Source organism: Micromonospora sp. CNZ285 (genome assembly GCF_004637285.1).
On sequence record NZ_SPQD01000001.1, the window covers coordinates 679174 to 736844 of the forward strand.

Annotated in this window: 48 protein-coding genes (2 of these 48 only partly in view); 41 read left to right on the plus strand and 7 right to left on the minus strand. The window is 73.5% G+C overall.

Annotation, left to right across the window (positions count from 1 at the left end; translation table 11 throughout):
- Positions 1-690: the 5' portion of a DUF998 domain-containing protein gene (locus CLT75_RS03165; protein WP_486485048.1), read on the minus strand. The gene continues 9 nt to the left of window position 1, outside the view; the window shows 690 of its 699 coding nt (coding positions 1-690); it begins with the start codon at positions 688-690; its stop codon lies beyond the left edge, outside the window.
- 149 nt (positions 691-839) lie between these two features.
- On the opposite strand from CLT75_RS03165, the gene aspS reads away from it, so the two are divergent.
- The 4 genes from aspS (at position 840) to CLT75_RS03185 (ending at position 5541) form a co-directional block, all read left to right on the plus strand.
- Positions 840-2645 (plus strand): aspartate--tRNA ligase, encoded by a 1806-nt coding sequence (aspS, locus tag CLT75_RS03170; protein ID WP_135243888.1) that lies wholly within the window; start codon positions 840-842, stop codon positions 2643-2645.
- A 64-nt stretch (positions 2646-2709) separates the two neighbouring features.
- Complete coding sequence (locus CLT75_RS03175) at positions 2710-3519, plus strand: sugar nucleotide-binding protein (RefSeq protein WP_135239407.1); 810 nt, start codon at positions 2710-2712, stop codon at positions 3517-3519.
- 61 nt (positions 3520-3580) lie between these two features.
- Entirely contained in the window at positions 3581-4195 is a 615-nt protein-coding gene (locus CLT75_RS03180) for a winged helix-turn-helix domain-containing protein (protein ID WP_135239408.1), read from the plus strand.
- Positions 4192-5541, plus strand: a complete 1350-nt coding sequence (locus tag CLT75_RS03185) for an MFS transporter (protein WP_135239409.1) — start codon at positions 4192-4194, stop codon at positions 5539-5541. Before CLT75_RS03180 ends, CLT75_RS03185 begins: the two co-directional genes overlap by 4 nt.
- A gap of 95 nt (positions 5542-5636) precedes the next feature.
- Here the strand turns inward: CLT75_RS03185 and CLT75_RS03190 are convergent, their stop codons facing one another.
- Positions 5637-6377 carry a GNAT family N-acetyltransferase gene (locus tag CLT75_RS03190; protein WP_135239410.1) on the minus strand — a complete coding sequence of 247 codons (741 nt, stop codon included), beginning with the start codon at positions 6375-6377 and terminating at the stop codon, positions 5637-5639.
- Positions 6378-6509: 132 nt separating this feature from the next.
- On the opposite strand from CLT75_RS03190, the gene CLT75_RS03195 reads away from it, so the two are divergent.
- From CLT75_RS03195 to CLT75_RS03260, 13 genes are all read left to right on the plus strand, one after another.
- Positions 6510-6722, plus strand: coding sequence for a hypothetical protein (locus tag CLT75_RS03195; RefSeq protein WP_018785054.1), 213 nt, complete (start codon positions 6510-6512; stop codon positions 6720-6722).
- A gap of 75 nt (positions 6723-6797) precedes the next feature.
- Positions 6798-8288 carry a replication-associated recombination protein A gene (locus CLT75_RS03200; protein ID WP_135239411.1) on the plus strand — a complete coding sequence of 497 codons (1491 nt, stop codon included), beginning with the start codon at positions 6798-6800 and terminating at the stop codon, positions 8286-8288.
- Between the two features lie 2966 nt (positions 8289-11254).
- Positions 11255-11872, plus strand: coding sequence for a hypothetical protein (locus CLT75_RS03205; RefSeq protein WP_135243889.1), 618 nt, complete (start codon positions 11255-11257; stop codon positions 11870-11872).
- Positions 11873-12018: 146 nt separating this feature from the next.
- Positions 12019-12480: a DUF948 domain-containing protein gene (locus tag CLT75_RS03210; RefSeq protein WP_043324962.1), complete on the plus strand. Its 462-nt coding sequence runs from the start codon at positions 12019-12021 to the stop codon at positions 12478-12480.
- A 32-nt stretch (positions 12481-12512) separates the two neighbouring features.
- The gene (locus tag CLT75_RS03215) at positions 12513-12818 is read left to right on the plus strand and encodes a hypothetical protein (RefSeq protein ID WP_013285491.1); all 306 of its coding nucleotides are present in this window, start codon (positions 12513-12515) and stop codon (positions 12816-12818) included.
- Positions 12815-15496: an alanine--tRNA ligase gene (gene alaS / locus CLT75_RS03220; RefSeq protein WP_135239412.1), complete on the plus strand. Its 2682-nt coding sequence runs from the start codon at positions 12815-12817 to the stop codon at positions 15494-15496. The genes CLT75_RS03215 and alaS overlap by 4 nt, the downstream gene beginning before the upstream one ends.
- Positions 15497-15623: 127 nt before the next feature.
- The gene (gene ruvX / locus CLT75_RS03225) at positions 15624-16085 is read left to right on the plus strand and encodes a Holliday junction resolvase RuvX (protein ID WP_135239413.1); all 462 of its coding nucleotides are present in this window, start codon (positions 15624-15626) and stop codon (positions 16083-16085) included.
- The gene (gene mltG / locus CLT75_RS03230) at positions 16082-17287 is read left to right on the plus strand and encodes an endolytic transglycosylase MltG (protein ID WP_135239414.1); all 1206 of its coding nucleotides are present in this window, start codon (positions 16082-16084) and stop codon (positions 17285-17287) included. Before ruvX ends, mltG begins: the two co-directional genes overlap by 4 nt.
- A 261-nt stretch (positions 17288-17548) precedes the next feature.
- The gene (locus CLT75_RS03240; protein WP_135239415.1) at positions 17549-18379 is read left to right on the plus strand and encodes a shikimate dehydrogenase; all 831 of its coding nucleotides are present in this window, start codon (positions 17549-17551) and stop codon (positions 18377-18379) included.
- A 264-nt stretch (positions 18380-18643) separates the two neighbouring features.
- The gene (locus tag CLT75_RS03245) at positions 18644-24778 is read left to right on the plus strand and encodes a CBM96 family carbohydrate-binding protein (protein WP_486485049.1); all 6135 of its coding nucleotides are present in this window, start codon (positions 18644-18646) and stop codon (positions 24776-24778) included.
- Positions 24779-24808: 30 nt separating this feature from the next.
- Positions 24809-25309 (plus strand): hypothetical protein, encoded by a 501-nt coding sequence (locus CLT75_RS03250; RefSeq protein WP_135239416.1) that lies wholly within the window; start codon positions 24809-24811, stop codon positions 25307-25309.
- Between the two features lie 178 nt (positions 25310-25487).
- The gene (gene aroC / locus CLT75_RS03255; protein ID WP_135239417.1) at positions 25488-26666 is read left to right on the plus strand and encodes a chorismate synthase; all 1179 of its coding nucleotides are present in this window, start codon (positions 25488-25490) and stop codon (positions 26664-26666) included.
- Positions 26667-26721: 55 nt separating this feature from the next.
- Entirely contained in the window at positions 26722-27231 is a 510-nt protein-coding gene (locus tag CLT75_RS03260) for a shikimate kinase (RefSeq protein ID WP_135239418.1), read from the plus strand.
- Between the two features lie 224 nt (positions 27232-27455).
- Here the strand turns inward: CLT75_RS03260 and CLT75_RS03265 are convergent, their stop codons facing one another.
- Together CLT75_RS03265 and CLT75_RS03270 are read right to left on the minus strand one after the other, a co-directional pair.
- On the minus strand, positions 27456-28244 hold the full coding sequence (locus tag CLT75_RS03265; protein ID WP_135239419.1) for a cytochrome c oxidase assembly protein: 789 nt from the start codon (positions 28242-28244) through the stop codon (positions 27456-27458).
- Positions 28241-28783, minus strand: a complete 543-nt coding sequence (locus CLT75_RS03270) for a DUF2243 domain-containing protein (RefSeq protein ID WP_135239420.1) — start codon at positions 28781-28783, stop codon at positions 28241-28243. The genes CLT75_RS03265 and CLT75_RS03270 overlap by 4 nt, the downstream gene beginning before the upstream one ends.
- Positions 28784-28875: 92 nt before the next feature.
- Here CLT75_RS03270 and aroB point away from each other — a divergent pair, with 92 nt between their 5' ends.
- The 4 genes from aroB (at position 28876) to nusB (ending at position 31493) form a co-directional block, all read left to right on the plus strand.
- Positions 28876-29952: a 3-dehydroquinate synthase gene (gene aroB / locus CLT75_RS03275; protein ID WP_135239421.1), complete on the plus strand. Its 1077-nt coding sequence runs from the start codon at positions 28876-28878 to the stop codon at positions 29950-29952.
- A complete protein-coding gene (aroQ, locus tag CLT75_RS03280; protein ID WP_128136458.1) occupies positions 29949-30389 on the plus strand; it encodes a type II 3-dehydroquinate dehydratase in 441 nt (146 codons plus the stop codon). Before aroB ends, aroQ begins: the two co-directional genes overlap by 4 nt.
- A gap of 112 nt (positions 30390-30501) precedes the next feature.
- The gene (gene efp, locus CLT75_RS03285) at positions 30502-31059 is read left to right on the plus strand and encodes an elongation factor P (protein ID WP_013285503.1); all 558 of its coding nucleotides are present in this window, start codon (positions 30502-30504) and stop codon (positions 31057-31059) included.
- Between the two features lie 23 nt (positions 31060-31082).
- Positions 31083-31493: a transcription antitermination factor NusB gene (nusB, locus tag CLT75_RS03290; RefSeq protein ID WP_174361785.1), complete on the plus strand. Its 411-nt coding sequence runs from the start codon at positions 31083-31085 to the stop codon at positions 31491-31493.
- Positions 31494-31554: 61 nt separating this feature from the next.
- On the opposite strand, the gene bldD is transcribed toward nusB, so the two are convergent.
- Entirely contained in the window at positions 31555-32043 is a 489-nt protein-coding gene (gene bldD / locus CLT75_RS03295; protein WP_013285505.1) for a transcriptional regulator BldD, read from the minus strand.
- Positions 32044-32329: 286 nt separating this feature from the next.
- Here bldD and pyrR point away from each other — a divergent pair, with 286 nt between their 5' ends.
- The 20 genes from pyrR (at position 32330) to CLT75_RS03395 (ending at position 56659) form a co-directional block, all read left to right on the plus strand.
- Positions 32330-32914: a bifunctional pyr operon transcriptional regulator/uracil phosphoribosyltransferase PyrR gene (gene pyrR / locus CLT75_RS03300; protein ID WP_135239422.1), complete on the plus strand. Its 585-nt coding sequence runs from the start codon at positions 32330-32332 to the stop codon at positions 32912-32914.
- Positions 32911-33837 (plus strand): aspartate carbamoyltransferase catalytic subunit, encoded by a 927-nt coding sequence (locus tag CLT75_RS03305; RefSeq protein WP_135239423.1) that lies wholly within the window; start codon positions 32911-32913, stop codon positions 33835-33837. Before pyrR ends, CLT75_RS03305 begins: the two co-directional genes overlap by 4 nt.
- Positions 33834-35111 (plus strand): dihydroorotase, encoded by a 1278-nt coding sequence (locus CLT75_RS03310; protein WP_135239424.1) that lies wholly within the window; start codon positions 33834-33836, stop codon positions 35109-35111. Before CLT75_RS03305 ends, CLT75_RS03310 begins: the two co-directional genes overlap by 4 nt.
- 118 nt (positions 35112-35229) lie before the next feature.
- Entirely contained in the window at positions 35230-36402 is a 1173-nt protein-coding gene (gene carA, locus CLT75_RS03315; protein WP_135239425.1) for a glutamine-hydrolyzing carbamoyl-phosphate synthase small subunit, read from the plus strand.
- A complete protein-coding gene (gene carB, locus CLT75_RS03320) occupies positions 36395-39742 on the plus strand; it encodes a carbamoyl-phosphate synthase large subunit (protein ID WP_135239426.1) in 3348 nt (1115 codons plus the stop codon). Before carA ends, carB begins: the two co-directional genes overlap by 8 nt.
- A gap of 37 nt (positions 39743-39779) precedes the next feature.
- Positions 39780-40796 (plus strand): quinone-dependent dihydroorotate dehydrogenase, encoded by a 1017-nt coding sequence (locus CLT75_RS03325; RefSeq protein WP_135239427.1) that lies wholly within the window; start codon positions 39780-39782, stop codon positions 40794-40796.
- Between the two features lie 178 nt (positions 40797-40974).
- Positions 40975-42249, plus strand: a complete 1275-nt coding sequence (locus CLT75_RS03330) for an adenosylmethionine--8-amino-7-oxononanoate transaminase (RefSeq protein ID WP_135239428.1) — start codon at positions 40975-40977, stop codon at positions 42247-42249.
- 86 nt (positions 42250-42335) lie between these two features.
- On the plus strand, positions 42336-43175 hold the full coding sequence (gene pyrF, locus CLT75_RS03335) for an orotidine-5'-phosphate decarboxylase (protein ID WP_135239429.1): 840 nt from the start codon (positions 42336-42338) through the stop codon (positions 43173-43175).
- A gap of 175 nt (positions 43176-43350) precedes the next feature.
- The gene (mihF, locus tag CLT75_RS03340; protein WP_013285515.1) at positions 43351-43668 is read left to right on the plus strand and encodes an integration host factor, actinobacterial type; all 318 of its coding nucleotides are present in this window, start codon (positions 43351-43353) and stop codon (positions 43666-43668) included.
- Between the two features lie 25 nt (positions 43669-43693).
- A complete protein-coding gene (locus CLT75_RS03345) occupies positions 43694-44245 on the plus strand; it encodes a nucleoside/nucleotide kinase family protein (protein WP_135239430.1) in 552 nt (183 codons plus the stop codon).
- 3 nt (positions 44246-44248) lie between these two features.
- Positions 44249-44515 carry a DNA-directed RNA polymerase subunit omega gene (gene rpoZ / locus CLT75_RS03350; RefSeq protein WP_013285517.1) on the plus strand — a complete coding sequence of 89 codons (267 nt, stop codon included), beginning with the start codon at positions 44249-44251 and terminating at the stop codon, positions 44513-44515.
- Positions 44516-44529: 14 nt separating this feature from the next.
- Entirely contained in the window at positions 44530-45738 is a 1209-nt protein-coding gene (gene coaBC, locus CLT75_RS03355; protein WP_135239431.1) for a bifunctional phosphopantothenoylcysteine decarboxylase/phosphopantothenate--cysteine ligase CoaBC, read from the plus strand.
- Between the two features lie 82 nt (positions 45739-45820).
- Positions 45821-47026 carry a methionine adenosyltransferase gene (gene metK / locus CLT75_RS03360; protein WP_135239432.1) on the plus strand — a complete coding sequence of 402 codons (1206 nt, stop codon included), beginning with the start codon at positions 45821-45823 and terminating at the stop codon, positions 47024-47026.
- 59 nt (positions 47027-47085) lie between these two features.
- Entirely contained in the window at positions 47086-49029 is a 1944-nt protein-coding gene (locus tag CLT75_RS03365) for a primosomal protein N' (RefSeq protein WP_135239433.1), read from the plus strand.
- Between the two features lie 225 nt (positions 49030-49254).
- The gene (locus CLT75_RS03370; protein ID WP_135239434.1) at positions 49255-50235 is read left to right on the plus strand and encodes an AAA family ATPase; all 981 of its coding nucleotides are present in this window, start codon (positions 49255-49257) and stop codon (positions 50233-50235) included.
- Positions 50236-50296: 61 nt separating this feature from the next.
- On the plus strand, positions 50297-51592 hold the full coding sequence (locus CLT75_RS03375) for a cytochrome P450 (RefSeq protein WP_135239435.1): 1296 nt from the start codon (positions 50297-50299) through the stop codon (positions 51590-51592).
- Between the two features lie 42 nt (positions 51593-51634).
- Positions 51635-52195 carry a peptide deformylase gene (gene def, locus CLT75_RS03380; protein ID WP_043324943.1) on the plus strand — a complete coding sequence of 187 codons (561 nt, stop codon included), beginning with the start codon at positions 51635-51637 and terminating at the stop codon, positions 52193-52195.
- 5 nt (positions 52196-52200) lie between these two features.
- Positions 52201-53127 carry a methionyl-tRNA formyltransferase gene (gene fmt, locus CLT75_RS03385; RefSeq protein WP_047892442.1) on the plus strand — a complete coding sequence of 309 codons (927 nt, stop codon included), beginning with the start codon at positions 52201-52203 and terminating at the stop codon, positions 53125-53127.
- On the plus strand, positions 53124-54656 hold the full coding sequence (locus CLT75_RS03390) for a transcription antitermination factor NusB (RefSeq protein WP_135239436.1): 1533 nt from the start codon (positions 53124-53126) through the stop codon (positions 54654-54656). Before fmt ends, CLT75_RS03390 begins: the two co-directional genes overlap by 4 nt.
- A gap of 236 nt (positions 54657-54892) precedes the next feature.
- A complete protein-coding gene (locus tag CLT75_RS03395) occupies positions 54893-56659 on the plus strand; it encodes a M28 family peptidase (RefSeq protein WP_135239437.1) in 1767 nt (588 codons plus the stop codon).
- 43 nt (positions 56660-56702) lie between these two features.
- On the opposite strand, the gene CLT75_RS03400 is transcribed toward CLT75_RS03395, so the two are convergent.
- The gene (locus CLT75_RS03400; protein WP_135239438.1) at positions 56703-57593 is read right to left on the minus strand and encodes a septum formation family protein; all 891 of its coding nucleotides are present in this window, start codon (positions 57591-57593) and stop codon (positions 56703-56705) included.
- Between the two features lie 77 nt (positions 57594-57670).
- Position 57671, minus strand: a 1-nt sliver of a protein-coding gene (locus CLT75_RS03405) for a septum formation family protein (RefSeq protein ID WP_135239439.1). It continues 890 nt past the right edge of the window; just 1 of its 891 coding nucleotides falls inside the window; its start codon lies off the right edge, out of view; only part of the stop codon is in view: it crosses the right edge, with 1 base visible at position 57671.

The window sequence follows — 57671 nt, forward strand, 5'->3', positions numbered from 1 at the left end:
TGCCCCGAGGCGGCCCGGACCGACCGGCGGGCCGTCCGGGCGGGGCGGGTCCGACGGCCGGGCCGTCCAGTGCCGGTGGGCCCGCCGTGCGGACAGCACCGCCGCCAGCGGCCAGAGCGTCACCGCGAGGGCCGCCACCCGCTCGGCCAGCCCGGTCCGGGAGCCGCCCGTCACCTCCGCCACCGACCAGCCGAACAACGCCAGCAGGACGGCCGTCACGGCCAGCGCCACCGGTCGGCGGAACGCCCACGGCGGCCGGCCCGCCGGGGAGGCGGCCACCTCGCGCGGCACCCTCCGGGGCAGCCGCAGCGCCGACCCGGCCGGCCAGAGCGCCAGCGCGAGCACCGCCACGGTGGCCACCACGCCGTGCGCCGGCGAGCCACCCACCTGCGGCCGGGGGAACGCGATGAGCGCGACGGTGGACACCCCGCCGACCGCCAGCAGGAAGCGGCTCGGCAGCCCGGCGGCGTGCAGCGCGGCGGCGGTGGCGCAGTAGCAGCAGCCGAGCAGCACCAGCGCGCCGCCCATCAGCCACGGATCGGTGGCGCCCTCGCCGGCCAGCTCGCTGATCGTGTCCCGCACCGGGTCGTACCCCGGCCCCTGGCGGGCGCCCGCCACGGTCCAGCCCGCCACCAGCAGCGCGGGCGCGGCGGTCGCGGTGACCACGGCCCAGCTCGGTACGGCACGCACCCGGCCACGGTAGACCGCCGGACCCGGCCCGCACGGCGCTTTCGCCACCGCCGAGGCGGACCGGCTCGACGGGTGCCCGGGAGCGGGCCCGCCCGCCCTGACAGAATGCGGGGGAGCAGTGAGTGGACCAGATTGAGGAGACGCCAGCCGTGATCCGTACCCACAATGCCGGAAGCCTGCGCGCCGCGGACGCCGGCTCGACGGTGACGCTCGCCGGGTGGGTGGCCCGCCGGCGCGACCACGGCGGTGTCATCTTCGTCGACCTGCGCGACGCCTCCGGCGTCGTGCAGGTGGTCTTCCGCGAGGAGGACGCGCACGCGCTGCGAAACGAGTTCTGCGTCAAGGTCACCGGCGAGGTGACCCGCCGCCCGGAGGGCAACGAGAACCCGGACCTGCCCACCGGCGAGGTCGAGGTGACCGCGTCCGAGCTGGAGGTGCTCTCCGAGGCCGCGCCGCTGCCGCTGCCGGTGGACGACCAGATCGAGGCCGGCGACGACATCCGGCTCAAGTACCGCTACCTGGACCTGCGCCGGGGCGGCCCGGCCAAGGCCATGCGGCTGCGCTCGCGGGCCAACCAGATCGCCCGCGGCGTGCTGCACGAGCGGGACTTCCTGGAGATCGAGACGCCGACGCTGACCCGCTCCACCCCGGAGGGCGCCCGCGACTTCCTGGTGCCGGTGCGGCTGCAGCCGGGCAGCTGGTACGCGCTGCCGCAGTCGCCGCAGCTGTTCAAGCAGCTGCTGATGGTCGGTGGCATGGAGCGGTACTACCAGATCGCCCGCTGCTACCGCGACGAGGACTTCCGCGCCGACCGGCAGCCGGAGTTCACCCAGCTCGACATCGAGATGTCGTTCGTCACCGAGGACGACGTGATCGACCTCGGCGAGGCGATCGTCTCGGCGCTGTGGAAGGACCTCGCCGGCTACGAGATCGCCCGGCCGATCCCGCGCATCACCTGGCACGACGCCATGTCCCGCTACGGCTCCGACAAGCCGGACCTGCGCTACGGCGTGGAGCTGACCGAGCTGACCGACTACCTGCGCGGCACCGAGTTCCGGGTGTTCGCCGGCGCGATCGACGCGGGCGGCTACGTCGGCGCGGTGGTCATGCCCGGCGGCGCGTCGCAGACCCGCAAGGAGCTGGACGGCTGGCAGGACTGGGCCAAGGCGCGCGGCGCGCGCGGCCTGGCGTACGTGGTGCTGGACGCCGAGACCGGCGAGGCGCGCGGCCCGGTGGCGAAGAACCTGTCCGAGGCGCACCTGTCCGGCCTGGCCGACGCGGTCGGCGCGAAGCCCGGCGACGCGGTCTTCTTCGCCGCGAGCACCAACACCCGCGAGGCGCAGGAGCTGCTCGGCGCGGCCCGGATCGAGATCGCCAAGCGGGCGAACCTGATCGACGAGAGCGCCTGGGCGTTCTGCTGGGTGGTCGACGCGCCGATGTTCGAGCGCACTGACGAGGGCGGCTGGACCGCCGTGCACCACCCGTTCACCTCGCCGAACGCCGAGTGGGTGGACCGGTTCGAGGAGGCACCGGACCGGGCGCTGGCGTACGCGTACGACATCGTCTGCAACGGCAACGAGATCGGCGGCGGCTCGATCCGTATCCACCGTGGCGACGTGCAGCAGCGGGTGTTCGACCTGCTCGGCATCACCGCCGACGAGGCGCAGGACAAGTTCGGCTTCCTGCTGGAGGCGTTCAAGTACGGCGCCCCGCCGCACGGCGGCATCGCGTTCGGCTGGGACCGGGTCTGCATGCTGCTGGCCGGCGCGGACTCGATCCGCGAGGTCATCGCGTTCCCGAAGACCCGGGGCGGCTTCGACCCGCTCACCGGCGCGCCCACCCCGATCACCGGGCAGCAGCGCGCCGAGGCGGGCATCGACGCCAAGCCGAAGGCGCCGACCGGCCCGCACGCCGGCACCGCCGGTCCGGCCGCCCCGGTGGCCGACCCCACCTGATCCTCGCCTCGTCGAAAGGCCCGCGTCATGATGACGCGGGCCTTTTCGATCTTCAGGGGGACTGATGCGTCTGCTCGTGGTGGGAGCCAGCGGCTTCCTCGGCGCCGAGGTGTGCCGGCAGGCGGTCGCCGCCGGGCACCGGGTGGCCGGCACGTACCACTCCGCCGCCGTCGCGGTGCCCGGCGTCGCGCCGCACCGGCTCGACGTGACCGACCGCGCCGCCGTGCGCGAGCTGCTGACCCGGGTACGCCCCGACGCGGTCGTCGCCACCCCCTACCGGTACGACGACTGGGCGGTCACGGCGGACGGGGCGGCCCACATCGCGGTCGCCGCCGCCGAGGTGGGTGCCCGGCTGGTGCACCTGTCCAGCGACGCGCTGCACGCCGGGCGGCCGACGCCGTACGCGGAGGAGGACGTGCCCACGCCGCTGCACCCGTACGGGGCGGCGAAGGCGGCGGCGGAGACGGCCGTGCGGGCGGTGGACCCGGGCGCGGTGCTGGTGCGGACATCGCTGATCGTGGGGGAGGGCAGCAAGCAGATCCAGCTCTGCCGGGACGCGCTGGCCGGCCGGGCCACGCTGTTCACCGACGAGCTGCGCTGCCCGGTGCACGTGGCCGACCTCGCCGCCGCGGTGCTGGAGCTGGTGCCGGGCGACTACGCCGGGCTGCTCAACGTGGCCGGGCCGGATGCGGTGAGCCGCGCCGAGATGGGGCTGCTGGTGGCCCGGCACGACGGGGTGGACGCGGGCGGGCTGCGGACGACCACGATCGCCGCCGCCGGACTGCACCGACCGGGCGAGGTGGTGCTGGACTCCACCCGTGCCGCGGGGCTGCTGCGGACACGGCTGCGCGGGATCTCCGAGCTGTACGGCTAGTTGCACAGATTCTTTGCAAGGCTCTTGTGCATGGAAAGTGTGCACAGATATTGTGCATCTCATGGAGGAGAAGAAGGAGCGCGCCGTACGCATCGACCACCGCCAGGTTCGCGCGCTGGCCCAGCCGCTGCGCATGCGGCTGATCGGGGCACTGCGCGTGGTGGGCCCGTCCACCGCCACCGCCCTGGCCGAGATGCTCGGCACCAACAGCGGCGCGACCAGCTACCACCTGCGCCAGCTCGCCGAGGTCGGCCTCGTGGTCGAGGACCCCAACCTCGGCACCGGCCGGCAGCGCTACTGGCGGGCCGCGCACGACGTCACCAACTGGGAGTCGAGCGACTTCGACGACGACCCCGACTCGCGGGCCGCCATCGAGTGGCTGGAGGCCGACTACGTCCGCTTCTTCGCCGGGCACGCCGAACGCTGGTTCGCCCAGCGGCACCAGTGGGGACCGGCCTGGCGCGACGCGTTCGGCATGGGCGACTTCTTCATGCGCATCCCGGTCTCCCGCCTCGAAGCGATCAAGGAGGAGGTCTTCGCGCTCTTCGAGCGGCACCGCGACGAGACCGACCCCGACGACCCCGACGCCGAGACGGTCCAGCTCTACCTCGCCGCCCTCCCGATGGACGCGGCGTTCCCGCGGCCCACCCCGCCGTCCACCGAGGAGAAGCCGTGACCACGCTGTCCGTACGCCAGATCCGGCTCCGCTACCTCACGCTGTACGGCCTGCGCTGGCTGCCCAGCGGCCTGCTCATGCCGGTGATGATCCTGCTGATGCAGGAACGCGGCCTCACGCTGTCGCAGATCGGCCTGGTCGCCACCGCGCAGGGCCTCGTCGTGCTGGCGCTGGAACTGCCCACCGGCGGCTTCGCCGACGCGCTCGGCCGCAAACCGGTGCTGGTCGTCGCCTGGGTGCTCGGCCTGGGCTCGCTGGCGCTGATGGCGGTGGCCGACTCGTTCTGGATGTTCTTCCTGGTCTGGGCGTTGCAGGGCGTCTACCGGGCGCTCGACAGCGGCCCGATGGAATCCTGGTACGTCGACGCCACGCTCGCCGTCGACCCGAAGGCCGAGTACGAGCGCGGCCTCGGCTGGGCCGGCACCGTGATCGGTGTCGCGATCGGCGCGGGCGCGCTGCTCAGCGGCGGCCTGGTCGCGCTCGGCCCGGTCGGCCCGGTCAGCGCTCTGGCCCTGCCGGTGATCGTCGCCGCCGTGCTCCAGGCCGTCTCCATCGTGGCGCTGCTGGCGCTGATGGCGGAGCGGCGGCCCGCGTCCGGCCCGGCCGCGCTGCGCGCCTCGGTGGCCGACGCGCCCCGCATGGTCGGGCAGGCCGTCGGGCTGCTGCGCCGCAACCGGGTGCTCGCGGCCCTGGTCGCCGTCGAACTGTTCTGGGGCTTCGGCATGGTCACCTTCGAGTCGCTGCTCCCGGTACGCCTCGCCGACGTGCTCGGTGACCCGGACCGCGCGGCGGCGCTGCTCGGCCCCGCCGGCACGGCGGCCTGGCTCGCCAACGCCGCCGGCGCGGCGCTCACCCCGTTCCTGCTGCGCCGCCTCGGCGCCGCCCCGGCCGCCGCGCTGATGCGCATCCTGCAGGGCGTGACGGTGGTCGGCATGGGCCTGCTGGCCGGCCCGGTCGGCGTGCTCATCGCGTACCTGGCCTGCTACGCCGTGCACGGCGCGTCCAACCCGCTGCACATGGGACTACTGCACCGGCAGGTCGACGGCCCGTACCGGACCAGCGTGCTCTCGCTCAACTCGATGGCCGCCCAGCCGGCCGGCGCGCTCGGCGCGGTGACGCTGACCGCGCTGGCCGACGCCACGAGCGTCAGCACCGCCATGATCGTCGGCGCGGTGGTGCTCGCCGTGGCCGCGCCGCTCTACCTGCCGGCCTGGCGCGCCGCCCGCCGTACCCCGCAGGACGTCACCGTGGAACCGGAGTCGACGGTGGGCGGCCCCGGCCACGCCGGCCCGCCCCTCGACCCCGCCCCCGCGGTAGCCGCCCCCGCTCCCGCCGGCCGCGACTGACCTCCGCGCCCGAAGATGGACGAGATCTTGGTACGAGAGGGCCCCTATGAGGGCCGTTTCGTACCAAGATCTCGCGCGGTCGGGGGCGGGGAGTGTCAGGCGAGCTTGACGGAGGTGCGGCGTTCGGCGGCGGTGAAGCCGAGCCGGCGGTACAGCCGGATCGCGCCCACGTTGTCCGGGTAGACGCCCAGCGCCACCGCGTCGTACCTGCCGAACAGGGCGCATGTCATCCCGGCGGTCAGCGCCGCCCCCAGCCCTCGGCCGCGATGCCCCGGTGCGACTGTCAGTCCGGCCAGGAAGCCGATGTCGCCGCGGCTGCGATCGGCGCCGCAGGCGAGCAGGCGGCCACCGTCGCGGACGCCGTACCAGTCGACGATGCCCGGCTCGCCCGGCCGCGACGTGGTGGCCGGGAACGCCTCCTCGATCAGCGCGGCCAGGGCGGGGTGGTCGGCCTCGGTGAGGCGTACCACCCGCTCCTGCTCCGGCTGGTGCGGCGGCGGCGCGGTGGTCCAGAGGAAGTCCCACTCGGTCAGCCGGGCCACCGGCAGCCGCGCGGCCACCTCGTCCGGATCGGCGTGGGACAGGTTGATCGACTGACCGGCCCGCAGCGTCCCGTCCGCCCGGTGGGCGGCGAAGACGTCGAGTGCCGGGCCGGGTGCGCCGACCGCGCCGCCGGCCGACCACTCGCCCGGCGGGAGCAGCCATCCGACCGCGCCGTCGTGCCGCCATCCGCGTACGGCCTCGTCGCGCCGCAGCGCGTGCCGGGCGAACGGGTGACGGCGGGCCGCGGCGAGCAGCCCCTCCCGTCCGGTCAGCGACTCGTCGACCGTGATCATTCCGCCAGCGTACGAGCATCCCTGCTGGTACCGAGGGCCGAGGCATCTCCTGTTCCACGGTGGAGATTGACGAACAGACCGATTGGGTACATCCGTCGCCGACCTGCTGGGAACCCCCACCGGAGGAACGACATGCTCGCCATTCTCGCGGCCATCGTGTTCGGTTTCGCGCTGCTGCTCGACTTCATGAACACCGACCTCGGCGCCCCCGATCTGTTCAGCACCTCGACGCTCATGCTCATCGGCTTCCTGCTGCTCTCGCTCTACCTGGCCGGCGTCGGCTCCGGCCCGCGCGGCGGCGGTGGCGGCCGGTGGTACCGGGGCCGGCGGCCGGGTCGCGGCTGACCGGAAAAGACCACCCCGGGCCGGGGCGGCGGCGCGATTCCGGCGTCGTCGGCCCGGCCCGGTACTGTCTTCGTGATGGAATCGGACGCCCTCTTCAGCCTCGGCGAGCCGGCCGGCGCACCCGCGGGCGCGGGCGGCGCCGACGGCTTCACCGACGCCCGGGCGGACTCGCCCCTGCCGGTGCGGATGCGGCCGGCGGGCATCGACGAGCTGGTCGGGCAGGAACACCTGCTCGCGCCGGGAGCGCCGCTGCGTCAGCTGGTCGAGGGCGCGGCGCCGATGTCGGTGATCCTCTGGGGTCCGCCGGGCAGCGGCAAGACCACCATCGCCCACCTCGTGGCCAGGGCCACCGACCGGCGGTTCGTCGCGATGTCAGCGCTGACCGCGGGCGTGAAGGACGTCCGCGCCGTGATCGACACCGCCCGCCGGCAACGCCGGTCCGGCGGGCCGCCGACGGTGCTGTTCATCGACGAGGTGCACCGGTTCAGCAAGACCCAGCAGGACTCGCTTCTCGCCGCGGTCGAGGACCGTACCGTCACGCTGCTGGCGGCGACCACGGAGAACCCGTACTTCTCGGTTATCTCGCCCTTGCTGTCGCGCTGCGTGCTGCTCACCCTCCAGGCCCTCGACGACGACGACGTCCGCGGCCTGCTGCGCCGCGCGGTGGCCGACGAGCGCGGACTCGGCGGCGCGCTGGTCCTGGCCGAGGAGGCGGAGGACCACCTGGTCCGGCTCGCCGGGGGCGACGTGCGCAAGGCGCTCACCGCGCTGGAGGCGGCCGCTGCCACCGCGACCGCGCTCGGCACCGGCCGGATCGACCTCGCAGTGGCCGAACAGGCGGTCGACGTGGCGGCGGTGCGATACGACCGCGACGGCGACGCCCACTACGACGTGACGAGCGCGTTCATCAAGAGCATGCGCGGCTCGGACGTGGACGCGGCACTGCACTGGCTGGCCCGGATGGTGGTGGCCGGGGAGGACGCCCGGTTCATCGCCCGCCGGCTGGTGATCTTCGCCAGTGAGGACGTCGGCATGGCCGATCCCACAGCGCTGACCGTGGCCACCGCGGCCGCCCACGCGGTCGAGTACGTGGGCCTGCCCGAGGCGCAGCTCAACCTGGCCCAGGCGGTCATCCACCTGGCCACCGCGCCGAAGTCGAACTCGGCCACCACAGCGATCGGCGCCGCCGTCGCCGACGTACGCGCGGGTCGCGGCGGTCCGGTGCCGCGCGGGCTGCGCGACGCCCACTACTCCGGCGCGCGGGGCCTCGGCCACGGCACCGGCTACCGCTACCCGCACGACGACCACCGGGGGGTGGTCACCCAGCAGTACGCTCCGGACGACCTCGTCGGCACCGACTACTACCAGCCCAGCGGGCACGGCGCGGAGCGGGCGGTGGCCACCCGGCTGCCGCTGCTGCGCCGGATCGTACGCGGGCTGCCGGCTCCGGCGACCCGGGCGGAGGCCGGCGCCCCGGCCGCCGCGAACGGGGCCCGGGTGGGGGGCGGCGAGCAGGCCAGCGGGGCGAGTGAGGGCGGCAGCGACGCCGCCGAGGGGGGTCAGTAGTGATGGCGCGTGGTCCGGAGCGGCCGGCGGACGGCCCCGACGAGCGGCGCGACCCGCGGGGCAAGGGCCGCCGGTGGGGACGCGGCCGGGCCGAGCCCGAGCTGGACCCGACTGTCGTCGGCGAGGAACTCGGCTGGATCGACGACCTGCGCACCGCCAAGCACCAGGGCGGTGAACTCGGGCCGGACGGTGACGTCCCGGCGCCGCACCCCGGCGCCGACCCGTCCTGGCCGGCCGCCGAACCGCGCCGTCCGGCCCCCGCGCCGGGGTCCGCCCCCGGCATGCCGCCCGCCGGCCGACCGGCTTCGCCGCCCACGGCACCGGGCCCGCAGCCGCCCTCGGCCGGTCAACCGGTTGCGCCGCCGCCCGCAGGCCGGTCCGGTCCGCCGCAGGCTTCCGGCCGCCCCGTGCCGCCACCAGCCGCCGCGCCGCAGGCTCCCGGCCGGCCTCACCCGAACGGGCCCGCTCCGGGCGGCCGCACCGACCCGACGATGCCGCCCGTGACCGGCCGTGCCGGACCGGCGGCGCCCCCGGCCGCGGGCCGTACCGGCGGACCCGGTAGCGACCTCCCTCCGGCCCCCGGCCGTCCGGGCGTGGGGACGCCTCCGCCGCGACGGTCCGGTGCGGACATCGTCGCACCTGCCGCCCGGCCCGGCATGGACACGCCCCCGGCCGCCGGGCGTCCGGCGGCGGCGATGCCGCCGGGAGCCCGCCCGCCGGTCGAGGACGCGCCTGCCGGCCGTCCCGGCCCGGAGACGCCGCCCGGCGGCCGTCCCGGTCCGCGTCCCCCGGTCATGCGCCGCCCGGACGCGCCCGGTCCCGCCGCGCCGCCGGTGCGCCCCGACGGCCCCGAGCCGGGTGCCCCGCGCCGGGCCGCCGACGGTCCCTGGCCCGGCGGCCCCGAAGCCGCCGCCCCGCGCCGCCCGGTCGACGGTCCGTGGCCCGGTGTGCCCGAGGCGCCGCGTCCGCCGGATGCGCCGTACCGCCGCCGCCCGGACGGACCCACCGGTCAGCAGCCACTGGTCACCGGCACTCGCCCGCCATCCGGCGCGCCGTCGCCCGGCCGCGTACCCGCCGACGCGGGCCGGCCGTCCACTGACGGCGACACCCGCGTACCGCCCGCCCCCCGAGGCCGGCACGGCGCCGGGCCCGAGGGCCCGCACCCGGCCGACCCGACGACCCCGCCGCCCGCCGGACGACGGGCCCGGCCCGACGACACCGCCGGCATCCAGCCGGTCTCCGGTGCTGCCCGCCGAGCCCGCGCCGAGGACACCGGCGCCGTCCCGCAGGTCCCCGGTGGAGCGCGCCGGGCGCGACCCGACGACATGCCACCCGGTACCCAGCCGGTCACCGGCGCGGGCCGCCGGGCGCGTGCCGATGACGTTCCGCCCGGTGTGCAGCCGGTCTCCGGCGCGGGCCGTCGGGCGCGTGCCGACGGCGTTCCGCCCGGCACCCGGCCCGTCTCCGGTGCCGGCCGACGTGCCCGGCACGACGAGCCCACCGGCGGTCACCACCTGCCCGCACCCGGCGCCGAACCCGCAGCCACGCCCGGCCGGCGGGCCGCCCCGGATCGCTCCCCGGTCGTGCCGCGCAGCGGCAACGCACCGGACGTGCCGGGCGCGCCCGTGTCCGGCAGCCCGGCGACCGGCCCGACCCCGCCCACCGGCCGTCGCGGCGCACCCGCCGGCCGCGGCGCCGCACCCGACACGGCCGGCGGCCGGAGCGGCGCACCCGATGCGGCCGGCGGCCGGCGGGCCGCACCCGAGGTGCCCGGCGCCCGGCGGGCCGCGCCCGACGAGCCCGGTGGCCCGGGTGTCACCGCCGAGACGCCCGGCCGACGGGCCGCCCGTGACGATGCCGGTGAGCAGCGGCCGCAACGGCCCGAACGGCCCGCCGACTGGCTGCGGCAGGCCGGTCGTTCCCCGCACACCGACCCCGCCATGCCGGTCACCCGCCGTCCGGCCGGCCCACCCGCCGAGGAGCCGCCCGGCCGTTCCGGCGGCCCCGCCGGCCGTGCCGGCGTCGCCGTGCCGCCGGTGCGTCCCGAGCCGGGTACGCCGTCCCGGCGACAGGGGCAGCCCGGCCCCGATGTGCCGGCGCGCGCCGAACCCGCGGTCCGCCCCGACCAGCCCGGCCCGGGCATGCCCCCGGCCCGGCCTGCGCCGTCCGACCCGCCGCCTGCCCGGCCCGGCCCGGCGCGCGGCGCTGCCCGTCCCGGTGTCGCCGCCGTTCCCGGTGGCGCCCCGGTCGGGCCCGGTCCGCGCGGTGACCTCGACCGCACGGGCGGAACTCCGGCCGGTGGGCGTCCCGGTGGCGCCCCGGCCGGCCCGGTCGAGCCTGGCCCGCGCGGCGACCTCGATCGCACGGGCGGGATTCCGGCCGGCGGTGGCCGTCCCGGTGGTGCTCCCGCCGGTCCGGCCGGACCTGGCCCGCGTGGCGACGCCGATCGCACGGGCGACATCCCGGCTGGTGGCCGTCCCGGTGGTGCACCGGCCGGACCCGGTCCGCGCGGCGACGTGGAGCGCACGGGCGGGATTCCGGTGGGCGGCGCTCGCCCCGGTGGCGGCCCGGCCGGCCCGGCCGGACCCGGTGGCGACGGCCGTGGGGTGGCCCGCCCCGACGACATGTCCCGGCCCGGTGCCGGGCCCCGACCGGTGGCCCCCGGCGCCCGAGGGCCGGCGGGCGACGCCCCGGTGCCGCCCGGCGCCCCGGTGACCGCCCGCGCGGCGGCGGGTGTGGCCCGCCCGGTCGCGCCGGACGAGCGGCCCGCCGGGCGGGCGACACCACCCGGACCGGAAACGGACCGGCCCGGACCGGGCGGCCCGGCGACACCGGCGGCGGCCCGGGCGGCTGTGGTCGTACCCCCGGGGGAGCCGGCGGGGCCACGGCCCGGCGGTCCCGGACCGGCCGACAGCGGCGCGGAGGCCGGTGGCCTTCGTGGCGCGCGGTCCGAGCTGCGCCGGCAGATGCGCGAGCGCAGCCGGCTGCGGCTGGGCATCCTCGCCCTGGTCAGCCTCGTGCTGCTGGGTGCGGTGCCGCTCTACTTCGGGATGCGGACGCTCAGCCGCGACCCGGTCTTCGACACCCTCGACGAGCTCTCGGTGCCCGCCTGGGCACAGAGCAACACGGTGGACAACGTCAGCGGCAGCCGCTGGTGCCTGCAGGACTGCCGCCTGCGGGAACGGTCCGTCGAGTCGGAGCAGGGGTGGAAGGAGACCGTCGCGGTCTACGAGAAGGCGCTGGCCGGGGACGGGTGGCGGCGCTGGAAGGTCGACCGTTGCCCGGACGAGAAGGTCCCGGGTAGCTACACCTGCTGGCGCCGGGACGAACTGACGCTCGACCTGTGGGTACGCGACCGCACCTGCACGCCCCCGCCGATCGACGGGGCGCCCGCGCCGTCCACGCCCGCCGAGCCCGCAGCGGCGGCGTGCACCGGCTCGTTGGTGTCGGTGAAGGTGCGCAACGCGATCGACGACGAGCGCACCGGACCGACACCGACCACCGATCCGTCACTCACCGGTGAGGATCCTTACCCGACGCTGACCGACGACCCGCTGGGCGAGGTGACCCCCTCACCGTCGTGAGCCGACTTCCATCACGGACGGTAGGGTCTGGGGCTGGCACGCCCGTCCGTGCCCGGTGACCGGGTCGGCGTGGCGCGAAGTGGGTAGGTACGGTCGCGCGTTCCGGGGCGTCGGGTTCCGGGACACTGCTTGAGGAGGACGTGCGCGTGAACGGTAGCGAGGTCGCTTGGCTGGTTCTGGCCGGCGCGTTCCTGATGCTGGTGCTCGTGCTGGCGGTGCCGATCCTGCGGCTGCGGCACACCGTGGACGCGACGACCCGCATGATCAACGAGCTCAACGACCGCACCGCGCCGCTGCTCGGTGACGTGAACACCACGGTGAAGAACGTCAACGTGGCGCTGGAGCAGGTGCAGACCTCGCTGGACGGGGTGAACCTGCAGCTCGCCAAGGTGGACACCATGACCAGCCACGCGCAGAACGTCACCGCGAACGTGGCGAACCTGGCCACCGTGGTCTCCGCCGCCGCCGCGAACCCGCTGGTCAAGGTGGCCGCGTTCGGGTACGGCGTGCGCCGGGCCGCCTCCGCCCGCCGGCACGCCGAGACCGAGCGCGAGGTGCGCGACACCATCAAGCAGCAGCGTCGCGCCGCCAAGCGCGGCAACCGCTGACCCCGGCCGGCGTACGCGGGAAGGATGAGAACATGAGGCGGTTGTTCTGGCTGGGCATCGGGCTGGCCGTGGGCGTCCTGGTGGTGCGCAAGGCCACCCGGACCGCGCAGGCGTACACCCCGGCCGGCATCGCCAGCGGGCTGTCCGAGTCCGCCGGCGGTCTGGTCGAGTCGCTCCGGGCGTTCGTGGACGACGTCCGGGTCGGCATGGCCGAGCGTGAGCAGGAGATCCACGAGGCCTTCGCCCGCGGCGAGGTGTACGACGACCAGTTCGCCGAGCTGCGGGAGGACCCGCGCATCGGCGACCGAGAGATTTTCCCGGAGGACCACCAGCGATGAAGACGGCGGAGATCAAGCGGCGGTTCCTCGCCCACTTCGAGGCGAACGGGCACACCGTGGTGCCGTCCGCTCCGCTGCCCGCCATCAGCGACCCGAACCTGCTGTTCATCAACGCGGGCATGGTGCAGTTCGTGCCCTACTTCCTGGGCCAGCAGACCCCGCCGTACGCGCGGGCGACGAGCGTGCAGAAGTGCATCCGGACGCCGGACATCGACGAGGTCGGCAAGACCAGCCGGCACGGCACGTTCTTCCAGATGAACGGCAACTTCTCCTTCGGTGACTACTTCAAGTCCGGAGCGATCCCGCTCGCCTGGGACCTGGCCACCAAGCCGGTCGAGGCGGGCGGCTTCGGGCTGGACCCGGAGCGGATCTGGGCCACCGTCTACCTGGACGACGACGAGGCGTACGACATCTGGCGGGCCACCGGCGTGCCGGCCGGGCGGATCGTGCGCCGCGGCAAGGCCGACAACTTCTGGTCGATGGGCATCCCCGGCCCGTGCGGTCCGTGCTCCGAGCTGTACTACGACCGCGGCCCGGCCTACGGCCGCGAGGGCGGCCCGGAGGTCGACGAGGACCGCTACCTGGAGTTCTGGAACCTCGTCTTCATGCAGTTCGAGCGCGGTCCGGGCACCGGCAAGGAGGACTTCCCGATCCTCGGTGACCTGCCGGCGAAGAACATCGACACCGGCATGGGCCTGGAGCGGATGGCCTCGCTGCTGCAGGGCGTGGACAACCTCTACGAGATCGACGAGGTCAAGCCGATCCTGGACCGGGCCGCCGAGTTGACCGGCAAGCGCTACGGCGTGCACTCCGGTCACGCGGCCAACGAGTCGCACCCGGACGACGTGCGGCTGCGGGTCATCGCCGACCACGTACGCACCTCGCTGATGCTGATCGGCGACGGAGTGACCCCGTCGAACGAGGGCCGGGGTTACGTGCTGCGGCGGATCATGCGCCGGGCGATCCGGGCGGTGCGGCTGCTCGGCTACCAGGACCGGGCGCTGCCGGAGCTGCTGCCGGTGGCCCGCGACTGCATGGCGCCGTCGTACCCGGAGCTGGCCGAGGACTTCGGCCGGATCTCCCAGTACGCGTACGCCGAGGAGGACGCGTTCCTGGCCACGCTGCGCGCCGGCACCACGATCCTGGACACCGCCATCGCCGAGACCAAGTCGGCCGGCAAGGCGGCGCTCTCCGGTGACAAGGCGTTCCAGCTGCACGACACGTACGGCTTCCCGATCGACCTGACCCTGGAGATCGCCGCCGAACAGGGGCTGCAGGTCGACGCGGAGGGCTTCCGCCGGCTGATGGCCGACCAGCGCAGCCGGGCCAAGGCCGACGCGCAGGCGCGCAAGACCGGGCACACCGACGTGTCGGCGTACCGGTCGGTGCTCGACGGCGGCGGTCCGGTCGAGTTCACCGGCTACACCGAGCTGAGCCGGGAGTCGCGGGTACGCGCGCTGCTGTCCGGCGGCGCCGCGATCTCCGCGGCGGTCGAGGGTGACACGATCGAGCTGGTGCTCGACACCACCCCGTTCTACGCCGAGGGTGGCGGCCAGCAGCCCGACCAGGGGCTCATCACTGTGGGCGGCGGCCAGGTCGAGGTCTTCGACGTGCAGCAGCCGGTGCCCGGCCTGATCGTGCACCGGGCGAAGGTGGTGCGCGGCGAGGTGCGTTCCGGGGAGACCGGGTACGCCGAGATCGACGTGTCCCGCCGCCGGGCGATCTCCCGCTCGCACACCGCCACGCACCTGGTGCACCAGACGATGCGCAACTTCCTCGGTGAGTCGGCGACCCAGGCGGGTTCGCTCAACGCGCCGGGCCGGCTGCGGTTCGACTTCAACACCCCGACGGGTGTGGCGCCGAGCGTGCTGCACGACGTCGAGCAGCAGGTAAACGAGGTGCTGCTGGCCGACCTGGAGGTGCACGCGTTCGTCACCAGCCAGGAGGAGGCCCGCCGGATCGGGGCGATGGCCCTGTTCGGCGAGAAGTACGGCGAGCGGGTCCGGGTCGTCGAGGTCGGCGACTACGCCCGCGAGCTGTGCGGCGGCACGCACGTGGCCCGCTCCGCCCAGCTCGGCCTGGTGAAGATCCTCTCCGAGGCCTCTGTGGGTTCCGGCGTCCGCCGCATCGAGGCGCTCGTCGGCATGGACGCGTTCGGCTTCCTGGCCCGCGAGCACCTGCTGGTGTCCCGGCTGGCCGAGCTGTTCCGGGTTCCCGGCGAGCAGGTGGCCGACCGGGTGGAGCAGACCGTCACCCAGCTGCGCGACGCGGAGAAGGAGCTGGAGAAGCTGCGCGCCCAGCTCGTGCTCGGCGGGGCCGGCGCCCTGGCGGCGCAGGCGAAGGACGTGCGCGGCGTCGCGTACGTCGGCACCGAGGCGCCGGAGGGCGCGGCGGCGAACGACGTGCGGACCCTCGCCCAGGAGATCCGGGGCCGGATCGACGCGGCCCGCCCGGCGGTGGTCGCGGTGGCCGCCCGGGCCAACGGCAAGGCGTCGCTCGTGGTGGCCGTCAACCAGGCCGCCCGGGGGCGGAACCTGAGCGCGAAGGACCTGGTCAAGGCGGCGTTCTCCGGCCGGGGCGGCGGCAGCGACGACCTGGCCCAGGGCGGCGGCCTGCCCGCGACGGAGGCGCCGAACCTGCTGGTCACCGTCGAGCGGGCGGTCGCCGACGCGGCATGAGCGAACGCACCGAGCGGAGCGAGGGCCGTGAGGGCATGCCCAGCCGGCACGGCATGAGAGCAACGATCGACGCCAGGGCGGACCACCCGGTCCGCCCTGGCCCGTACCGGCGGGGAGGTGTCCGCTCGTGAGCGAGCTGTCCCGTGGCGTCCGGCTGGGTGTCGACGTCGGCCAGGTCCGGGTGGGGGTGGCCCGCTGTGATCCGCACGGCATCCTCGCCACGCCCCTGGTGACGCTGGCCCGTGATCTGACCGCCGAACCGGACGCGGTGCCCGGCGACATGGCCGAGCTGGTCCGGCTCGCCGCCGAGCACGAGGCGGTGGGGATCGTGGTCGGGCTGCCTGTCAACCTCGCCGGAAAGCACGGTCCCGCGGCGGTGAACGTATCAGCATATGCCAGCCGATTGGCTGATGTAATGAGGCCGATTCCGGTGACGCTGACGGACGAGAGGATGTCTACCGTCGTCGCGAGTCGTAGGCTGGCCGAACGGGGCGTCCGGGGAAAGCGCCAACGAGCGGTGGTCGACCAGGCCGCCGCGGTGGAGATTCTGCAGAGCTGGCTGGACGCACAGCGGAGGCGGACGCAATGATCGACGATCTTGATCTGGGGTTCGACGAGCCGGACAGGGGGGAGAAGGGCCGGCACCGGCGCGGCGCGGTGCGCCGGCGCCAGGGCAAGTCCGGCGGCAGCCGGGGCAAGACCCTTCTCGCACTCGCTCTCGCGCTGGTCCTGCTGGGTGGCATCGGCGGCGGCGCGTTCTACGGCTTCGACCGGGTCCAGAACTACTTCGTCACACCCGACTACGACGGCTCCGGCACCGGCGAGGTTACCGTCGAGATCAAGCAGGGTGCGCTGATCGCCGACATGGCCGACGCGCTCGTCGCGGCCGACGTGGTGAAGAGCACCAAGGCGTTCATCGAGGCCGCCGAGGAGAACTCGCGCAGCAAGAACATCCAGCCCGGCACGTACAAGCTGCGCAAGCAGATGAGCGGTGACGCGGCGGTCGTGGCCCTGCTGGACCTCAAGAACAAGATCGTCAACGGGATCACCATTCCCGAGGGCCTCACCGCCAAGACGGTCTACAAGCGGCTGTCCGAGAAGACCGACATCCCGGTCAAGGACTTCGAGGCGGCGGCGAAGGACCCGGAGGCGCTCGGCGTCCCGGACTGGTGGTTCAAGCGCTCCGACGGCAAGAAGGTCAAGCCGTCGATCGAGGGCTTCCTGTTCCCCGACACCTACGAGATCCCGCCGAAGGCCACCGCCGAGACGGTGCTCAAGCTGATGGTGGACAACTTCCTCACCGTCACCGGGAACCTGAAGTTCGCCGAGAACGTGCAGGCGAACCGTGGCGGCATCAGCCCGTACGAGGTGCTCATCGTGGCGTCGCTCTCGCAGGCGGAGGCGGGTAACAAGGACGACCTCGGCAAGATCGCCCGCGTCGCCTACAACCGGGTCTACAGCGGCAACTTCCCCTGCAGCTGTCTGCAGTTCGACGTGTCGGTCAACTACTACTGGGAGCTGACCGGCAAGCCGACAAAGGCGTCGAAGGACATGCGCAGAGAGGAGCTGTACGACGAGAAGAACCCGTACAGCACCCACGCCCGCCCGGGTCTGCCCCCGACTCCCATCAACAGCCCGGGGAAGCAGGCCCTGGAGGGGGCGCTGAACCCGCCGAACGAGAAGTGGCTCTTCTTCGTCGCCATCGACAAGCAGGGACACTCGGCCTTCGCGACGACGAACGCCGAGCATGAGCGCAACATCGAGAAGGCCAAGGAGAACGGCGTTCTCTAGGCACGACCGCGCGGGCGATTCCAACTGGGAGCTGTTCGCTCGCGACACGCTGTCGGACGGGCACTGCGCGCGTTGGCAGGTGCGCGCACCAGGGGGAACCTCGTGGTCGTGGCAGGGCGATTCCGTCTGCACCTCGACGGATAAGTCCGCGACGTTCGGTGTGTCGAACTACTCCTACCGGATCTGCCGAACCGGGATCGGCAACTGCTCGTCCGCGGCTACGCTACCCTGATCCGTTCATGACCTGGGGGGAGAGAGGCAGTGCAGTTCTCGACCCCCCGCCGCGCCGCGGTGGTCGGCAAGCCGATCGCCCACTCGCTCTCCCCGGTGATCCACACCGCCGGGTACGCGGCGGCCGGGCTGACCGGCTGGTCGTACACCTGGATCGAAGCCGGCGCCGACGAACTGCCCGGCCTGGTCGCGGGCCTCGGCCCCGAGTGGGCCGGGCTGTCGGTGACCATGCCGGGCAAGGAGGCGGCGCTCGCGCTGGCCGACGAGGTCTCGCCGGTCGCCGCCGCCGTCGGCGCCGCCAACACGCTGGTACGCCGGCCCGACGGCACCTGGTACGCGGACAACACCGACGTCACCGGCATGGTCGAGGTGCTCACCGGCGCCGGCTGCGTGGCCGGGGCGGTCGTCACCGTGCTCGGCGCGGGTGGCACCGCCCGGGCCGCGGTCGCAGCGGCGGCCCGGATCGGGGCGGCCGAGGTGACAGTGGTGGCCCGCCGGCCCGAGGCGGTCGACGAGCTGCGTCCGGTCGCGGCGGCGGCCGGCGTGCCGCTCGCCGGTGCCGAGTGGGACGGCGCGCCCGCCCACGCCCGCGCCGACGTGGTGATCTCCACAGTGCCCAAGGGCGTCGCCGACCCCCTCGCCGACAACTTCGACTGGCGGCCCGAGTCGGTCTTCTTCGACGTCGTCTACGACCCGTGGCCCACGCCGCTCGCGGCGGCGGCGCTCGCCGCCGGGTGCCGGGTGGTCTCCGGGCTGGACCTGCTCCTGGCCCAGGCGTTCGGCCAGTTCGAGCAGTTCACCGGCGTCGCGGCTCCGGTGGACGCGATGCGCGCGGCGTTGGCGACCGACCGTCGCCACTGAGCTTTCCCGGGTCCGGTAGTTCACGGATCGTGATCACCGCGTCCGGCTCTCGAGAGTTCCGGCTGGTCGGAGGCATCGATCCAACGTCATCCCACGGTGACGGAAAATCATGATTGACGGTCATCTCTTACCGACCGTAGCGTTCCCCCCACTATCAGCCCTAGTTCACGGGGGAGGGCCCTGGTGGCTCCTGCGCGCGTGCGAAAAGTCCTACCACTGTCCACATTGGATAGAAGATTCAGATCCAGGTGGGGAAGGGCCGCGGTGGCCGCCCTGGCTGCCACCATGGCGATGACGCTCTCCGACGTCCCGCTCCGGCAGGCGGAGGCGGAGGCGGCGCCCAAGCCCAAACCGGCCGAGGTCCTGGAGCGCCCCGACGAGATGGCGGCGCTGGTCACCGCACGGATGACGGGCCGAGACGTCCGCATCACCGGCATGACCAACGAGTCCGCCGAGTACGTCGCCCATCCCGACGGGCGCATCCAGGCGACCGTCCACGCCGGCCCGGTCCGGATGCGGCAGAACCAGAAGTGGGTGCCGATCGACCTCAGGCTGCAACCCGCCGCCGACGGCTCCGTGCAGGCGGTGGCGCATCCGCTGGACCTGCGAATCTCCGGCAGGCGCTCCGGTGCGGGCGAACTCGCCGCGGTCGGTACCGGCGACGGCCGGTTCGCCCTCGGCTGGCCGGGTGCCCTGCCCGCGCCCGTCCTCGACCAGAACCGCGCCACGTACCCGGAGATCGCGCCCGGGATCGACCTCGTGGTCGAGGCGACCAGGACCGGCTTCTCGCAGTACCTGACCGTGAAGAGCCGCGACGCGGTGGACCGGCTGCCCTCGCTGGCGCTGCCCCTGACCGGTAAGGGGCTGGCTTCGTTCACGCAGGATTCGGCCGGTGGCCTGACGCTGCGCAACGCCAAGGGCAAGCCGCTCGCCACCGTCCCGGCCCCGCAGATGTGGGACGCCCGTCGCGCCCCCGGCTCGGAGGAGCCGACCCGGCGCACCCTGGTCCGCACCAAGGCGGAACGGCCCGCGGCGGCGAACCGCGGCGCGGCCGCGAGCGGGCTCACCATGCGGTTGCAGCCGGACCTGGCCTGGCTGAAGGACCCGGCCACCCAGTACCCGGTCACCATCGACCCGCAGATCAACCCGCTCTACACCTCCTTCGACACGTACGTGAAGGAGGGCGACAACGTCGACCGCGGCGGAGCGAACGACCTCCAGCTCGGCCTGCTCGCCGGTTCACCCAACGTCAAGTCCCGGGCGTTCGTGCACTGGCCCGTCTCCGCGCTCGCCGGCAAGCAGATCACCGCGGCGACCGTCTACTTCTGGAACTTCTGGTCCCACACCTGCACCGCCACCTCCTGGGAGATCTGGAGCACCGGCGCGGCGTCCTCGGCCACGCGCTGGGGCACCCAGCCGGCCTGGATCCAGAAGGAGGCGACCTCCACCCAGACCAAGGGCTTCTCGTCCGCCTGTAACGACGGCTGGGTGAGCATCAGCGGTACCAGCTTCTTCCAGCGGGCCGCCACGGCCGGGCAGTCCACCGCCTACATGGGCGTGCGCGGCACCGACGAGACGACGACAAACAGCTTCAAGCAGTTCCGCTCCCGCAACGCGGTCGACAGCAGCCAGGTTCCGTACGCGGTCGTCACGTACAACTCGTACCCGACCGTCGGGACCCGCTCCACGGTGCCGTCGACCGCCTGCGTCACCGGCACCTCGCGGCCGACCGTCAACACCGCCACCCCCCAGCTCAAGTCGGTCATCTCCGACGGCGAGGGCTCGACCGTGAAGGCCGAGATGGAGTGGTGGACGCTGACCGGCACCACCAAGCTGGGCAGCACGGTCACCGCCACCGGCGCCTCCGGGAGCACCTTCACCGCCACCGTGCCGGCCGGCGTGATGACGAACGGCTCGTCGTACAAGTGGCGGGTCCGCGGCAACGACGGCAGCGTCAACGGCAACTGGTCGTCGTTCTGTGAGTTCACTGTGGACACCTCCATCGGCGCACCGCCGATCGTCAGCTCCACCACCTACCCGGAGAACGCGTGGGGCGGCGACGCGAACGTCGCCGGCAACTTCACCTTCGACCCGAACGGTGTCGCCGACGCCGCCGCCTACGAGTACAGCCTCGACGTGTCGCCGCCCAACAAGGTGGTGAACGCCCCGGCCCCGGGCGCTGCGGCGACCGTGAGCATCAAGCCGCTCACCCCGGGCTGGCACAACATCTGGGTGCGGACCCGGGACTCGGCCGGCAACGTCACCGCGCTGCGCAGCTACCCGTTCAAGGTCGGCTCCGGCTCCCAGGACTCGCCGAAGGCCGGCGACATCAGCGGTGCCAAGGTCGCGCTCGGCTCGACCGCCGCGCCGTCCTTCGCCGACGTCACCTATCAGTGGCGGCGGGCCGGCTCGGACGGCTGGGTCACCATCCCGGCGGGTCACGTCACCTACGCCGTCGGTGGCGGTCCGGTCACCTGGCCGGTCACACTCGCCAGTGGCATCGCGCCCAAGCTGAACTGGGACGTCGCCGCCACGCTCGCCTCGGTGGACGCGGCCGGCATCCCGCGTGACGGGCCCGTCCAGGTCCGGCCCTACTTCAACCAGAGCAACTACGGGGCACCGGCGGACCAGGTCAAGTTCACCTTCGACCGCGACCTCGCCTCCGCCGCCGCAGCCGAGGTGGGCCCCGGCTCGGTCAACCTGATCACCGGCAACTACCAGATCACCACCTCCGACGTCGCGGCCGGCGGCCTGGCCGTCTCCCGTACGCTCAACAGCCGCCAGCCCCTCGGCCTCGACCCGCTCTTCGGGCCGGGCTGGGTGTCCGGCCTGGTGGTGTCCGACGCGGAAGCGCCGTACACCCGGCTGACCACCCACGGCAGCCTCGTGCAGGTCCACCTGCCGGACGACTCGTCCATCGGCTTCACGAAGGTCGACGGCGCCGGCGTCAACTACGAGCCGCAGGTCGGCGCGGAGTCCTTCAAGCTGACGTTCGCCTCGGCCACGAGCACCTTCACCCTCTCCGACGACAAGGGGAACGTGGTCACGTTCACCCGGACCGCGACGGACCCGGCGAACGTCTACACCCCCACCGCGGTCACGCCGCCGGGCTCGGGCAACGCCTCCACCTACTCCTGGGAGAAGGTGACGCTGGGGACCAGCGACGTCATGCGGCCGACGCGCCTGCTCGCCCCGGTGCCGACCGGCGTCAACTGCGCCACGCTGGTCCGCGGCTGCCAGGCCCTGACCTTCACCTACGCCACCACGACCACGGCCACCGGGCTCGGCGACGGCCAGTGGGGTGACTACCTCGGCCGGGTGAAGCAGATCTCCTACACCGCCTGGGATCCGGACCTCGCCACCCCGGCGATGCGGACCGTCGTGCTGGCCCGGTACACCTACGACAACAGCGGCCGGCTGCGGAGCTTCTCGGACCCCCGGCTGGACTACACCGACGGCACCGGTTCGCACTCGCTGCGCACCGTGTACTTCTACGACTCGAACGGCATCATCGTCTCGCTGACCCCGCCGGCTCAGCAGCCGTGGCAGTTCTCGTACACCACGACGCCGAGCGACCCGGGCAAGGGCCGTCTGCACAAGGTCACCCGGTCGGCGTTGACCGCGGGAACCTCCGTGGAGACGGTCGTCTACCAGGTGCCGACGTCCGGCTCGGGTGCGCCGTACGACCTGTCCGGCACGCAGACCGCCCGGTGGGCGCAGAGCGAGCCGCCCACCGACGCCACCGCTGTCTTCCCGGCTGTACATGTGCCGACCGGTGACCCGGCGACCGGCACGCTGCCGGGCTCCTACGAGCGGGCGACGGTCATGTACCTGGACGCGAACGCGCGCATGGTGAACGTGGCCGAGCCGAACGGGCAGATCACCAGCACGTCGTACGACCAGTACGGCAACGTCGTGCAGGAACTGTCCCCGGGCAACCGCCGGCGGGCGCTGGACGCGTCACCCGGCGACGCCGCCGGCGCCGAGGCGCAGATCGCGGCGAAACTCGCCAGCGTCAGCGTCTACTCCACCGACGGGCAGCGGTTGCTGGAGACCTTCGGCCCGGAACACGACGTCATGCTCGCCTCCGGCACTGTCGTACGCGGCCGGCAGCACACCCGGCGCACCTACGACGAAGGGGCGCCGAGCACCGGTGGGCCGTTCGGCCTGCTGACCACCGAGCGGGTGTCGGTCAGTTACGTGAACGCCGGCCAGACCGTGGACGCGGACGACCGCACGACGACCACGGAGTACGACTGGACCCTGCGTCAGCCGGTCAAGTCGACTGTCGACCCGGGCGACCTGGATCTCATCACGCGCACCGGCTACGACGCCCAAGGCCGCGTGATCAGCACCACGGCCCCGGCCGGTGGCAGCGCGGACACCACCCCGGCGACCCGGCTCGTCGTCTACTACACGGCGGCGGCCAACAGCACTCACGCCGAGTGCGGCAACCGGCCGGAGTGGCACGGCCAGGTCTGCCGTACCCAGACCGGCGGCCAGCCGGAGAGCGGCCCGGAAGTGCCGGTCACGGTCACCACCTACGACATGTACGGGCAGTCGCGTGTGCAGTCGACGAAGACCGGATCGGTTGAGCTGCGGCGGACGGAGATCACCTACGACGGTGCCGGCCGCCAGCGGGAGAACTCGGTGACCGCCGCGGGTCTGGGCACTGCGCTGGAGAAGCGGCGCACCGTGTACGACCAGGCCAGCGGGCAGGCCGTCCGGACCCAGACGGTGAACGCGTCCGGCGCGGTGACGGCCGAGGTGATCCGGGCGTACGACAGCCTGGGCCGGATGACGTCGTACACCGACACCGACGGCACCGCCACCACCAGCACCTTCGACATCGCCGGCCGACCGGCCACGGTGAACGACGGCAAGGGCACCCGCACCTACACCTTCGACGGCGGCAGCGAGCGACGTGGCCTGCCGACGTCGGTGGCGGACAGCCAGGCCGGCACCTTCACCAGCACCTACGACCACGACGGGAACCCGGTCAGCCAGACCTGGCCGAACGGGCTCGTGGTCGGCCACACCACCGACGAGACCGGCGCGGCCAGCGGCATCACCTACACCAAACCGGGCTGCGGCCAGGCCGACTGCACCCTCTACACCGAAACCGCCGTCTCCAGCGTCCACAACCAGTGGCGCAGCCGGACCTCGACCCTGTCCGCGCAGACCTACACCTATGACGGCGCCGCCCGGCTCACCGGCGTGGCGGACACCGTGGCCGGACAGTGCACCACCCGGAAGTACGAGTTCGACGCCGCCACCAACCGCACCAACCAGGTGGCGTACGGGCCAGGGGCGGGCGGCGCGTGCCAGGCGACCACTGTCGGCACCGCCCGGGAGTGGAGCTACGACAGCGCCGACCGCACCAGCGGTGCCGGCTACACCTATGACGCCCTGGGCCGGACGCTGACCGTGCCGGCCGCCGATTCCGCTGTCGCCGGCGGTGCCGGCAGCACAATGGCCTACCACGTCAACGACATGGTGCGCAGCATCACCAAGGGCACGCGCACCGCCACCTACACGCTGGACGTCATGTCCTCCCGGATCCGCTCCTGGACGGACACGGGTGACAGCCTCACCAGGATCAACCACTACAGCACCGACGGGGACAGCCCGAGCTGGACCGATGAGGGCGGCGGTAACCACTCCCGTGCCATCGGCGGACTGGCCGGGATCGCCGGCCTGTTCACGAACTCCACCGGTGTCGCGTGGCGGATCACCAACCTGCACGGTGACCTCGTCGCCGGAATGACCGAGACCGGCGCGGGACTGGCCTACACCAGCGAGTACGACGAGCACGGCAACGCCCGCAATCCCGGCGACGCCGGCACCCGGCGCTACGGCTGGCTCGGCAGTCACCAGCGTGCCGCCGACACCCCCGACGGCTCGATCCTGATGGGCTCCCGGCTCTACAACCCCGGCACCAGTCGTTTCCTGTCCACCGACTCGGTGTACGGCGGCAACGCCAACCCGTACGAGTACGGCACCGGCGACGCGGTCAACAAGGACGACCTCTCCGGGAATCTGTCGTGCTGGCGCACCAGTCTCAGCACCCGCAAGTGGTACTACTGGTGGGGCACGTGGGGCGGTTACCGCGTCGACTGGCGGTTCCAGTGCTACATCTCGAACTGGGACGTGAAGTTCTTGACCAGATGGGGCTTCGCCTACGCCATCATCGGCGCGATCGCGGGCGTGTTCTATCCCCCGGCGGGTGCGGCGTTCGCCGTCGCGGCCGGCGCCATCGCCTGGATCGTGTGGGAGTACTACGAGGCGTGCACCCGGCGTCGCGGGGCCTACATGAGGGGTTACTTCCGCTGGTGGGTGAACCGGAGTTGGAAATTCCAGCACGGTTACGGTTGGCTCACCTCCAAGTACTGTGCCTAGGCCAGGCGCGGGTTCCGGAGAGGCGGGCAGATGGACGCGGTAGTGGATGTCTGGTTGGCCGGCCGTACGGCCGGGCAGTTGACGCCTCCGCCACGGTCACTCACCGACGGCAGTGAAACGTTCGCCACGGTGCGCGCCTGCTCCCTGGGGCGGTTCGGACCGGGCCGGGCGGCGGTGAGCCTTCCGGTCGACACGGCAACCGGAAGACGGCTTGCCCTGACCTGCCGGATGGAGGCGATGTGGAGGCGCGCGGTATTCCCGGCGGTTCTCGTCGCAGCGGCCGGGCTCGTCGTCCTGTTCGTCGTCGACTCCGTTCGCGACGACGCGCGGAACGGAAACGTGCTGCTGCTGATCGCACTCGGTCTGGCGGTCGCGGTGCTTGCCGGCAGGGTGGCGCTGAATCTGCTCCGCTCACGGCATCATCCGGAAGAGGTGAAGGGCGACGTCTACATCCGTGGCGTCGACCGCCGGACGGCCGAGATCTGGGCCGGCCTCAATCCGGCAGGCGCTGTGAAGGTTATCGACCGATAGCAACCTGATTTGTTCGGCAGATGAGACAGCCCTGGGTGGGTGCCGCACCGGCGCTCACCCAGGGCGTGTCTCACCGATCCGGCAGGCCCGGGCGGGCTGAGGTGACACCGATGTCCGCAGGGCGGGATGCGGCGGGCGGCGTACGCCGGTGACCACCGGGCGTGACAGACTGACCGTCGTGTTGCGCTGGCTGACTGCAGGTGAATCGCACGGACCCGCCCTCGTCGCGATGCTGGAGGGCGTACCCGCCGGCATCGAGGTGACCACCGGGGAGATCTCCGGCGAGCTGGCCCGGCGCCGGCTCGGCTACGGCCGGGGTGCCCGGATGTCGTTCGAGCAGGACGAGGTCGAGATCATCGGCGGGCTCCGGCACGGGGTGACGCTCGGCAGCCCGGTGGCGATCCGGGTCGGCAACTCCGAGTGGCCCAAGTGGCGCACCGTGATGGCCGCCGACCCGGTCGACCCGGAGGAGCTGGCGAGCCAGGCCCGCAACGCGCCCCTGACCCGTCCCCGCCCGGGTCACGCCGACCTGGCCGGCATGCAGAAGTACGGGCACACCGACGCCCGGCCGATCCTGGAGCGCGCCAGCGCCCGGGAGACCGCCGCCCGGGTCGCGGTGGGCACCGTCGCCAAGGCGCTCGTACGCCAGGCGCTTGGCGTCGAGATCGTCTCGCACGTGGTCGAGCTGGGTCCGGTGGCGGTCAAGCCGGGTCTGCGCCCCACGCCGGAGGACGCCGCGCGCATCGACGCGGACCCGCTGCGCTGCCTCGACGCCGAGGCCAGCGCCCGGATGGTCGCCGAGGTCGACGCCGCGAAGAAGGCCGCCGACACGCTCGGTGGCGTGGTCGAGGTGCTCGCGTACGGGGTGCCGCCGGGCCTGGGCAGCCACGTGCAGTGGGACCGCAAGCTCGACGCCCGCCTCGCCACCGCGCTCATGTCGATCCAGGCGATCAAGGGCGTGGAGATCGGCGACGGCTGGCAGCAGGCCCGCTCGCGCGGCTCGGAGGCGCACGACGAGATCGTGCCCACCGCCACCGGCGTGCGGCGGATCACCGACCGGGCCGGTGGCCTGGAGGGCGGCATCACCACCGGTGAGCCGCTGCGCGTGAAGGCGGCCATGAAGCCGATCTCGTCGCTGAACCGGGCCCTCGCCACCATCGACGTGACCACCGGCGAGCCGGCCACCGCTATCAACCAGCGCTCCGACGTGTGCGCGGTCCCGGCGGCGGCGGTGGTGGCCGAGGCGATGGTCGCGCTGGTGCTGGCCGAGGCGGCGGTGGAGAAGTTCGGCGGCGACTCGGTAGCCGAGATGCGCCGCAACCTGACCGGTTACCTCGACAGCCTGGTGATCCGGTGAGCGCGAGGAACGCAGCGCAGCGGAGTCCCGCAGTCGCGAACGAGAGGTGGCAACGATGAGCACCCGGCCGGTCTGCGTGCTGGTCGGGGCGCCCGGCTCCGGCAAGACCACCGTCGGCACGGCGCTCGCCGAGACGCTCGGCGTCGGCTTCCGGGACACCGACGCCGACATCGAGGACCTCGCCGGCAAGCCGATCCCGGAGATCTTCGTGGACGAGGGGGAGGAGCACTTCCGTACCCTCGAACGGGCCGCCGTGGCAGCGGCGCTCGCGTCGCACGCGGGCGTGCTCGCGCTCGGCGGCGGCGCGGTCCTGGCCGAGGAGAACCGGGCCGCGCTGATCGGCCACACGGTGGTGCACCTGTCGGTGGAGCTGCCCGACGCGCTCAAGCGGGTCGGTCTCGGCGCCGGGCGGCCGCTGCTCGCGCTGAACCCGCGCGCCACGCTCAAGCACCTGATGGACCAGCGCCGCCCGCTCTACGCCGAGGTGGCGACCGCGACGGTGGTCACCGACGGGCGTACCCCGCAGGAGCTGGCCGCGGAGATCGCCGCGCTGCTCAAGCCCTGACAACCGCCCCTCCGTGTCCGGCTCCCTCGGTGGAACGCCGTGGGTGTCTCGGGGGCGTTATGACACCCGTGGTGTTCCACTCGTCGGCTGATGACGTGGTGGGTGGAACGTGGTGGATGTCTCCTCGGCCTCTTGGCACCCGTGGCGTTCCAGCCGGCGCGCATGACGTCGGTGGGTGGAACTTCGTGGGCGGGTGAGAAGGCGCTTCGGTCAGGTCCGGCCGGTCAGGCGTTGGCCGCAACGGTCCCGGCGGTGCGGCGGCGCCGGGCCGGTTCGGGCCGCCAGGTGGCGAGCAGCGCCAGCGCCAGCGCGATCTCGGCCAGGTCACCCAGGTAGTACATGAGCGTGGCCCCGGCCCGCAGCTCGGCGGCGGTGGCCGGCACGTCGACGAACAGCCCGGCGTAGAGCAGCTGGGCGACGGTGGCGTGCGCTGCCACCCCGACGCCGATCACCACCAGCCGCACCGGTACGCGAGGGCGGTGCGGTCCCGGGTCCGGCCCGGCGATCGACCAGGCGAACAGGCAGCCGCTGAGCAGGAAGTGCGCGTTCACGAGCGTGTGCAGGGCCGGGTCGTCCAGGGTGGCCCGGTACAGCGGGGTGAGGTAGAGCAGCCAGAGCCCGCCCGCGGTGAGCAGCAGGCCGGTGACCGGGTGGCCGAGCACCCGCGCGACCGGGTGCCGCAGCAGGTGGACCAGCCTCCGGCCGATACGCCGGTCCAGCGTGCGCAGCAGCAGCGTGACCGGGGCGCCGAGCACCAGCGCCAGCGGCGCGAGCATGCCGATCAGCAGGTGCTGCCACATGTGCCCGACGAAGTCGCCGGCCGGCCACAGCAGCCCGGTCACCAGCAGCAGCGCGCCCAGACCGAAGCTCGCCGTGCGGGCGTGCGGCCAGCCCGGCCCGCCCGGGTCACGCAGCCGCAGCGCGGCGGCCAGGTACGCCCAGAACAGCGCCACCGGGATCAGCGCGGTAACCGGGAAGCCGCCGTCGGCGTGCCCGGCGTGGGCCACTGTCACCGGCGCTCCGGCGCGCAGAGGTCCACGTCCCGGGCCCGGCGCTGGATCGCCCAGCCCACAGCGATCAGCACCACGCCCAGGGCCAGGAACCCGAGGTCCCACCAGAGCTGGTTCGGGCCGCTGCGCACGTGGTGGATGCCGAGCAGGTGGTGGTCGATGACGCCCTCGACCAGGTTGAACAGGCCCCAGCCGATCAGCGCCCAGCCCCACAGCATCGGCGAGCGCCACAGCCGGCCCCGGGAGTGTGTGACACGGGAGTAGAGCAGGGCCAGGCCGGTCAGCACCGCCACCCAGGTGACCACGTGGAACAGGCCGTCCCAGAGCGTGTTCATCTGCAACCCGGGCACCGTGTCCACCGGGTACTCCCGGACGCCGATCCGGTCACTGCCGGTGCTGCTGAGCAGGTGGTGCCACTGGAGGACCTGGTGCAGGACGATGCCGTCGACGAAGCCGCCGAGCCCGACGCCGAGGATCGTGGCGGGCAGCCGGATGCTCGTCGCGGACTCGGGTCGGGTCGTGTGTGCCGTCGTCTCACTCATTCCGGCCGCCGTACCCGCCGTGCGGCCGGGCAAACACCCAGCCAGTGGACAGTCGCCGCGCGAGGGCGGCGCGCTGGACTAGGCTGCCCGCGATGGACGAGGTGACCCGGATCCCGGTCGGCGGCGAGCGGCCGTACGACGTGCTCGTGGGACGTGACCTGCTGGACCCGCCGCCCCGGCTGCTGCCCGGCGCCGAGCGGGTGGCCTTCCTGCACGCGCCGCCGCTCAAGGCGCTCGCCGACCGGCTCGCCGACGGCGTCCGCGAGGGCGGCGTGACGCCGCTGCTGATCGAGGTGCCGGACGCGGAGGCGGGCAAGCACGTCGACGTGGCGGCGGCCTGCTGGGACCGGCTCGGCGACGCCGGGTTCACCCGTACCGACGCGGTGGTCGGCGTGGGCGGCGGCGCCGTCACCGACCTCGCCGGGTTCGTCGCTGCCACCTGGCTGCGCGGCGTGCGCTGGGTGCCGGTCGCCACGTCGCTGCTCGGCATGGTCGACGCCGCCGTGGGCGGCAAGACCGGCATCAACACGGCCGCCGGCAAGAACCTGGTCGGCGCGTTCCACCCGCCGGCCGGCGTGCTGGCCGACCTGGCGACGCTGGACAGCCTGCCCCGGGCCGACCTGGCCGCCGGGATGGCCGAGGTGGTCAAGTGCGGGTTCATCGCGGACCCGGTCATCCTCGACCTGGTCGAGCGGGATCCGGCCGCCGCGCTGGACCCGGCCGGGCCGGTGCTGCGGGAACTGGTCGAGCGCGCGGTCCGCGTGAAGGCCGACGTGGTCGCCGGGGACCTGCGCGAATCCGGGGTACGCGAGGTGCTCAACTACGGGCACACGCTGGCGCACGCGATCGAGAAGGTGGAGGGCTACCGCTGGCGGCACGGTCACGCGGTGGCGGTCGGCCTGGTCTACGCCGCCACGCTGGCCCGGCTCGCCGGTCGGCTCGACGCGGCCGACGCGGAGCGGCACCGCCGGGTGCTGACCGCGCTCGACCTGCCCACCGGCTACCGGGCCGACGCCTGGCCGGACCTGCTGGCCGCGATGCGGGTGGACAAGAAGGCCCGGGGCAGCCGGCTGCGGTTCGTGGTGCTCGACGGGCTCGCCCGCCCGGCGATCCTGGAGGCGCCGTCGGACGACCTGCTCGCCGCCGCGTACGAGGAGATCAGCTCGTGAGGGTGTACGTGCTGAACGGGCCGAACCTGGGCCGGCTCGGCACCCGCCAGGTCGACGTGTACGGGGTGACCAGCTACGCCCAGCTCGTGGCCGACTGCGAGCGGCACGGCCGGGAGCTGGGCCTGGACGTGGTGGTCCGGCAGACCGACGCCGAGCACGAGATGCTCGCCTGGCTGCACGAGGCGGCCGACGAGGCGGCGGCGGTGGTGCTCAATCCGGCCGCCTGGTCGCACTACTCGGTCGCGGTGCGGGACGCCTGCGCCATGCTGCGCGGCCCGCTGGTCGAGGTGCACATCTCCAACATCCACGCCCGGGAGGAGTTCCGGCACCACTCGGTGGTCTCCGCGGTGGCCACCGGGGTGATCTGCGGGCTGGGCGTGGACGGCTACCGGCTGGCGCTGCACCACCTGGCCGCCCGGCCGGCAGCAGGCGCCTGAGCCGGTCCCACCCGGCGGCGCTCGCGCCGGGTCCGTTCCGTGGCGCGAGTCCGATTCGACAGAGCGAGTAGACTTGGACGGTCTGTCCGCCAATTGATGATCAAGGCAGGAAATGGCCACCACCAACGACCTGAAGAACGGCCTGGTACTCAACCTGGACGGCGAGCTGTGGGCCGTCGTCGAGTTCCAGCACGTCAAGCCCGGTAAGGGTGGTGCCTTCGTGCGCACCACGCTGAAGAACGTGCTGTCCGGCAAGGTGGTCGACAAGACCTTCAACGCGGGCACCAAGGTCGAGACCGCGACCGTCGACAAGCGCACCATGCAATACCTGTACGCCGACGGCGAGGACTACGTCTTCATGGATCTGGAGACGTTCGACCAGATCACCGTCCCCGGCGGCACCGTCGGCGAGGCCGCCAACTACCTCCTCCCCGAGGCCGAGGCGACCGTCGCCACCCACGAGAGCGTGCCGCTGTACATCGAGCTGCCGACCTCGGTCGTGCTCGAGGTCACCTACACCGAGCCGGGTCTGCAGGGCGACCGGTCGACCGGCGGCAACAAGCCGGCCACCGTCGAGACGGGCGCGACCGTGCAGGTGCCGCTGTTCATCACCACCGGTGAGAAGATCAAGGTCGACACCCGCGACGGCCGTTACCTCGGCCGAGCCTGATGGCCGAGGGCCCCAAGCAGCAGATGCCGGCGCGCCGCAAGGCGCGTAAGCGGGCGCTGGACGTGCTCTTCGAGGCCGACCTGCGGGACCGCCCGCCGGTCGAGGTGCTCGCCGGTTACCTGGAACGGATCGAACAGCCCCGCCCCGACCACCTCGGCTACGCGGTCGGGCTGGTCGAGGGCGTGGCGGCGCACCTCGACCGGATCGACGAGACGATCGCCAGCTACGCCGAGGGGTGGACGCTGGAGCGCATGCCGGTGGTCGACCGCAACCTGGCCCGGATCGCCGTGTACGAGCTGCTCTACGTCGACGAGATCGACGACGCGGTGGCGATCAGTGAGGCCGTGGAGCTGGCCCGGCAGATGTCGACCGACGACTCGCCGCGCTTCCTCAACGGCATCCTCGGCCGGATCGCCGAGTACGCCACGCGCTGACGCGCCGCGACGACGAAGGGCCCGTGCCGGTCGGCACGGGCCCTTTCGGTCGTACGGGGTGTCAGGACGCGAAGAACGCCCGCGGGTCGGCGACCAGCACGCCGTGCTCGGTCAGCCGCTCGATCAGGCCCGACGGCGAGGCGTCGTAGACGATCGCGAGGGCGCGCAGGTCGTCGGCGCGGATCGAGAGCACGCGGCCGTTGTAGTCGCCGCGCTGCTGCTGGATGGCGCGCGCGTAGCGGGCCACGTACGCGAGGTCCTCGGAGGCCTCGTCGTAGAGCCGCTCCAGGTCCAGGACGATCTTGCTGGTGGGCTCGTGACGCACCCCGCTGCCGTCGGGCAGCAGCTCCGAGACGGGAACGCGGTAGAAGTCGGCCAGCTCCGCCAGGCGGGACACGGTGACGGCGCGGTCGCCGCGCTCGTACGAGCCGACCACCACGGCCTTCCACCGCCCGTTCGACTTCTCCTCCACCCCCTGCAGGGACAGACCCTGCTGCTGGCGGATGGAGCGCAGGCGGGCGCCCAGCGACTTGGCGTATTCAGAGGGCATTCGGACACTCCCAGTGCTGTTCGGGTTCCCCGAGCTATCGCTACGGAGCGTGACGGTACGGGGATTGCGACATGTGGTCAAGTGTTGCCGTCCACCGGGTCCGGCACCCACGTGTGGCTTGTCCCCATTTCTCCGGGCTGACCAGCAGGTCAGGACCGGCGGCGGGCGGCCCGGTGACCGCTGGTAACGTGGCGTGAAGCCCCGGTCCGGGCCCTGCGCGGGCCTGCCGGAGCCGACCAGACGTCCTTTAACGACCCGTCCCGTGAGGCGGGGAAGGAGGTCCGCCGTGGCCTACCCACCGGCTGCCCATTCGTCGCCGCCGCGACAACCCTCGGTGAAGGTGATCCTCGCCGCAGCGGACGTGTCGCGGGTGGTCGACCGCATCGCCCACCAGATCCTGGAGAAGACCCAGGGCGCCGCCGACACGGTGCTGCTCGGCATCCCCACCCGGGGTGTGCCGCTGGCCCACCGCCTCGCGGACCGGATCAGCACCTTCGAGGACGTCACAGTCCCGGTCGGCGTGCTCGACATCACGCTCTACCGCGACGACCTGCGCCGGCACGCCACCCGCGCGGTCGGCCCGACCGACCTGCCCACCGGCGGGATCGACGGCAGGCGGGTGATCCTCGTCGACGACGTGCTGTTCTCCGGCCGCACCGTACGGGCCGCGCTCGACGCGCTCAGCGACGTGGGCCGGCCGGCGTCCGTGCAGCTCGCGGTCCTGGTCGACCGTGGTCACCGCCAGCTGCCGATCCGCGCCGACTACGTCGGCAAGAACATCCCCACCGCGCTGGCCGAGAACGTCAAGGTCACCCTCGCCGAGACCGACGGCGCCGACGAGGTACGGCTGTACGGAGGGCCCCTCTCATGATCCGGCACCTGCTCTCCGGCGCCGACCTGGACGCCGGCACCGCCACCCTGGTCCTGGACACCGCCGCGGAGATGGCGACGGTGGCCGGGCGTGAGGTCAAGAAGCTGCCCGCGTTGCGTGGGCGCACCGTGGTCAACCTCTTCTACGAGGACTCCACCCGGACCCGGATCTCGTTCGAGGCGGCCGCCAAGCGGCTCAGCGCCGACGTGATCAACTTCTCCGCCAAGGGCTCCAGCGTGGCCAAGGGGGAGAGCCTGAAGGACACCGCGCTCACGCTCCAGGCGATGGGCGCGGACGCGGTGGTCGTCCGGCACCCCGCCTCCGGCGCGCCGCACCGGCTCGCCGAGTGGGTGGACGGGTCGGTCGTGAACGCCGGCGACGGCACCCACGAGCACCCCACCCAGGCGCTGCTCGACGCGTACACGATGCGGTCCCGGCTGGGCCGGCTCGACGGCCTGCACGTGGCGATCGTCGGCGACGTGCTGCACTCCCGGGTGGCCCGCTCGAACGTGCTGCTGCTGTCCACGCTCGGCGCGAAGGTCACCCTGGTCGGCCCGCCCACGCTCATCCCGGTCGACATCGCCGCCGCCCTGGCGCCCGGCACCGACGTCTGTTACGACCTCGACGCCGTTCTCCCAGGTGTGGACGTGGTGATGATGCTGCGGGTGCAGCGCGAGCGGATGGGTGACTCCTACTTCCCGTCGGCCCGCGAGTACGCCCGTCGCTACGGGCTCGACGGACCGCGCATGCGCCGGCTGCCCGAGCACGCGATCGTCATGCACCCCGGCCCGATGAACCGGGGCATGGAGATCACGCCCGAGGTGGCCGACTCGCCCCGCTCCACCATCGTCGAACAGGTCGCCAACGGGGTCTCCGTGCGGATGGCCGTGCTCTACCTGCTGCTCGGAGGGAACAACCGGTGACCGCGTACCTCATCACAGGCGTCAGTGTGGTCGGCGGCGAGCCGACCGACCTGCTCATCCGCGACGGCGTGGTGGCCGGGACGGGCCGCGGGCTCGCCGCGGACGACGCCACAGTCATCGACGCGACCGGCCTGGTCGCGCTGCCCGGCCTGGTCGACCTGCACACCCACCTGCGCGAGCCCGGGCGGGAGGACGCCGAGACGGTCGAGTCCGGGTCCCGGGCGGCGGCGCTCGGCGGCTACACGGCGGTCTGCGCGATGGCGAACACCTCGCCGGTCGCGGACACCGCCGGTGTGGTCGAGCAGGTCTGGCGGCTCGGCCGGGAGGCCGGCCTGGTCGACGTGCAGCCGATCGGCGCGGTCACCGTCGGGCTGGCCGGCGAGCGCCTGGCCGAGCTGGGCGCGATGGCCGACTCCGCCGCCGGGGTGCGGATCTTCTCCGACGACGGGCACTGCGTGTCCGACCCGCGGCTGATGCGCCGGGCGCTGGAGTACGTCAAGGCGTTCGACGGCGTGATCGCCCAGCACGCCGAGGAGCCCCGGCTCACCGAGGGCGCGCAGATGCACGAGGGCGAGGTGTCCACCCGCCTCGGCCTGACCGGCTGGCCGGCCGTCGCCGAGGAGGCGATCATCGCCCGGGACGTGCTGCTGGCCGAGCACGTCGGCAGCCGCCTGCACGTCTGCCACGTCTCCACCGCCGGCAGCGTCGAGGTGCTGCGCCAGGCCAAGGCGCGCGGGGTGCGGGTCACCGCCGAGGTGACGCCGCACCACCTGCTGCTGACGGACGAGAAAGCGGAGAGCTACGACCCGGTCTTCAAGGTCAACCCGCCGCTGCGCACCGCCGCCGACATCGCCGCGTTGCGGGAGGCGCTGGCCGAGGGCGTGATCGACATCATCGCCACCGACCACGCGCCGCACGCCGTGGAGGACAAGGAGTGCGAGTGGGCGTACGCCAGGCCGGGCATGCTCGGCCTGGAGACGGCACTGTCGATCGCGCTCGACGTGTTCGGCCCTCGCTGGGACCTGATCGCCGAGCGGATGTCCCGCACGCCGGCCCGGATCGCCGGGCTGACCGGGCACGGCCTCGACCCGGCGCCCGGCGTACCGGCCAACCTGACCCTGGTCGACCCGGCCGCCCGGCGCGTCATCGAACCGGCGGAGCTGGCCAGTCGCAGTCGCAACACCCCGTACGCCCGCATGACGCTGCCGGGTCGCATCGTGGCGACCTTCCTGCGCGGCGAGCCGACGGTCCTGGACGGAAAGGCTGTCAAGTGATCCGAGCGAGGAACGTAGCGGAGCGGAGTCCCGCAGTCCGGATCGAAGGAGACACAGTGATCCGAGCGAGGAACGTAGCGGAGCGGAGTCCCGCAGTCGGGATCGAAGGAGGCGCAGCATGAGGCGGAGAAGCGCGATCCTCGTCCTGGAGGACGGGCGCACGTTCCACGGTGAGGCGTACGGCAGCGTCGGGGAGACCTTCGGCGAGGCGGTCTTCAACACCGGCATGACCGGCTACCAGGAGACGCTCACCGACCCGTCGTACCACAGGCAGGTGGTGGTGCAGACCGCGCCGCACATCGGCAACACCGGCGTCAACGGCGAGGACGACGAGTCCGACCGGATCTGGGTGGCCGGGTACGTGGTGCGCGACCCGGCCCGGATCAGCTCCAACTGGCGGGCCGGCGGCGGCCTGGAGGACCGGCTCGCCGCCGAGGGCGTCGTCGGCATCAGCGGCGTGGACACCCGGGCGCTGACCCGGCACCTGCGCGAGCGCGGCGCGATGCGCGTCGGCATCTCCAGCGTCGAGGACGACCCGGCCGCCCTGCTGGAGCGGGTGCGCCGCTCGCCGCAGATGGTCGGCGCGAACCTGTCCGACGAGGTGACCACGGCCAAGCCGTACGTCGTCGAGGCGCAGGGCGAGCACCGGTTCACGGTGGCCGCGGTGGACCTGGGCATCAAGCGCAACGTGCCGCGCCGGCTCGCCGCCCGCGGCGTCACCACCCACGTGCTGCCCGCCGGGTCGACGATCGAGGACCTGCTCGCCACCGGCGCGGACGCGGTCTTCTTCTCGCCCGGCCCGGGCGACCCGGCGACCGCCGACGGCCCGGTGGCGCTGGCCCGGGAGGTGCTGACCCGGCGGATCCCGCTGTTCGGCATCTGCTTCGGCAGCCAGATCCTCGGCCGGGCGCTCGGCTTCGGCACCTACAAGCTGGGGTACGGCCACCGCGGCATCAACCAGCCGGTGCTCGACCGGGCCACCGGCAAGGTCGAGGTGACAAGCCACAACCACGGCTTCGCGGTGCAGGTGCCGGGTGCCGGGGACGGCGCGGTGGTGCCGGATCAGGTGATCCAGACCGAGTTCGGCGGTGTCCAGGTGTCTCACGTCTGCCTCAATGACAACGTGGTCGAGGGGCTGCGGGCCGTGGACGTGCCCGCCTTCACCGTCCAGTACCACCCGGAGGCGGCGGCCGGCCCGCACGACGCGGACTACCTCTTCGACCGTTTCGCCGAGTTGATCGAAGGCCGTGGCTTCGACCGGCAGCAGAGTGAAGGCGGAAAGAATGCCTAAGCGGACCGACCTCAAGCACGTCCTGGTGATCGGCTCCGGGCCGATCGTGATCGGACAGGCCTGCGAGTTCGACTACTCCGGCACCCAGGCCTGCTGGGTGCTGCGCAGCGAGGGGATCCGGGTCAGCCTGGTCAACTCGAACCCGGCGACGATCATGACGGACCCGGAGTTCGCCGACGCCACGTACGTCGAGCCGATCACCCCGGAGTTCGTCGAGCTGGTCATCGCCAAGGAGCGCCCCGACGCGCTGCTGCCGACGCTCGGCGGGCAGACCGCGCTGAACACCGCTGTCGCCCTGCACGAGGCGGGCGTGCTGGAGAAGTACGGCGTCGAGCTGATCGGCGCGAACATCGAGGCGATCAACCGGGGCGAGGACCGGCAGCTGTTCAAGGAGATCGTCGCGAAGGCCGGCGTACGGCTGGGCCTGGACGATCCGTCGGCGCTGGTGCCGCGCTCGCGGGTCTGCCACTCGATGGACGAGGTCCGCGAGACGGTCGCCGACCTGGGCCTGCCGGTGGTCATCCGGCCGTCGTTCACCATGGGCGGCCTCGGCTCCGGCATGGCGCACACCGACGAGGACCTGGAGCGCATCGCCGGTTCCGGCCTGGCGGCCAGCCCGGTGCACGAGGTGCTCATCGAGGAGAGCGTGCTCGGCTGGAAGGAGTACGAGCTCGAACTGATGCGCGACCGCCACGACAACGTGGTGGTGGTCTGCTCGATCGAGAACGTCGACCCGATGGGTGTGCACACCGGCGACAGCGTCACCGTCGCCCCGTCGATGACGCTCACCGACCGGGAGTACCAGCGGCTGCGTGACCTCGGCATCGCGGTGCTGCGCGAGGTCGGTGTGGACACCGGCGGCTGCAACATCCAGTTCGCGGTGAACCCGGCCGACGGCCGGATCGTCGTGATCGAGATGAACCCGCGGGTGTCGCGTTCCTCGGCGCTGGCGTCGAAGGCCACCGGCTTCCCGATCGCGAAGATCGCCGCGAAGCTCGCCATCGGCTACACGCTCGACGAGATCCCCAACGACATCACGCTGAAGACGCCCGCCGCGTTCGAGCCGACGCTCGACTACGTGGTGGTGAAGATCCCCCGGTTCGCGTTCGAGAAGTTCCCCGGCGCCGACCCGGAGCTGACCACCACGATGAAGTCGGTGGGCGAGGCGATGAGCCTGGGCCGCAACTTCACCGAGGCGCTGAACAAGGCGATGCGCTCGATGGAAACCAAATCATCCGGTTTCTGGACCGTCCCCGACCCGCAGGACGCGACCCGGGAGAACACCCTCGCGGCGCTGCGCACGCCGCACGACGGCCGGCTCTACACGGTCGAGCGGGCGCTGCGCCTCGGCGCGTCGATCGCCGAGGTGTCCGAGGCCTCCGGCGGCATGGACCCGTGGTTCCTGGACCAGATCGCCTCGCTGGTCGAGCTGCGCGCCGAGATCGTGGACGCGCCGGTGCTCGACGCCGCCCTGCTGCGCCGGGCCAAGCGGGCCGGCCTGTCCGACCGGCAGCTCGCCGCGCTGCGTCCCGAGCTGGCCGCCGAGGACGGCGTACGCACGCTGCGGCACCGGCTCGGCGTCCGGCCGGTCTACAAGACGGTGGACACCTGCGCGGCCGAGTTCGAGGCGACCACGCCGTACCACTACTCGACGTACGACTCGGAGACCGAGGTGGCGCCCTCGGCCCGGCCGAAGGTGCTCATCCTCGGCTCCGGGCCGAACCGGATCGGTCAGGGCATCGAGTTCGACTACTCGTGCGTGCACGCGGTCCAGGCGTTGCGGGCCGTGGACTACGAGACCGTCATGGTCAACTGCAACCCGGAGACCGTCTCCACCGACTACGACACCGCCGACCGGCTCTACTTCGAGCCGCTGACGTTCGAGGACGTGCTGGAGGTCTGGCACGCCGAGGACTCCTCCGGCAGGGAGGCGGGCGGCCCCGGCGTCATCGGGGTGATCGTCCAGCTCGGCGGGCAGACCCCGCTGGGCCTGGCGCAGCGGCTCAAGAACGCCGGCGTGCCGATCGTCGGCACCTCCCCGGAGTCGATCCACCTGGCCGAGGAGCGCGGCGCGTTCGGCGCGGTGCTGGCCCGGGCCGGGCTGCGCGCGCCCGCGCACGGCATGGCCACCTCGTACGACGAGGCGAAGGCGATCGCCGACGAGATCGGGTACCCGGTGCTGGTCCGCCCCTCGTACGTGCTCGGCGGGCGCGGCATGGAGATCGTCTACGACGACGCCACGCTGCGCGACTACATCGGCCGGGCCACCGCCATCTCGCCGGACCGCCCGGTGCTGGTGGACCGGTTCCTGGACGACGCCATCGAGATCGACGTGGACGCGCTCGTGGACGCCGACGGCGACGTCTACCTGGGCGGCGTGATGGAGCACATCGAGGAGGCCGGCATCCACTCCGGCGACTCGTCCTGCGCGCTGCCGCCGATCACCCTGGCCGGCTCGCACCTGGCCCAGGTGCGGCACTACACCGAGCAGATCGCCCGCGGCATCGGGGTGCGCGGCCTGCTGAACGTCCAGTACGCGCTGCAGGGCGACATGCTCTACGTGCTGGAGGCCAACCCGCGCGCCTCCCGGACCGTACCGTTCGTCTCGAAGGCCACCGCGGTGCCGCTGGCGAAGGCGGCGGCCCGGATCGCGCTCGGCGCCACCGTCGCGCAGCTGCGCGACGAGGGGATGCTGCCGCCCACCGGCGATGGCGGCACCATGCCGGCCGACGCGCCGATCGCGGTCAAGGAGGCGGTGCTGCCGTTCAAGCGGTTCCGCACCCCCTCCGGCAAGGGCATCGACGTGCTGCTCGGCCCGGAGATGAAGTCCACCGGCGAGGTGATGGGCATCGACACCGGCTTCGGGCAGGCGTTCGCCAAGTCCCAGGCCGCCGCGTACGGGTCGCTGCCCACCGCCGGGAAGATCTTCGTCTCGGTCGCCAACCGGGACAAGCGCGGCATGATCTTCCCGATCAAGCGCCTGGCCGACCTGGGCTTCGAGATCGTGGCCACCACCGGCACGGCCGAGGTGCTGCGCCGGCACGGCATCGCCTGCGAGCAGATCCGCAAGCACTACGAGTCGGGTGAGGGCGCGGACGCGGTGTCGCTGATCCTCGGCGGGGACGTGGCGCTGGTGGTGAACACGCCGCAGGGCTCCGGGGCGAGCGCCCGTTCCGACGGGTACGAGATCCGCAGCGCGGCGGTGAGCGTGGACATCCCGTGCGTCACCACAGTGCCCGGCGCCGCCGCCGCGGTGATGGGCATCGAGGCCCGCATCCGGGGCGACCTGAAGGTCCGCCCGCTGCAGGACCTGCACGCCGCCCTGCGGGCGGGCGAGTGACTCCGCGCCTCCACGCGCCGATCATGAGGTTGGCGGCGTGATCTTCGAGAAGGTGGTGCGGCCCCGGTTGTTCTCGCTCGCGGGCGGGGACGCCGAGGGGGCGCACGAGTGGACGCTGGCGCGGCTGGGCGCGGTGTCCCGCCGGCCGGCGGTCCTCGCCGCGATGCGCGCGGCGTACTTCCGGTCGGCGCCGCGCACCGTGTTCGGGGTGCGCTTCCCCAACCCGGTCGGGCTGGCGGCCGGCATGGACAAGAACGGACTCGCGTTGCCGGCCTGGCCGGCGCTCGGCTTCGGCTTCGTCGAGGTCGGCACCGTGACCGCGCACGCCCAGCCGGGCAACCCCCGGCCCCGGCTGTTCCGGCTGCGCGACAGCGAAGCGGTGATCAACCGGATGGGCTTCAACAACGCGGGCGCGGCGGCGCTCGCGGACCGGCTGGCCGCGCTGCCGCGCCCGCTCGGCGTGCCGCTGGGCATCTCGCTCGGCAAGTCCAAGGTGACCCCGCTGGACGAGGCGGTCGAGGACTACCTCGCCTCCTACCGGGCGCTCAAGGAGCACGGCGACTACTTCGCGGTGAACGTGTCCTCACCGAACACTCCCGGACTGCGGTCGCTTCAGGACCGATCACATCTGGACGCGTTGCTCGCCGCGCTGGTGGGGGAGAAACCGGTGCTGGTGAAGATCGCCCCGGACCTGACCGAGCCGGCCGTGGCCGAGCTGCTGGAGGTGTGCCTCGACCGGGGCGCGGCCGGGGTCATCGCCACCAATACCACGCTCGCCCGCGACGGGCTCGCCCCGGCCGACCGGGAGCGCGCCGCCGAGGCCGGCGGGCTGTCCGGCCGGCCGCTGACCGCCCGGGCCCGGGAGATGGTCGCGTTCGTGCACCGGGAGACCGGCGGCCGGCTACCGGTGATCGGCGTGGGCGGCATCCTGCACCCGGACGACGCGACACGCATGTTCGACGCCGGCGCCTCCCTGCTCCAGCTCTACACCGGCTTCATCTACCGTGGCCCCGCCCTGACCCGGGCCATCACCCGAACAGCCACCCGACCCTGACCCCGCCCCCGACCCCGCCCCCGCCCCGCCCCTGACCCCGCGCGATCTTGCACTTCCCGCCCTGGCATACCACCGCGTTCCGGACACGGCGAGGGCCGCAACTGCAAGATCAGCGGGGAGAGGGGGCGGGGGAGAGCGGGGGAGAGCGGGGAGGGAGAGGGGTGGAGGAGGAGGAGACGTGACGCCTGAGGAGATTCTGGAAGCCGACCGGCGGCACGTGTGGCACCCGTACGCCCCGATGCCCGGCGCCAGCGCGCCGTACGTCATCGAGAGCGCCGCGGGGGTGCGTCTGCGGCTGGCGGACGGGCGGGAACTGGTCGACGGCATGTCGTCGTGGTGGGCGGCGATCCACGGCTACCGGCACCCGGTGCTCGACGCCGCGGTGACCGACCAGCTCAGGCGGATGAGCCACGTGATGTTCGGCGGGCTCACCCACGAGCCCGCGGTACGCCTGGCGCGCACGCTCGTCGAGCTGACCCCGGACGGCCTGGAACACGTCTTCCTGGCCGACTCCGGCTCGGTGAGCGTCGAGGTGGCGGTGAAGATGTGCCTGCAGTACCAGCGGGCGCGGGGGCGTCCGCAGCGCCGCCGGCTGGGCACCTGGCGCGGCGGCTACCACGGCGACACGTTCCACCCGATGAGCGTGTGCGACCCGGAGGGCGGCATGCACCACCTCTGGGGCGACGTACTGCCCCGGCAGGTGTTCGCGCCGGTGCCGCCGCCCGGCTTCGACGCGGCGCCGGACCCGGCGTACGAGGCGGCGCTGGTGGACGCGGTGGAGCGGCACGCCGACGAGCTGGCCGCGGTGATCGTGGAGCCGGTGGTCCAGGGCGCCGGCGGGATGCGGTTCCACCACCCGCGGTACCTGCGCGTGCTGCGCGAGGTGACCCGGCGGCACGGCATCCTGCTGGTGTTCGACGAGATCGCCACCGGCTTCGGCCGGACCGGCCGGATGTTCGCCGCCGAGCACGCCGGTGTCGCCCCGGACGTGCTCTGCGTCGGCAAGGCGCTCACCGGCGGGTACCTGACGCTCGCCGCGGCGCTGTGCACGCCCGAGGTGGCGCGGGCGATCTCCGCCGACGGGGTGCTGGCGCACGGACCGACGTTCATGGGCAACCCGCTCGCCTGTGCCGTCGCCAACGCCTCCCTGGACCTGCTGCGGGCCGGGGACTGGGCGGGACGCGTGGCGGGCATCGCGGAGGGCCTGCGGGCCGGTCTGGAGCCGCTGCGGGACGCGCCCGGCGTGGCCGACGTCCGCGTGCTCGGCGCGATCGGGGTGGTGCAGCTCGACCACGAGGTGGACCTGCCCCGGGCGACAGCCGCCGCGGTGGCCGAGGGGGTGTGGCTGCGCCCGTTCCGGGATCTCGTCTACACGATGCCGCCGTACGTCTGCGACGCCGCGGACGTGGCGCGGATCGCGGCCGGAGTGGCCGCGGCGGTCAAGGCCGGCTGAGCCTGGCCGGATACGACAGGGCGCGACGGAAGGCCCGTCGCCGGACACGCCAGGCGGCCCGGAGCCGCCGGGAGAGGGAGAGACGCATGGAGACGTTCGGCGCCCGTCTGCACCGGGCCGTGGCGGAACGAGGGCCGCTCTGCGTGGGGATCGACCCGCACCCCGGGTTGCTGACCGCCTGGGGCCTGTCCGACGACGTGGCGGGCCTGGAGCGGTTCTGCCGCACGGTGGTGGAGGCGATCGGTGACCGGGTCGCCGTGGTCAAGCCGCAGTCGGCGTTCTTCGAGCGCTTCGGCGCCCGGGGTGTCGGCGTGCTTGAGTCAACTATCCGACAGTTGCGAGATTTGGGAGCGCTCACTCTGCTTGACGTGAAGCGCGGCGACATCGGCTCGACGGTCGCCGCGTACGCGTCGGCGTACCTCGATCCATCCAGCCCTCTGTATGTCGACGCGGTCACCGCGAGCCCCTACCTGGGAGTAGGTTCGCTCGCCCCGATGTTCTCCACCGCCGCCGAGCACGGCGGCGGGGTCTTCGTCCTGGCGCTCACGTCCAACCCGGAGGGTGCCTCCGTGCAGCGCGCCGTGGGCGCCGACGGGCGCACCGTCGCGCAGACCGTGATCGACGAGATTTCCCAGCTCAACAGGGGTGCGGAACCACTCGGCAGCTTCGGTCTGGTGGTCGGGGCGACGATCGGTGAGACGGGTCACGATCTGGACTCGGTGAACGGTCCGCTGCTCGCGCCGGGGCTGGGCGCGCAGGGCGGAACGCCCGCCGGGTTGCGTACCGTGTTCGGCGCCGCGCTGCCGTCGGTGCTTCCCTCGTACTCCCGGGAGGTGCTCGGCGCGGGCCCCGACCCGGCCGACCTGCGGGCCGCCACCGAGCGGGTGCTGGCCGACTGCCGGGCCGCCCTGGGCACGGCGGACTGACTGACGGCTCGGTCACTTTGCGTTGATCATCGCGCGTCCACGTTGCCGAAATCTCCGTTGACCGCTAGTTTTCCCCGCGCTGGGAACCACGGACCCCTTTGGTTGCCAGCGACACCACGTTTCACAGATGCGGTGGGGCGCTCAGCCCGCCGTACTAGGGACCTGAGGAGAACTGGTGCCGCTCCCGTCACTGACCCCCGAGCAGCGCGCTGCCGCGCTGGAGAAGGCCGCGGAGATCCGCAAGGCCCGCGCTGAGCTGAAGGAGCAGCTCAAGCAGGGCAAGACCACCCTCGCCACCGTCCTCGAGCGGGCCGAGTCCGACGACGTCGTGGGCAAGCTGAAGGTTTCGGCCGTGCTCCAGGCGATGCCGGGCATCGGCAAGATCCGGGCCACCCAGATCATGGAGAAGCTCAAGATCGCCGACAGCCGTCGCCTGCGCGGCCTCGGCGAGCAGCAGCGCAAGGCTCTGCTCGGAGAGTTCGCCGCCAACTGAACGGCCCGCCGTGTAGAAACAAGCGGTGAGCACGGATGACGAGGCGCGCTCGGCGGCTCGGCTCACTGTCCTGTCCGGTCCCTCCGGGGCCGGCCGGAGCAGTGTCGTCGAGGCGGTCCGGGCGCGCCTTGCGTCTGTCTGGGTGCCGGTGGTCGCCACCACCCGCCCGCCCCGTCCGGACGAGCGCGACGGCGTGGACCGCGTCTTCCTCGACGCGCCCGGCTTCGACCGGCTGATCGCCGCCGGGGAGCTGCTGGAGTGGTGCCGGATCGGGCCGTACCGCCGGGGGGTGCCCCGGGCCGGGGTGCGCACGCGGCTCGCCGAGGGGCGGCCGGTGCTGCTGCCGCTGGACCTGGGCGGCGCCCTGGCGGTACGGGCGGCGGCGCCCGGCAGCCGGCTGGTGCTGCTCGCGCCGCCGGCGTACCGGGCGGACCCGGACGTCGCGGCCGTCTTCGCCCACGCCGTGGCACACGACCACACCGAGCGCGCCGCGGCGGAGCTGGTAGGATTGCTCGGTTCGTCCTTCCTGGCTCCGGCCCGACCGCCCGCGGGCGGCGCACGAGACGCAGAGGTTTAATTCGTGGGATCCATCGCCACCAACCCCGAGGGCATCACCAACCCGCCGATCGACGAGCTGCTCGAGAAGACCACCTCGAAGTACGCGCTGGTCATCTTCGCCGCCAAGCGCGCCCGTCAGGTGAACGCCTACTACAGCCAGCTCGGTGAGGGTCTCCTGGAGTACGTCGGCCCGCTGGTGGAGACCACCCCGCAGGAGAAGCCGCTCTCCATCGCCATGCGCGAGATCAACGCGGGCCTGCTCACCGCCGAGCCGACCGACCAGCCGTAACCGCGCCCGCGCCGATGCCCGCCGAGATCGTCCTCGGGGTCGGCGGCGGCATCGCCGCCTACAAGGCGTGTGAGCTGCTCCGGCTCTTCACCGAGTCGGGTCACCGGGTCCGGGTGGTGCCGACCGCCTCGGCGCTCCGCTTCGTCGGGGCGCCGACCTGGGCGGCCCTGTCCGGCCGGCCGGTCGCCGACGACGTCTGGTCCGACGTGCACGAGGTGCCGCACGTGCGGCTCGGGCAGCACGCCGACCTGGTCGTGGTCGCACCGGCCACCGCCGACCTGCTCGCCAAGGCCGCCCACGGCCTCGCCGACGACCTGCTCACCAACACGCTGCTGACCGCGCGCTGCCCGGTGCTGCTGGCCCCGGCCATGCACACCGAGATGTGGGAGCACCCGGCGACCGTGGCGAACGTGGCCACGCTGCGCTCGCGCGGCGTCCGCGTGATCGAGCCCGCAGTGGGCCGGCTCACCGGGCGGGACACCGGCAAGGGCCGGCTGCCCGACCCGGCGGAGATCTTCGCGGTGGCCCGGCGGGCCCTGGCCCGCGGCGTCGAGGCCGAGGCCGACCTGGCCGGCCGGCACGTGGTGGTCACCGCCGGGGGCACCCGGGAGCCGCTGGACCCGGTCCGGTTCCTGGGCAACCGGTCGTCCGGCAAGCAGGGGTACGCGTTCGCCCGCGCCGCCGTGGCCCGGGGCGCCCGGGTCACGCTCGTCGCGGCCAACGTGGCGCTGCCGGACCCGGCCGGGGTGGACCTGGTCCGGGTGGGTACCACCGAGGAACTGCGCGCCGCCACGCTCGCGGCCGCCGCCGACGCGGACGCCGTGGTGATGGCCGCCGCGCCCGCCGACTTCCGGCCCGCCAGCTACGCCAGCGGGAAGATCAAGAAGTCCGACGACGGCGTCGCGCCGACCATCGAGCTGGTCACCAACCCGGACATCGCCGCCGAGCTGGGACGCGTCCGCCGTCCCGGGCAGGTGCTGGTGATCTTCGCGGCCGAGACCGACGACGCGGAGGCCAACGGCCGGGCCAAGCTGGCCCGCAAGGGGGCCGACATGATCGTGGTCAACGAGGTCGGCGTGGACAAGGTCTTCGGCGCCGACACCAACGCGGCCACCGTGATCGGCGCCGACGGCGCCGTGCACCGGCTGCCCGAGCAGCCCAAGGAGGCCCTGGCCGACGCCGTCTGGGACCTCGTCTGTCCGCGGCTGCCGTCACGTTCCTGACGGTTGGTCGACCCGCGTTCATCGGGTCACGGCGGAACGACGGTGACTAAACTGCCGCCGAGCGACCTTTAAAAGTCTTCACATGCTTAGGAGTGCCGTGACACGTCTCTTCACGTCCGAATCGGTCACGGAGGGCCACCCGGACAAGATCGCCGACCAGATCAGTGACGGCATTCTCGACGCCCTGCTCGCCCAGGACCCGCACAGCCGGGTCGCGGTGGAGACGTTGATCACCACCGGTCAGGTGCACGTGGCCGGCGAGGTGACCACCAAGGCGTACGCCGACATCCCGACCATCGTCCGCGAGACCATCCTCGGCATCGGCTACGACTCGTCGAAGAAGGGCTTCGACGGCGCGTCCTGCGGCGTCAGCGTGTCCATCGGCGCGCAGTCGCCGGACATCGCCCAGGGCGTCGACAACGCCTTCGAGCTGCGTACCGGCGGGTCGGAGAGCGCGCTGGACGCGCAGGGCGCCGGTGACCAGGGCATGATGTTCGGCTTCGCCTGTTCCGAGACGCCCGAGCTGATGCCGCTGCCGATCGCGCTGGCGCACCGGCTGGCCCGCCGGCTCGCCGCGGTCCGCAAGGACGGCACGATCCCGTACCTGCGGCCGGACGGCAAGACCCAGGTGACCATCGAGTACGACGGGCTGCGCCCGGTCCGGCTCGACACCGTCGTCGTGTCCAGCCAGCACGCCGCGGACATCTCGCTGGAGTCGCTGCTCACCCCGGACATCCGCGACCACGTCATCGCCCCGGAGCTGGAGGGCCTCGGCCTGCAGACCGAGGGTTACCGGCTGCTGGTCAACCCGACCGGGCGGTTCGAGATCGGCGGCCCGATGGGTGACGCCGGCCTGACCGGCCGGAAGATCATCGTCGACACGTACGGCGGGTACGCCCGGCACGGCGGCGGCGCGTTCTCCGGCAAGGACCCGTCGAAGGTCGACCGGTCGGCCGCGTACGCGATGCGCTGGGTCGCCAAGAACGTCGTGGCCGCCGGTCTGGCCGAGCGGTGCGAGGCGCAGGTGGCGTACGCGATCGGCAAGGCGCACCCGGTGAGCCTGTTCATCGAGACGTTCGGCACCGAGACCGTGCCGGTCGCCTCGATCGAGAAGGCCGTGGCCGAGGTGTTCGACCTGCGTCCGGCCGCCATCATCCGGGACCTGCACCTGCTGCGGCCGATCTACCAGCAGACCGCCGCGTACGGCCACTTCGGCCGGGAGCTGCCGGAGCTGACCTGGGAGGGCACCGACCGGGCCGCCGACCTCAAGTCGGCCGCGGGAGCCTGACCGCCACCACGCGCCGCGACCGGCGACCCGCACCGGGGTCGCCGGTCGCGCGCGTCTGCGTGGACGTGCCGCTGCCGCACCTCGACCGCCCCTTCGACTACCTGGTGCCGGAGGCGCTCGACGCCGACGCCCGGCCGGGGGTACGCGTGAAGGTGCGGTTCGCCGGGCAGCTCGTCGACGGCTGGCTGCTGGAGCGCGTCGAGTCGTCCGAGCACCCGAAGCTGGCGTACCTGGAGAAGGTCGTGTCCCCGGTGCCGGTGCTCTCCCCGGAGGTGGCCCGGCTGGCCCGCGCGGTCGCCGACAGGTACGCCGGCAGCCTCGCCGACGTGCTCCGGCTGGCAGTGCCGCCCCGGCACGCCCGCGCCGAGAAGGCCGTCACCGCGGCGGACGCGCCACCGTCCGCCGACGCCGACGCCGACGCCGACGCCCGGGCGGGCGGCCCGGCGGAGGTGGACCCGCGCGGCTGGCGGGACTACCCGGCCGGGCCGGCGCTGCTGCGCGCGCTCACCGACGGCAAGCCCGCCCGCGCGGTCTGGTCGGCGCTGCCGGGGGAGGACTGGGCCGACAGGTACGCCGACGCGGTCGCCGCCACGGTGGCCGGCGGCCGGGGCGCGGTGGTCGTGGTGGCCGATGCCCGCGACCTGGACCGCCTCGACGCCGCCCTGACCGCAGTGCTCGGCGCGGGGCGGCACGTCCGGCTCGCCGCCGCCGACGGTCCGGCCCGCCGCTACCGGGCCTTCCTCACCGCCCGGACGGGCGAGGTGGACGTGGTGATCGGCACCCGGGCGGCGATGTTCGCCCCGGTGCGGCGGCTCGGCCTGGTGGCGATCTGGGACGACGGCGACGACCTGCACGCCGAACCGCGCGCGCCCTATCCGCACGCCCGCGACGTGCTGCTCACCCGGGCGCAGCTCGGCGACGTGGCCGCCCTGGTCGGCGGCTACGCGCGTACCGCCGAGGCGCAGTTGCTGGTGGAGACCGGCTGGGCGCGCGAGGTGGTGGCCGACCGGGCGGTGGTGCGCGCGCGTACCCCGGCCCTGGCCCCCACCGGCGACGACCCGCAACTGGCCCGCGACCCCGGCGCGGCCTCGGCGCGGCTGCCGAGCCTGGCCTGGACCACCGCCCGGGACGCGCTGCGCGCGGACCTGCCGGTGCTGGTGCAGGTGCCGCGCCGCGGTTACGTGCCGTCGGTGGCCTGCGCCGACTGCCGCGCCCCGGCCCGCTGCCCGCACTGCGCCGGGCCGCTCGCGCTGCCGTCGGCGCAGGGCACGCCCGCCTGCCGCTGGTGCGGCCGGGTGGCCGCCGCGTACGCCTGCCCGGAGTGCGGCGGGCGGCGGCTGCGCGCCTCGGTGACCGGCGCCCGGCGGACCGCCGAGGAACTGGGCCGGGCGTTCCCCGGCGTGCCGGTGCGGACCTCGGGGCGGGAGGAGGTGCTGGCGAGCGTGCCGGGCGGGGCCGGGCTGGTGGTCGCCACCCCGGGCGCCGAGCCGGTCGCCGAGGGCGGATACGGCGCGGTGCTGCTGCTCGACTCGTGGGCGCTGCTGACCCGGGCCGACCTGCGGGCCGGCGAGGAGGCGCTGCGGCGGTGGATGGCCGCCGCCGCGCTGGCCCGGCCCGGTACGGCAGGCGGCCGGGTGGTGGTGGTCGCCGACGGCGCGCTGGCCCCGGTGCAGGCGCTGCTGCGCTGGGACTCCGCCTGGTTCGCCGCCCGGGAACTGGCCGAGCGGCGCGAGCTGGGCTTCCCCCCGGCGGTACGGATGGCGAGCGTCACCGGCACGGCCGAGGCGGTGGCCGACCTGCTCGCCGGCGCCCGGCTGCCGGGCGACGCCGAGGTGCTCGGCCCGGTGCCGGCCGACGAGGGCCGGGAGCGGATGCTGGTCCGCGTGCCCCGGTCCCGGGCCGCCGCGATGGCCGAGGCGCTGCACGCCGCCGCCGGGCAGCGCAGCGCCCGCAAGGCGGCCGACCCCGTACGGCTCCAGGTCGACCCGCTCACCCTGTTCTGATCGGACGCGACCGCGTGACAGTGCGCACGCGGACCCTCGCGCACGGTCGTGAGCTGGGGTTTGCCGCACACCTGGTCCGGCAATCGAGTAGCGGGCGGTGATAGCATCGCCCGTCATGCCCAGCCGCGCGGTTTTCCCGCGCGGGACGCGGCGCGGCGGGTGCCAGAGCACGTCGGGCCGACACTCGATGTCGTCAGTCAGCCGGTGAGCAGGGGTGGACCAGTCGTGACCGTTCGTCAGTCGATCGTCTTCAACGGTGACCTCGGCAGTGGCAAGAGCACCGTCTCGGTCGAGATCGCCAAGCGGCTCGGGCTGCGCCGGGTCAGCGTCGGCGACCTCTACCGCCAGATGGCCCAGGAGCGGCAGATGACCGCCCTCCAGCTCAACCTGCACGCCGAGTTGGACCAGGCCGTCGACGGCTACGTCGACCAGCTCCAGCGCGACATCGCCGCCTCCGGTGAGTCCCTGGTCATGGACTCCCGCCTGGCCTGGCACTTCTTCACCGACGCGCTCAAGGTGCACATGATCACCGAGCCGACCGAGGCGGCCCGGCGCGTGCTCGCCCGCCCGTCCGGCCCGGCCGAGAGCTACACCTCGCTGGAGGAGGCGCGGGCCAAGCTGCGCGAGCGCAGCGAGAGCGAGCGCGGCCGGTTCATCGTCCGGTACGGCGTCGACAAGGCCCGCCTGCGCAACTACGACCTGGTCTGCGACACCACCCGGGCCAACCCGGAGCAGGTCATCCAGCACGTCATCGACGTCTACGAGGGCCGCCTCGGCGCGGACGTGCTGCGTGCCGGCCGACCGCTGCTGCTGCTCGACCCGAACCGGGTGTACCCCACCGAGGACGTGTCGACGCTGCGCGGCCTCTGGGACGCCGACGCCGCCGCCGAGGCGGCCGACAGCGACGGCGAGCCGGAGCCGCTGAGCATCGGCTACACCGGCGAGTACTTCTTCGTCGTCGACGGGCACCGGCGGCTCAGCGCGGCGGTGCGCGCCGGCCTGCCGATGGTCGCGGCCCGCCTGGTCGCCGAGGTGGACGAGCCGGTGGTCGGCGGGATCAGCGCCGTCGACTTCTTCACCGCGCAGGCCCGCCCGGGGCTCATCCACGACTGGGAGGACGCGCACGGCATCACGCTGCCGCTGCCGGAGCACGCGCTGCTCGGCGGCGGCCCGGTGCTCGCGGGGGAGCCGGGCGCCGGCGCCTGACCGCCGGGGACACCGCCACCTCGCCGGTGAGGGTTCACCCGATCCGGCGGGCCGGAGCATGATGAAGGCCTCCGATGCCTGGGGAGGCGGAATCGTGGATCCGACCGACGCGCTCGCGCTGCTGATGTCCCCCGAGGGTCGTCTCGACCCCTATCCGACGTACGAGCGGCTGCGCGCGCACGGCCCGGTGGTCCAGGCCGGGCCGGTCTTCTCCGTGGTCACCGGCTACGCCGAGGCCGACGCGATCCTGCGCGACTCGCGGTTCGGTGTGATGGACGACGCGCTGCGCGACCAGTTCATGCCGGGCTGGCGGGAGAGCCCGGCGGTACTGTCGATCTCCCGGTCGATGCTGCGCACCAACCCGCCGGACCACAGCCGGATGCGGCGGCTGGCCGCGGGCGCGTTCACCCCGCGCCGGATCGCCGCCATGCGCGACGTGGTGCGGGCGCAGGCCGACGAACTGGTCGACGCGATGCTCGCCGCCGACGGGCCGGTCGACTTCATGGCCGCGTTCGCGTACCCCCTGCCGGTCGGCGTGATCTGCGCGCTGCTCGGCGTGCCGGCGGCGGACCGGCCGCTGTTCCGGCGCTGGGCCACCGACCTGACCGGCGTGCTCGAACCGGAGATCACCGCCGACGAGCTGGCCGTGGCCGACCGGGGCGCGACCGAGCTGCGGGACTACTTCACCGAGCTGGTGGCGGCCCGCCGCCGGGCCCCGGCCGACGACCTCACCACCGCGCTGGTCCAGGCGCACGACGGCGGCGACCGGCTCTCCGGCGACGAGCTGCTCGCCAACCTCATCGTGCTGCTGGTGGCGGGCTTCGAGACCACCACGAACCTGCTCGGCAACGGCCTGGTGGCGCTGCTGGAGCACCCGCGCGCCGCGGCGGCGCTGCGCGAGCGGCCCGACCTCGCTCCCGCCTACGTCGACGAGCTGCTGCGCTACGACTCGCCGGTGCAGCTCACCTCGCGGATGAGCACCGCGCCGTCCCGCTACGGCGACGTCGACCTGCCGCCGGAGAGCTGGGTCATCGTGCTGCTCGGCGCGGCCAACCGTGATCCCCGCCGCTATCCCGATCCGGCCCGCTTCGACCCGTGGCGGGCGCAGATCGCGCCGCTCTCATTCGGCGCCGGGCCGCACTACTGCCTCGGCGCGGCGCTGGCCCGGCTGGAGGCGCAGGTGGCGTTCCCGCTGCTGCTGCGCCGGCTGCCCGGGCTGGCGGTGGCGGGCCGGCCCGAGCGGCGGGTCCGGCTCACCCTGCGTGGTCACGCGACGCTGCCGGTGCGCGTGGGGCGGGAGGCGGCCCCGGTCACCGTTCCCGGTACGCCACCCGGGGCGGCCGGGCCGACTCCGTAGACTGGACGCGCATCGTTCGACCCAGACAAGGAGCCACGCCGAGTGACCGTCCAGCCCATCCGTCTGTTCGGCGATCCGGTGCTGCGCACGCCGGCCGACCCGGTCGTCGACTTCGACGCCGAGCTGCGCAAGCTGATCGCCGACCTGACCGACACGATGCGCGAGCAGAGCGGCGCCGGCCTGGCCGCGCCGCAGCTCGGGGTGGGCCTGCGGGTGTTCACCTTCGACGTCGACGACGTCCTCGGCCACCTGGTCAACCCGGTGCTGGAGTTCCCCGACGAGGAGGAGCAGGACGGCCCGGAGGGCTGCCTGTCCATCCCCGGGCTCTACTTCGACACCAAGCGCCGGCAGAACGTGATCGCCAAGGGCTTCAACGGCTACGGCGACCCGCTGCAGATCGTCGGCACCGGCTTGATGGCCCGCTGCGTGCAGCACGAGACCGACCACCTCGACGGCGTCCTCTTCGTCGACCGGCTCGACCCGGCCGGCCGCAAGGAGGCCATGAAGGCGATCCGCCAGGCCGAGTGGTACGACCAGGCCGCGCCGCCGACGGTCAAGCTCAGCCCGCACGCCGCCGGCAACCCGTTCGGCCTGGGGCGGTGACCCGGATGCGCCTGGTCTTCGCCGGCACGCCGGCCGTCGCCGTACCCGCCCTGGACGCGATCGCCGCCTCCGGGCACGAGCTGCTCGCCGTGGTCACCCGCCCCGACGCCCCGGCCGGGCGGGGCCGGGGACTGGTCCGCTCGCCGGTCGGCGCGTGGGCCGACGCGCACGGCGTCGAGGTGCTCACCCCGGCCCGTCCGCGCGAGCCGGAGTTCCTCGACCGGCTGCGCGAGCTGGCGCCGGACTGCGTACCGGTGGTCGCCTACGGCGCGCTGGTGCCGCCGGTGGCGCTGGAGATCCCCCGGCACGGCTGGATCAACCTGCACTTCTCGCTGCTGCCCGCCTGGCGCGGCGCCGCGCCGGTGCAGCACGCCGTGCTGCACGGCGACGAACTGACCGGGGCCAGCGTCTTCGAGCTGGAGGAGGGGCTGGACACCGGCCCTGTCTACGGCACCGTCACCGACGAGATCCGGCCCGCCGACACCTCCGGTGACCTGCTGGAACGGCTCGCGCACTCCGGCGCCGGGCTGCTTGTCGCCGTGCTCGACGCGATCGGCGCCGGCACCGCCCGGGCCGTGCCGCAGCCGGCCGACGGCGTCTCGCTCGCCCCGAAGCTGACGGTGGAGGACGCCCGGGTCCGCTGGGGCGACCCCGCGTTCGCGGTGGACCGGCGCATCCGCGCCTGCACGCCCGCGCCCGGTCCGTGGACCACGTTCCGCGACGACCGGGTCAAGCTCGGCCCGGTCACCCCGCTGCCCGACGGCCCGGAGCTGAAGCCGGGGGAGCTGCACGTGGAGAAGTCCGGTGTGCTCGTCGGCACCGCCACCACGCCGGTGCGCCTCGGCGAGGTGCGCGCCGCCGGCAAGAAGGCCATGCCCGCCGGCGACTGGGCGCGCGGCGCCCGGGTCACCGCCGGCGAGGTGTTCGCGTGACGGGGCCGTCGCGCGCGGACCGGCCCGTCGAGGGCGAGCGTCCCCGGGGGTACGCGCGTGAGCACGGCGACCGGCCCGGCGGTGACCGGCCCGGCGGTGACCGGCGTGGTGGCGACCGGCGTGGTGGCGACCGGTTCGGTGGGGATCGGCGCGGCGGGCGTCCGGTCCGTCCGGCAGTCGACCTGCCCCGGCAGATCGCGTACGAGGCGATCGCGGCGGTGCACCGCGACGACGCGTACGCCAACCTGGTGCTCCCGGCGATGCTGCGCGAGGCCGGGCTGACCGGCCGGGACGCCGCGTTCGCCACCGAGCTGACCTACGGCACGCTGCGGCACACCGGCACGCTCGACGCGATCGTCACCGACGCGGCCGGGCGGGACGTGCAGCGCATCGATCCGCCGGTGCGCGACGCGCTGCGGCTCGGGGCGTACCAGATCCTGCACACCCGGGTGCCCGCGCACGCCGCGGTGTCCTCCACCGTGGACCTGGTCCGATCGGTGGGGCCGGGCGCCACCGGGTTCGCCAACGCGGTGCTGCGGGAGATCACCAGCCGGGACGCCGACGCCTGGGTGGCGAAGCTCGCCCCGGCGCAGGAGACCGACCCGATCGGGCACCTCGCGCTCGCGTACAGCCATCCGCAGTGGATCGTGCGGTCGTTCGCCGAGGCGCTCGGCGGCGACATGGGCGAGACGACCCGGCTGCTCATCGAGGACAACGAGCGCCCGCCGGTGCACCTGTGCGCCCGGCCGGGCCTGGCCGATCCGGTGGCGCTGGCCGACGAGGTGGGCGGCGCGCCCGGCGCGTTCTCGCCGTACGCGGTCTACCTGCCCGGCGGGGCGCCGGGTGACCTGGCGGCGGTGGCCGACGGCCGCGCGCACGTGCAGGACGAGGGTTCCCAGCTGGTGGCGGACGCGCTGACGGCGGCGCCGCTGGACGGCCCGGACGGCCGCTGGCTGGACCTGTGCGCCGGGCCGGGCGGCAAGTCCGGCCTGCTCGGCGCGCTCGCCGCGATCCGTGGCGCGCGGCTCACGGCGGTCGAGGTGGCCGAGCACCGGGCACGACTGGTGGAGCAGGCGACCCGTGGGCTGCCGGTGACGGTGCTGCACACCGACGGGCGCAGCGTGGGCAGCGATCCGAAGCTGCCGGAGGAGCACTTCGACCGGGTGCTCGTGGACGCGCCGTGCACCGGGCTGGGCGCGCTGCGCCGCCGTCCGGAGTCGCGGTGGCGCCGTCAGCCGTCGGACCTGCCGCCGCTGACCCGGTTGCAGCGGGAACTGCTCACCGCCGGGCTGCGGGCGGCCCGGCCGGGTGGCCTGGTCGCGTACGTGACGTGCTCGCCGCACGTGGTGGAGACGCACGTGACGGTGACCGAGGCGGCCCGGCGGTGCGGTTTCGGTGTCGACTTCGTCGACGCGCGGCCGCTGCTGCCGGCCGGGATGCCGGGCCTGGGTGACGGCCCCACCGTGCAGCTGTGGCCGCACCGCCACGGCACCGATGCCATGTTCCTGGCGGTCCTCCGCCGGGTCTGACCCACCTCCCCCTCGCAGTCGATCAAGGAGTTCGTGTCCCCGGGCCGCCGTGCCCCGGACACGAACTCCTTGATCGTCATGGGAGAAATGGGGAGGGATGGAGCGTGTGCGGCATCCCGGTGGGGGGAGGGGGCCGGTGGGATGTGACAGCCCGTTGACTGTTTGATCGATGCATGTAACTGTTTCGACCACCGGTCCCGGCACCCCCGCCCGCCGAACCCCCACGAGGAGTCTCCATGAGACGCAGAACGCCGACCACGAGCCTCGCGCTCGCCCTCGTCGCCACCCTGACGACGGCGAGCCTGGCCGGCACCGCCTCCGCCGCGCCCGCCCCGGCCGCCGCGCCCGCCCCGGCCGCCGCCCCCGCCCCGGCCGTCGCCGCACTCGCCGCGCCGGACGTCTCCCTGAGCAACATCCAGGCCCACCTCACCCAGTTCAACTCCATCGCCACCAGCAACGGCGGCAACCGGCGCTCCGGCTCGGCCGGCTACACGGCGTCGGTCAACTACGTCAAGGGCAAGCTGCAGGCCGCCGGCTACACGGTCACCGAGCAGAACTGCTCCACCTGCACCTACCCGGGCAACAACCTGATCGCCGAGTGGCCGCAGGGCCCGTCCGACCAGGTCGTCATGTTCGGCGCCCACCTGGACGGCGTCGCCGCCGGCCCGGGCATCAACGACAACGCCTCCGGCTCGTCGGTGCTGCTGGAGAACGCGCTGGTGCTGGCCGCGCAGAACCCGACCATGACCAAGCGGGTCCGGTTCGCCTGGTGGAACGGCGAGGAGCAGGGCCTGCAGGGCTCCAAGCACTACGTCAACCAGCTCAGCTCCACCCAGCGGGGCTACATCAAGGGCTACTACAACTTCGACATGGTGGGCTCGCCCAACGGCGGCTACTTCATCAACCGGATCACCTCCGCCACGGCCGCGCCGCTGAAGGCGTACTGGGACTCGTTCGGCATCTCGCCGGAGGAGAACACCGAGGGCCAGGGCCGCTCCGACGACTACTCGTTCGCCAACGCCGGCATCCAGACCTCCGGCTACGCGGCGGGCGCCAGCTACACCAAGACCTCGGCGCAGGCCAGCAAGTGGGGCGGCACCGCGGGCGCGGCGTACGACGGGTGCTACCACCGCTCCTGCGACAACATCAGCAACATCAACACGACCATCCTCAACCGGGCCGCGGACGGCGTCGCGTACGCGATCTGGCAGCTCGCGGTCGGCGGCGGCACGCCCTCCAACGACTTCTCCGTCTCGGTGAGCCCCACCTCCGGCAGCGTCGCCCGGGGCGGCTCCACCACCGCCACGGTCAGCACCGCCACCACCGCCGGCAGCGCGCAGACCGTGGCGCTGTCCGCCAGCGGCGCCCCGAGCGGCGTCTCGGTGAGCTTCAGCCCGTCCTCGGTCACCTCGGGCGGCTCGGCCACCATGACCGTCACCGCCTCGTCGACGGCCACCACCGGCACGTTCACGCTCACCGTGACCGGCACCGGCTCGGCCACCCGCACCGCCAGCTACACGATCACCGTGACCGGCGGCAGCGGCGGCTGCACCGGCGGGCAGCTCATCGGCAACAGCAGCTTCGAGTCCGGCACCACGCCGTGGACGGCCAGCTCGGGCGTGATCACCAACAGCTCCAGCCAGGCGGCCCGCACCGGGTCGTACAAGGCGTGGATGAACGGGTACGGCTCCTCGCGTACCGACACGCTGTCCCAGTCGGTCACGCTGCCGTCCGGGTGCAGCAGCTACACGTTCTCGTTCTGGCTGCACATCGACTCGGCCGAGACGACCACCTCGACCGCGTACGACAAGCTCACCGTGCAGGTCGGTTCGACCACGCTGGCCACGTACTCGAACCTGAACAAGGCCACCGGCTACACCCAGCGCACCTTCAACCTGGCCGCGTACGCCGGCCAGACGGTCACGCTGAAGTGGACCGGGGTCGAGGACTCCTCGCTGCGGACCAGCTTCGTCGTGGACGACGTGACGCTGCAGGTCGGCTGAGCGGTACCGGGCGGGGTGGGCGCCGGCCCGCCCCGCCCGGTTCTCAGTTGATCGGCAGCGCCTTGGCGCCCGCGCCCTTGACCGAGCGGGTCAGCGCCCGTCCGGAGACCCACAGGAAGCACTGCACGCCCCGGTCGCCGTCGCGCCACTGCTCCTCGTACGGGTGGTAGATGATGGTGCCGGCCCGGTACTGCATGTTGCCGTCGTTGGGCAGCCCGGCGTACTTGGCGATCAGGCCGCGGCAGGCCTTGTGCGCGCGCAGCGGCGTGCGGTCGAACTCCGCGTAGCTGATGTCCGGCGCCTGGTAGACGCCGACGAACTCGGCGTGGTGCTTGCTGGTGCACGCCACCGGCCGCATCGACTGCACCTCGTCCTTGCTCAGCTTCGGGTTGAAGCAGCCGAGCGCGAGCTTCGAGCCGGGCTTCAACGCCCCCCGCAGGCTGCCGGTGCGCTGGGACACCGCACCCTCGTCCAGATCGCTGATCTCGGCGACGTCGCAGCGGTACCAGCGGGCCCCGCCGGACCACGCGAGCGCCGACGGGAAGACCACCGCCAGGCGCAGCCGCCCGGAGCGCCAGTCCGCGCCGACGGCGCGGGTGACCTGGCGGGCGCAGTCGGCGTGCGCGGCACGCATCCCCGCCGACCCGGTACGCGGCGGCGCGGAACGCTCCGCCTCCGCGCCGGTCATCGTGCCCACGTGCAGCGTCTCGGTGCGGTGCGGGGTGGCGCAGTCGACCGGCTGGTAGCCGCTGAGGTAGCCGACGTCGGCGACGGTGGGATGACAGGCGCCGGACTGCGGCACGAACCCGACCGGCGCGGCGAACGCGGGCCAGTCGTCGACCAGGTCCCGGTCCACTCCGGCCGGCGCGGCGCAGCCGCCGAGCGCCAGCGCCAGCGCCGCGCCCACGGTGACCGCCACCCGCCATCGCCGCATCCCGACCGACCTCCCCCGCGCATCCGGCGCCGTCCGGTCACCCGGTACGCCTCGGCGGTGGAGCATACGGCAGCCGAT

What these genes read in the sequence shown, in the direction of transcription:
- CLT75_RS03175 (WP_135239407.1), top strand. Translation starts at nt 2,710, where the DNA reads ATGCGTCTGCTCGTGGTGGGAGCCAGCGGCTTCCTCGGCGCCGAGGTG.
- CLT75_RS03180 (WP_135239408.1), top strand. Translation starts at nt 3,581, where the DNA reads ATGGAGGAGAAGAAGGAGCGCGCCGTACGCATCGACCACCGCCAGGTT.
- CLT75_RS03190 (WP_135239410.1), bottom strand. Translation starts at nt 6,377, where the DNA reads ATGATCACGGTCGACGAGTCGCTGACCGGACGGGAGGGGCTGCTCGCC.
- CLT75_RS03195 (WP_018785054.1), top strand. Translation starts at nt 6,510, where the DNA reads ATGCTCGCCATTCTCGCGGCCATCGTGTTCGGTTTCGCGCTGCTGCTC.
- CLT75_RS03200 (WP_135239411.1), top strand. Translation starts at nt 6,798, where the DNA reads ATGGAATCGGACGCCCTCTTCAGCCTCGGCGAGCCGGCCGGCGCACCC.
- CLT75_RS03205 (WP_135243889.1), top strand. Translation starts at nt 11,255, where the DNA reads ATGCGCGAGCGCAGCCGGCTGCGGCTGGGCATCCTCGCCCTGGTCAGC.
- CLT75_RS03215 (WP_013285491.1), top strand. Translation starts at nt 12,513, where the DNA reads ATGAGGCGGTTGTTCTGGCTGGGCATCGGGCTGGCCGTGGGCGTCCTG.
- alaS (WP_135239412.1), top strand. Translation starts at nt 12,815, where the DNA reads ATGAAGACGGCGGAGATCAAGCGGCGGTTCCTCGCCCACTTCGAGGCG.
- mltG (WP_135239414.1), top strand. Translation starts at nt 16,082, where the DNA reads ATGATCGACGATCTTGATCTGGGGTTCGACGAGCCGGACAGGGGGGAG.
- CLT75_RS03250 (WP_135239416.1), top strand. Translation starts at nt 24,809, where the DNA reads ATGGACGCGGTAGTGGATGTCTGGTTGGCCGGCCGTACGGCCGGGCAG.
- CLT75_RS03260 (WP_135239418.1), top strand. Translation starts at nt 26,722, where the DNA reads ATGAGCACCCGGCCGGTCTGCGTGCTGGTCGGGGCGCCCGGCTCCGGC.
- CLT75_RS03270 (WP_135239420.1), bottom strand. Translation starts at nt 28,783, where the DNA reads ATGAGTGAGACGACGGCACACACGACCCGACCCGAGTCCGCGACGAGC.
- aroB (WP_135239421.1), top strand. Translation starts at nt 28,876, where the DNA reads ATGGACGAGGTGACCCGGATCCCGGTCGGCGGCGAGCGGCCGTACGAC.
- efp (WP_013285503.1), top strand. Translation starts at nt 30,502, where the DNA reads ATGGCCACCACCAACGACCTGAAGAACGGCCTGGTACTCAACCTGGAC.
- nusB (WP_174361785.1), top strand. Translation starts at nt 31,083, where the DNA reads ATGCCGGCGCGCCGCAAGGCGCGTAAGCGGGCGCTGGACGTGCTCTTC.
- bldD (WP_013285505.1), bottom strand. Translation starts at nt 32,043, where the DNA reads ATGCCCTCTGAATACGCCAAGTCGCTGGGCGCCCGCCTGCGCTCCATC.
- CLT75_RS03305 (WP_135239423.1), top strand. Translation starts at nt 32,911, where the DNA reads ATGATCCGGCACCTGCTCTCCGGCGCCGACCTGGACGCCGGCACCGCC.
- carA (WP_135239425.1), top strand. Translation starts at nt 35,230, where the DNA reads ATGAGGCGGAGAAGCGCGATCCTCGTCCTGGAGGACGGGCGCACGTTC.
- carB (WP_135239426.1), top strand. Translation starts at nt 36,395, where the DNA reads ATGCCTAAGCGGACCGACCTCAAGCACGTCCTGGTGATCGGCTCCGGG.
- pyrF (WP_135239429.1), top strand. Translation starts at nt 42,336, where the DNA reads ATGGAGACGTTCGGCGCCCGTCTGCACCGGGCCGTGGCGGAACGAGGG.
- coaBC (WP_135239431.1), top strand. Translation starts at nt 44,530, where the DNA reads ATGCCCGCCGAGATCGTCCTCGGGGTCGGCGGCGGCATCGCCGCCTAC.
- metK (WP_135239432.1), top strand. Translation starts at nt 45,821, where the DNA reads ATGCTTAGGAGTGCCGTGACACGTCTCTTCACGTCCGAATCGGTCACG.
- CLT75_RS03375 (WP_135239435.1), top strand. Translation starts at nt 50,297, where the DNA reads ATGAAGGCCTCCGATGCCTGGGGAGGCGGAATCGTGGATCCGACCGAC.
- fmt (WP_047892442.1), top strand. Translation starts at nt 52,201, where the DNA reads ATGCGCCTGGTCTTCGCCGGCACGCCGGCCGTCGCCGTACCCGCCCTG.
- CLT75_RS03395 (WP_135239437.1), top strand. Translation starts at nt 54,893, where the DNA reads ATGAGACGCAGAACGCCGACCACGAGCCTCGCGCTCGCCCTCGTCGCC.
- CLT75_RS03400 (WP_135239438.1), bottom strand. Translation starts at nt 57,593, where the DNA reads ATGCGGCGATGGCGGGTGGCGGTCACCGTGGGCGCGGCGCTGGCGCTG.